This window comes from Actinoplanes sp. GCM10030250, assembly GCF_042666575.1.
Taxonomy (GTDB): Bacteria; Actinomycetota; Actinomycetes; order Mycobacteriales; family Micromonosporaceae; genus Actinoplanes.
The window spans coordinates 411,162-466,982 of the sequence record NZ_JBHTDO010000002.1; the positions used below are offsets into that span (position 1 = coordinate 411,162).

Sequence of the window (55,821 nt, forward strand, 5' to 3'; positions counted from 1 at the left end):
GCGACGGCGTCGTCGTCTTCGCCCAGCCCGGCGCACTCCCCGAGTCCGCGCTGGAGAGCCTGATCGAGAAGGTCGAGCAGCTCGACATGGACGAGGTCCGCGAGCAGATGGCCGCACACCGCAAGGCGGCGCACAGCGAGCCCACCGCGGCCAAGGTCGAGAAGGAGACCAAGGCTGCCGACGAGGACGAGCCGGCAGCGGTGAAGGAAGAGGAGCCGGCGGCCGCGGGCCGCAGCTGATCCAGGTCGCAGCCCGCAGCTGATCCAGGCCGCAGGCCGCAGCTGATCCAGGCCGCGGCCCGCAGCTGATCCAGTAGGACCCGGGAGGGCCCGCAGACCGTACATCGGTCCGCGGGCCTTTTTTCGCGTCCGCCGGAGCCGCACTCAGGTTCCGCGTAGGCACGGTGAGTGCGGTGGACATGATCTAGAACATGTGTTCGAATATTCGCCATGCGATGGTCCAACCTGTCGGTGCGTGCCGACAATCACTCGCTCCCGGACAGGGCAGCGCCTGCGGCTACACCCCTGCCGCTGGCGCTGCCCGGCGCGACCGTCCGCACCTTCGACACTCCCGGTTTCGCCGGGATGACGTTCTACGAGGTGCGGGCGAAATCGCTGATCAACCGGGTGCCAGGCCCCTCGCGGGTGCCGTTCGAGTGGACCGTCAACCCCTATCGAGGGTGCACCCACGCCTGCACCTACTGCCTTGCCGGCGACACCCCGATCCTGCTGGCCGACGGCTCCACCCGTCCGCTCGCTCAGATCCACCCGGGCGACACCGTCATGGGCACCATGGGAGCCGGCGCACACCGGCGCTATGTGCCGACCACCGTGCTCGACCACTGGGCCACCAGCAAGCCCGCGTTCCGGGTCACGCTGACCGACGGGACCCGGCTGGTCTCGAGCGGAGATCACCGCTTCCTCACCGACCGCGGCTGGCGCCACGTGAGCCCCACCGAGCCGCACGAGCCGACGCTCGCCGTCGGCGACCTGATGTTCGGGGTCGGCCACTTCGCCGACCCGCCCAAGGAATCCCCCGACTATCAGACCGGCTTTCTCTGCGGTCTGCTGCGGGGCGACGCCGCGGGCAGTGGCGCGGCCCGCGAGGGTGACGCCTGGATCCGGGCCGACGGCTATCTTGACGACGTCTCCCTCACCGAGGCGCTGCGCTGGCCCGAGCTGCCCACCGGCGATTGGTACCGGGGCTTTCTCGCCGGGGCGTATGGGGCGGCCGGGCGCACCGACCGGCTCGCCATCGTGTTCGAGAGCGTCGACCAGGCCTATCTACGACGGGTGACGGAGGCGCTCGCCCATCTCGGGCTGGCCTCCCGTACCCCGGCCCGGGCGGGCGCCCTGACTCCCACTCGGGGCGCCGGGATCTCCCAAGGCCCGGCCCGGGCACGCGGCTTCGCCTCCGACCGAGACGCCGAGCGGCCGTTGGCCGTCGGGCGGGTCGAGACCGAGCGGCATCTGGAGGCCGCACTGCGGTTCCGGCACATCACTGGCGCGTCGCAGGTCCCGCTGGACGCCTCCGGGGTGGGGGTGCGGACAGCACGCCGGCTCGCCGTGGCCGACATCGAGGATTTGGGGCTCACCCTCCCGCTCTTCGACATCTCCACCGGCACCGGCGACTTCATCGCCGACGGTGTGGTCAGCCACAACTGCTTCGCGCGCAACACACACACCTACCTCGACCTCGACTCCGGGCAGGATTTCGACAGCCGGATCGTGGTGAAGGTGAACGCGGGCGAGCTCATCCGGCGTGAGCTGGCCAACCCGCGCTGGTCCGGAGCCCCGATCGCGATGGGCACCAACGTCGACGTCTACCAGCGCGCCGAGGGCCGCTATCGGTTGATGCCCGAGATCCTGGCGGCACTGCGCGACCACGCCAACCCGTTCTCGATCCTCACCAAGGGCACCCTGGTCCTCCGCGACCTCCCGCTGCTCCAGCAGGCAGCCGAGGTGACCAGCGTCGGCCTCTCCTACTCGGTCGGCGTCGTCGACGAGGGCGTGTGGCGCTCCGCCGAGCCCGGCACACCGAGCCCGCGACGCCGGCTGGACGCGATCCGCCGCCTGACCGACGCAGGCTTCCCGATCAACGTACTGATGGCACCGATCCTGCCCGGCCTCACCGACACCGACGAGTCGATCGACGAAACCGTGGCCGCCATCGCGGGAGCCGGTGCCGCCAGCGTCACCCCTCTCGCCCTGCACCTGCGCCCCGGCGCCCGCGAGTGGTACGCGGCCTGGATCGGCCGGTCCTACCCGCACCTCCGCCCGCGATACCGCGAACTCTTCGGCAACGGGTCCTACGCACCGAGGGCCTACCAGGACGAGATCAGCGCCCGGGTCCGGATAGCGGCACGGCGACACGGCCTCCACCGGCCGGATGCTGCGGAGGCGCGGCGCGTCACAGAGGCCCGCCGCGTCGGCCAGGCGGGCGGTGGCCAAGCGGGCAGTGGCCAAGCGGGCAGTGGCCAAGCGGGCGGTGGCCAGGCGGGCAGTGGCCAAGCGGGCGGTGGCCAAGCGGGCAGTGGCCAAGCGGGCAGTGGCCAAGCGGGCAGTGGCCAAGCGGGCAGTGGCCAAGCGGGCGGTGGCGGTGACGTTGAGCGAGGGCGGGAGCAGCGGAGCCAGGGGGCACAGCAGCTCACGCTGCTTTGAGCATCGGAAACGGAAGAGGGGTGGGGGCCGCGGATAGGGTTGTTTCATGCGGAGTGCTCAGCAGATCCTGGCCGAAGCGAACGTCATCGCCGTCGTGGGGGCATCCCGGGACCCTTACAAGCCGTCGCACACGGTGCCGTTGCAGATGCTCCGGCACGGGTGGCGGATCATCCCGGTGAACCCGTTCGTGGACGAGGTGTTCGGGATCAAGACCGTTCCGACGCTCGCCGACATCGGCGAGCCGGTCGACCTGGTCGACATCTTCCGGCCGGCCGCGGACGCGGTGGAGGTGGTCCGGCAGGCGGCCGCGATCAAGGCGCCCGCGGTGTGGCTGCAGAGCGGCATCGTGTCGGCTGAGGCGCGGCGCATCGCTGAGGAAGCCGGGATGGACTACGTCGAGGACCGCTGCCTCGCCGTCGAGCGGGCGGTCGGCCAGCTCACCAAACTGCCCTGACCGGCAGGTCCGGTACGCGAGCGGCGTGCCGCCCTGAATGCGGGCAGCACGCCGGAGGCGTTGCGGGGGTCAGCGGAACTGGGCCTCGCGGACGCTGTTGCCGCCGTCGACCACGAGCATCTGGCCGGTGATGTACGACGCCGCGGGTGAGCAGAGGAACGCCACCGCGGCGGCGACCTCGTCCGGGGTGCCGGGGCGGCCGATCGGCGTACCCAAGCCCTGTTTGATCTCGGTGACCGTGGACGCTGCTGTGTAGATCGTGCCGGGTGCGACGCAGTTCACGTTCACCCCGTCGGCCACCAGCTCCATCGCCAGCGCCCGGGTCAGGCCGACAACACCGGCTTTGGCGGCCGCGTACGCAGCCTCGGTGGGCAGCGCGTTGACCGGGCCCGCGGTGGCGGCCAGGTTGACGATCCGGCCCCATCCGCGTTCCGACATGCCGCCGACGAACGCCCGGCTGCACAGGAACGCGGTACTCAGGTTCCGATCGATCTCGGACTTCCACTCGTCGAGGGTGAGCTGCGCCACGGGCCGCAGCACCTCGGGGCTGGCCCGGCTCGCGAGGCCGGCGTTGTTCACCAGCACCTCGACGTCGCCGAGCTGGTCGGAGATCGCGTCAGCGAGGGCGCCGACCTCGGACTCGTCAGTCAGGTCGGCCACGAAACCAGTCACGCCGAGTTCGGTGGCGCGTTCGTGAATGCGGCGGGTGGTCGACACGATCGCGACCCGGGCGCCGAGGTTGCGCAGTCGGCGTGCGGTCGCGTACCCGATGCCGTCGGGACTGCCGGCACCGGTGACCAGGGCGACCTTGCCGTCCAGGCGCAGCGTGACCGCACCGCCGGCCTCCTCGATCTCCGCTTCCACGACCTCCACCAGGCCGGGCTGAGCCGGCCGGTCCGGGTCCGATCCGGGAGCGCCGGAGCGTGGTGGTCGGCCGTCAGCGGGGCGGGTGGCGTCTCGCCGGGACGGGTTTCCCCCGGCGGAACGGGCGTCGAAGACCATGCGGCGATCCTGCCTGCTCCCGCAAGCCGGGGCAAACATCACGTCACTGTGGCGTACCCGGCCTTCCCGGCGCGGGGCGAATCTGACGGCTTTCCGACAAGGGGCGCCGGGTTCCGCGACAGAAGGGTGCCGGATTCGGATGCGCCCGACTCTCAGACTCGGGACGCCGCGCTCCGGACCAGGGGTTGCGGATTCTCAGAGCGGGGGCGCCGGATCAGCCGCCGGACTCCGGTACCAGCGCAGGGCCGGTGGTCCTCGGCGTGACGGGGCCCTCCTCGATGAAGACCAGGGGTGCTTCGACGCCGTACCGGGCAGGCAATTTCCGGCGGGCCTGGTCGAGGTCGCGTGTGCCGATCTCGACGCCTACGCCGTCGTGGCGGCTGCCGACGGTGACGATCCGCACGCCCTGCTCGGACCAGTACGGCAGATCGGCGACGACCTGGTCGTGCCAGCTGCCGAGTTCGGAGACGGCGTGCGCGGCGTCGCGTACGACGATGCAGTTGTCCTGCGCACTGTGCCTGACGAAGTCGTCGAACTCGGCCGACGGGACTCGGTACACGATTGCCCGTACGCGAAGCTGGTCGACCTCGATGCCCGCATAGCTGGCGGCGAACCGATCAAGGCCGCCGCGCTCGATCCGCTCCATCGCGGCGCCGAGCCGGGCCGGGGTGATCGGCATCCGCGCGCCACCCACCATGGTGTGCAGGGGCGGGCGCTTGAACTCGCACCCAGCGGTGCGCCAGCCGCCGGCCTGAGCGGTGCGCTCGGGCATGGCGGCACCAGTGGTTTCCGCACATCCGGTGCCGCTCAGGGCGAGGAATCCCGCGGTCAGCAGCCTGATCATCCGATCGCGTCGCATCCGTTACCCCCTCGAGACCGCGCCCGGCCGATTGCTGGTGCAACGACCGGGACCGCGCCGCGGGTGACGGCCACGGCAACGCGACGTTCCACCGTGGGGAGGGTGGCCGATGCCTCTTTCGCCCCTCATTCGCCATAAAGAGCACATAGTCCGGCTGGATCCCAGCGCTGCTTCGACCGCCGCGAGACAGCCCTCACGACCAGCTGGACCTTCCGGGCTGGCGCTCAGGGGCGCTTTTCCGCGCGAAAGACACCCCTCACGACCAGCCGGACAAACCAGCTGGCGCTGAGGGGCGCTTTTCCGCGCGAAAGACACCCCTCACGACCAGCCGGACAAACCAGCTGGCGCCCAGGGGTGCCTTCGGGCGCGAAAAGCACCGCTCACGACCAGCTGGATCACCGCGGCTGGCTGTGGGTGCGCCTCAACGGGCCAGAGGCGCCGCTGGGGGCCAGCCGGGAGGACGGAAGTGGGCGCCAGGCACCCCTGGGGGCCAGCTGGGAGGAGAGAGCGGGCGCGAGGCACCCCTGGGGGCCAGCTGGGAGGAGAGAGCGGGCGCGAGGCACCGCTGGGGGCCAGCTGGGAGAGGGCGGGGAGGTCAGGGGGCCAGGGAGGCGTCGGCGGGGGAAGGGAGGACGCGGCTGGAACGGGCAGCGCCCACGATCACGACGACCACGCCGAGGAGGAGCAGGGCGAGGCCCGGCAGGGATTCCCAGCGCGGCGTCTGGCCCAGCCAAGCCCAGGCCAGCAGCGCCGCCCCCGGCACCTCGAGCAGGATCAGGACGCTGACCGTCGTGGCCGACGTGTGCTGCAGCGCGTAGTTGAACATCGAATGCCCCAGCAGCTGCGCCCCGGCCACGATCGCGAGGATCGCCGCCCAGGTCTGGCCGTCGTAGCCGCGCAGCTGGACCCCACCGGCGAGGCAGACGGCCAGCAGCACGATCGCGCAGGTGCCGTAGCAGATCCAGGTGTAGGTCGTGGTGCTCAGCGTGGCCCGGGCCCGTTCGCCGAGCGCCGTGTACACAGCGGCCGCCATCGCGCCGAGCAGGGCGAGGATGTCGGCGAAGACGGCTTGGGTGGACACGCCGAGATCAGCACCGGTGGCCCAGGCCGCCCCGGCCACGGCCAGGGTGATGCCGATCCAGCCGGCCGTCGAGGGGCGCCGGCCCTGCGCCGCCGCGATCAGCCCCTGCCAGACCGGCTGGGTGGCGACGAGTGCGGTGGCGGTGGCGACCGAACCGAGTTGCACGCTCGGCATCCAGGTGGCGAAGTGTGCGGCGAGGGTCAGGCCGGCCAGGACGCAGAGGAAGCCTTCGCGGCGGCGGAGCACTCCGCGTACCTCTGTGCGGCGTGTGAGCAACGCAACCGGTGTGAGAACGACCGCTGCGAGACCGTTGCGCCAGAAGGCGACGGCCAGTGCGGGCGCCGCCGCGAAGGCGATCAGCGGTGCCGACGACGAGACCGCCAGCACGGCTACGACCAGGGCAAACGAGGTCGCCGGCGGCGGCAGGACCGACGCTGTGTGCGGTGAGCGCATATTCATCCCCGGCCGTCGCTTGTTGCACAGTCACGCGCCACAGTTTCGTGACCTCTATTGGCGGAGAGTGACCGAGTGGATACAGTCACCGACGGCCGCTGGGCCGTTTTCACCCCTCGATGCCCTGGAGGCCGATTTACGTGCCCGCAATCCGTGCGGTGGTGTTTGACTTTTTTGGCACGCTGACCCGCTCTGTCCAGCGCGGTCCACAGCACGCCGACATCGCCCGGGCCCTCGGCACCGACCCAGAGACGCTGGTCGGAGTTCTGGACCGTACCTTCCGAGCCCGCGCCTGCGGACGTTACGGCTCGGCCGAAGCGACGCTGCGATACGTGATCGAGCAGGCCGGCGGCGACTCCCGGCCGAGTGCCATCCGTGCCGCGATGCCCGCCCGGGTCGACGCCCTGCGGGCCGACACGCAGCTTCGCCCCGACGCGGTGAGCGCTCTGACCGCCATCCGCAATCGGGGCGTGCGCACAGCGGTGATCAGCGACTGCACCCACGAACTTCCCGCCTTTCTGCCCGGCCTCCCGGTCGCGCCGCTGCTCGACGCCCAGATCTACTCGGTCGAGCAGGGCGTCTGCAAGCCGGACCCGGCGATCTATCTGGCGGCGTGTGCCGCGCTCGACGTCGACCCCCGCGACTGCCTCTATGTCGGCGACGGCGGTAGCCACGAGCTCACCGGTGCCGCGGCGGTGGGCATGACGCCGGTTCGCCTCGCCGCTCCTGACCTGGCCAATCACCTCGTCTTCGACGCCGACACCAACTTCGCCGGCCGCAAGGTCAGGTCCCTCACCGAGGTGGTCACCATGATCGACTCGGTTCCGGCTCTGGTCTGATCACCATCAAGACCAAAATCAAGATCTCGGTGTACGGGCCATCGACGGCGAAGTGAACGTGCTGATCGCCTTAGGATGGCCCGGTGAGCTCTGGCGTGCTGGAAGAGGCGATCAAGAAGGCGTCGATCGCCTGGGTCGCGGTGGATGGCGGTCCGGCGTACGGGCTGTGGTGCATGCCCGTGGAAAGCTCGCTGGCCGTGGTGAGCGGTCCCGGTGAGCAGTTCGCCCCCGGGCTCGCGCAGGCGAGCAGGGCCGAGGTCCGGCTCCGCGGCGACCACGGCGGGCTGATCGTGCTGGCCGAGGCCGTGGTCACCCGGGTGCTCCCGGGCAGCCCCGAGTGGGACGAGATCGCGCCGCAGCTGGCCACCAAGCGGCTGAACGCCTCCGGCACCGCGGACGACCTGGTGACCCGCTGGGTGGAGAGTGGCTGTGCCCTGGTCCGGCTGACCCCGGCCGACGGGGCCGCGACCGGCAACCCGGACCTGCCTTCCGAGTCCGCCGCCGAGCCACCCCGCGACACGCCGGCCCGGGTCGAGACGCGCCGCCCGTTCCGGCTCCACCGCGTCCGCAAACGCTGACCGCGCTGGTCCGAAGAGAGACGCGTCTCAAGAGCGCCGACCCCCGAAAAGCGTCCCGAGATGTTGGCCCGAAGGGGACAGAAGAGGACCGCGGCGGCGGTCAGCCGATGAACGGCGGGACGGCTATCCGGCCGGTGGCGATAGGCTGGACGTGACCGGCGACGGTTGCCGAGGCGGCTGCGCCGTTGGCGGCGGTCACTGTGCAGTCCAGCAGGGACGGGCGTTTGATCTCGATGCCCTGGTGCACCCGGTAGGAGGAGAGCCCGTCGCCGGGCAACCAGCCGGAGGCAACCAGCCACACGCCCAGGCCCAGGGCCGCGGAGCCGGTAGCCGGGTCCTCCCACACCGAGGTGCCGGGGACGAAGACCCGGGCGTGCGCCTCGCCGCCGGACCAGGCGAAGACGCTCAGGTCGGTGACGCCGAGACCCTGAGCCGCCACGGTGTTCAATCGGACACGGGCCAGCGCTTCCCTTCGTACCGGAAGAAACAGCCAGTCCAGACCGCACCCGGCCGGACGCGGGGCAGCCAGGTCTCCACCGGCGTAGTCCGAGGCCGTCAGGCCGAGCATCTCCAGCAGCGGACCGGGCGCGACCGGATCGCCCAGCCGCGGCTCGCCGCCGGTGAGCGTGGCCCGGCCCGCGGTGGTGACCTCGACCGGGAGCAGCCCCGCACCGCACTCCTGCACCACCGGACCCGCCTCGAAGAGCCCGCGGCGCATCGAGGTGACAGCGGCGCCCACGCTGGGGTGACCGGCGAACGGAAGCTCGGCCTCAACGGTGAAGATCCGGGCCCGGTAGGTGGCGCCGGGCGCGGTCGGTGGCAGCACGAAGACGGTCTCGGCGAGGTTGAACTCGCGAGCCAATGTCTGCATCTGATCGGTGCCGAGCTCGTCCGCCCCGTAGACCACGGCGAGCGGATTGCCGGCGAACGGCCGATCAGTGAATACGTCGACGATCTCGTAGGCCACGGTGGACATGTCCGGACCCTAACCTAGGGTGAAGTCGTGACCATGGGGACGAGGGTTTATCTGGCGCGCCTGGCCGGTCTGCCGGTGTTCGACCCCAACGGAGACCGCGTCGGCCGGGTGCGTGACGCGGTCGTCCGGCTGCGCACCACCAACCGGCCGCCGCAGATCGTCGGGCTGGTCGCCGAGATGGCCCTGCGCCGCCGGATCTTCCTGCCGATCGGCCGCGTGACCAGCATGGATGCCGAAGCTGTCGTCTTGAGCACGGGCACGCTGAACCTGCGCCGGTTCGAGAAGCGGCCCAACGAGCTGCTGGTTCTGGAGGATCTGCTCGATCGCCGGGTGACGGTCGTCGTTGCGGAACACGGCGAGGAACGCGAGCACGCCGGCGCCGTCGTGGACATCGCCATGGAGGAGAACCGGCGGACCGAGTGGGTGATCACCCGGGTGGCGGTCCGGGAGCACACCGGCCGGCTGACCAGGCGCGGACACCTCTACCAGGCGGAGTACGACCAGGTTCGCGGCCTGGTCGGGCCGACCGACACGCAGGGCACCTCGAACCTGATCGCGCTGCTGGACCAGATGCGCCCCGCCGACATGGCGAACGCCCTGCAGGACCTGCCGGACGCCCGGCGTAACGAGGTGGCGGCGGCCCTCGACGACCGGCGGCTCGCCGACGTGCTGGAGGAGCTGCCCGAACACGATCAGGTGGAGATCCTGGTCAACCTGGACCGGGAACGCGCCGCGGACGTGCTGGAGCGGATGGACCCGGACGACGCCGCCGACCTGCTCGCCGAGCTGCCGCAGAGCGAGCAGGCGGTCCTGCTCGACCTGATGGAGCCGGAGGAGGCCGCGCCGGTCCGGCAGCTGATGAACTACCGACCCGGCACCGCGGGCAGCGTGATGACCTCCGAGCCGGTGATCCTCACCCCGGACGCGACCGTCGCCGAGGCGCTGGCCCGGATCCGCGAGCCGGAACTCTCGGCGGTGGTCGCCGCGCAGGTGTTCGTGGCCCGTGCGCCGAGCGCCACCCCCACGGGTAAGTATCTCGGCATGGTTCATTTCCAGCGACTGCTGCGCGAACCGCCGGCCAGCATGGTCGGCGGGCTGGTGGACAGTGATATCGACCCGCTGCACACCGAGACCGGGCTGCTCGAGATCACCCGGCGGATGGCGACGTACGACCTGGTCGCGATGCCCGTGGTGGACTCGACGCACCGGTTGCTCGGCGCGGTGACGGTCGACGACGTGCTGGACCATTCGCTGCCCCGGGACTGGCGTGACCGCGACGCCGCCGACGAGCAGGGGACAGCATGAGCGACAGCCGGCGGGATCGGCTCGACCAGCCGCGTGATCCGGGGCGGGTGCAGCTGCCGAAGTTCGACCCGGAGGCGTTCGGGCGGTGGTCGGAGAGTATCGCGCGGTACATGGGCACGGCGAAGTTCATCGTCTACATGACGGTGCTGATCGCGGCCTGGTTCGCGTGGAACACCCTCGCTCCGGACCGGATGCGCTTCGACCCGTACACATTCACGTTCCTGACGTTGATTTTGTCACTCCAGGCGTCGTACGCCGCGCCCTTGATCCTTCTGGCGCAGAACCGGCAGACCGACCGTGACCGCCTGACGATGGAGGAGGATCGCCGCCGCGCGGCGATGCAGAAGGCCGACACCGAGTTCCTGACCCGGGAGATCGCTTCCCTGCGTAAATCCCTCGGTGACGTCGCCACCAGGGATTTCCTCCGCTCCGAGCTGGGCCGTCTCGCCGACGAACTGGACGAGGCGGCACTGCGCAGGGAGAAGCGCGCGCGTATGGAGTGGGAGGAAGAGCGCCCCTGACCTCGACGTAGCATGGGCTGCATGTCCGCTCCCGCATCGACGCTCGAGGACGCGATCCAGGCCGCCCTGGCGACCGTCGACGACCCCGAGATCCGCCGCCCGATCACCGACCTCGGCATGGTGTCGGGCTTCACCGTCAGCGACGGCCTGGTCAAGGTCGATCTGCTGCTCACCGTCTCCGGCTGCCCGCTGCGGGACAAGCTGAACAACGACATCACCGCCGCCCTGACGAGCCTCCCCGGCATCGACCGGGTCGAGGTCAACTTCGGGGTGATGAGCGAGGAGCAGCGCAAGGCGCTGCAGACCACGCTGCGCGGTGGTGGCGCCGCCGCGGAACCGGTCATTCCCTTCGCCCAGCCGGGCTCGCGGACGCGGGTGTACGCGGTGGCGAGCGGTAAGGGCGGTGTCGGCAAGTCCAGCGTCACCGTCAACCTGGCCGCCGCGCTCGCCAAGCGGGGCCTGTCGGTCGGCGTGATCGACGCGGACATCTACGGCCACTCGGTGCCGCGGATGCTCGGCGTGGAGAGCCGGCCCACCCGGGTCGAGGACATGATCATGCCGCCGCAGTCGCACGGCGTGAAGGTGATCTCGATCGGCATGTTCACCGCCGGCAACGCCGCGGTGGTCTGGCGCGGGCCGATGCTGCACCGCGCGCTCCAGCAGTTCCTCGCCGACGTCTACTGGGGCGATCTGGACGTGCTGCTGCTCGACCTGCCGCCGGGCACCGGTGACGTGGCCATCTCGCTGGCCCAGCTCCTGCCGAACGCGGAGATCCTGGTCGTGACCACGCCGCAGACGGCCGCTGCCGAGGTCGCCGAGCGGGCCGGAGCGATCGCGCTGCAGACGCACCAGCGCCTGGTCGGCGTGGTCGAGAACATGTCGTGGCTGGAGCTGCCGGACGGGTCCCGGATGGAGGTCTTCGGCTCCGGCGGCGGTACGACCGTGGCGGAGTCGCTGACCCAGACCATCGGTGCCCGGGTGCCGCTGCTCGGTCAGATCCCGCTGGACACCCGCGTGCGTGAGGCCGGCGACAGCGGCACGCCGATCGTGCTCGCCGACCCGGAGGCACCGGCGGCGAAGGCGCTCGACAGCGTCGCGGACAAGCTGGCGGTCCGGCGCGAGTCGCTGGTGGGCAAGCCGCTCGGCTTGATGGTCAACGCCAAGCGCGGCTGATTTCTCAGGTCGCGTCGAGGTCGTAACGCTGCGCCGGTCGGGGAGCCTCGACCGGCGTGGTGCTTTTCGCGGCGCTGCCGCCGTTCTTGAAGTCGGCGGCCGAGGCGACGTCGTTGAGCTCGTTCTTGACCCCGTTGAGGTCCTGCTTGACGTCGTCGAAGAGCGTCTGCAGCGGCTTGCGGATCGCCTGCTCGTCCTCCTCGCTGAGGAGGTGCTTGCGGATGAACGCCTTCGGGTGCAGGTCTTCGAGCTGGATGTCGGTGCCGAGCTCACGGCTCAGGTCGGTGGTCGCGTTCTGCGCCATGTTGCGCAGGCCGCGCAGCAGGCGCAGCCCGTCGCTGATCACCTTGGGCAGGCGCTCCCCGAAGACCAGCAGCGCGAGCATGAGCAGCGCGCCGATCTCCCACCAGTTCAAGTTCTCGAACACGTACGGCCTCCCCGGCGTTCCGGGCCAAGCCTACGCACGACCCGGGGCCGAAACACACCCTGCCCGATGATCAATTGGTGTCGGCGGCGAGTGTCACCGACGTCGAAGCGGTCTTGGTGCCACGCCGGTACTCGACCGGCACCACCGAACCCGGTGCGTACTTGCGGACCAGCGCGATCAGGTCGGTGCCCTCCTCGACGAGGTGCCCGCCGAGTTTCGTGACCACGTCACCGCTCTTCAGCCCGGCGGTGGCGGCCGGACCGGCCGGCTCCACCGACCGCAGCCGGGCACCACCGGCCGTCTCACCGGTGACCACCTCGGCGCCGATCACCGTACGCCGGGCCTTGCCGGTGTCGATGATGTCTTTCGCGACCCGCTCGGCCTGGTTGATCGGGATGGCGAAGGCGAGCCCGATGTTGCCGGCCTCGGTGTCGGCACCGCCCACCGAGCGGATCACCGAGTTCACGCCGATCACCTGACCGCCCGCGTCGACGAGCGGCCCGCCGGAGTTGCCCTGGTTGACCGCGGCGTCGGTCTGGATCGCCGCGTAGTAGCGCGTGGTGCCGCCCGGATCGCCGGCCTGGATGGTGCGGTCGAGGGCGCTCACGATGCCCTGCGTCACGGTGTTCTTGAGGGCCAGGGGCGAACCGAAAGCGAGGACCGGGTCACCGACCGCGATCGCGTCCGAGTCGCCCAGCTCCACGGCGGTGAGCCCGTTCTTTGCGACTTTGATCACGGCGATGTCGGATTCCGGATCCCGCCCGACCACCCGGGCCGACGCGGTGGTCCCGTCGCTGAACGACACCGACAGGACGTCGTCGGCGCTCTCCACCACGTGGTCGTTGGTGATCACGTAGCCGTCGGTGGAGACCACGAAACCGGAGCCGATCGCGCCCGTGACATGCACCGTCACGACGCTCGGTGCGACTCGCTGAGCCACACCGGCCAGCGTCTCCGGCGGGCGCCGCACGGATTCCGGAAGCTGCTCCGGGTTGGCTCCGAGCTGGGTGCCGGAGGCCGGGGTGAGGCCGCCGCGGACCGCGAAGACGAAACCGAGCGTGCCGCCGAGACCACCCGCCAGCAGGGCCGTGACCAGGACGATCAGCATGATCGGGGCGAGCGGGCGACGGGGCGCGTCGGGATCGGTCACACGCTCCGGCTCGGGAACACCGATCGCCGGGACGGCCGTCACCACCACTGCCGACGGCGCCCAAGGATCACGCCACGGGTCGGCCGTCGCATCAGTCCACCACGGCGATCCGGGCGGCTGAGGTGACGCTGGTCCGGGCGCACCCGGAGCAGGCGGCACCGGTGGCCGGCGCCAGTTCCAGCCGTCGGTCACGTCGGTGCCTCCACTCGTCATTCGCCCGGCTCCGCGCATCCAGGATGACACGGATCCACCGGGTACCACCTTCCCACCGATTGCCCCGCCGGTTCGACTGGGCCGTTTATGCATCGACGGCGTGGTGCATCACCGGAGAGCATCGCTCTACTCTCTTATCCGATGTGCGTGGTTGGCCGCGACCATCACCCCGCCGCGACCATCACACCCTTCGTCCGGAGGTCGTCATCATCGGTCCCGCTCGTTCATTCGGTCAGCCGGCGCCGCAATCAACGCCGTTCGCCGAGACCTTCGCCACTGAGGACCCGGTCCAGCAGACCGCGCGTGCCCTGGCTCACGAGCTCGGTCTGCCCTGCGTCTCCCCGGGCGCCGGCTCCGTGCTGCGCCTGCTGGCCGCCGCCGGGAACGCCAAGGCGGTGGTGGAGATCGGCACCGGTACGGGCGTGAGCGGCGTCTGGCTGCTCCGCGGCATGCGCCCGGACGGGGTGCTCACCACCATCGACGTCGAGCACGAGCACCAGCGGATCGCCCGGCGGGTTTTCCTGGAGGCCGGGTTCGCGCCGTCGCGTACCCGGATCATCAGCGGGCGGGCCCTGGACGTGCTGCCCCGGCTGGCCGACGGTGCGTACGACCTGATCTTCGTGGACGCGGACACCACCGAGTTCGCCGCGTGCACCGAGGCGGCGCTGCGCCTGCTGCGCCAGGGCGGTGTGCTGATCGTGAACGGTGCGCACGCCGGCGGGCGGATCAGCGACCCGTCCGCCCGTGACGTGGACACCCTGACCATCCGGGAGACGGTCAAGGCGATCAGGGAGTCCGAGGACTGGATCCCCGCGGTGATCCCCTCCGGCGCCGGCCTACTGACCGCTGTGAAGCGCTGAGCGCGGTTCCGCTGGGTAAGCGCAACCAGAGTCGCGATTCGCCCGTCGATGGCGAGGGTGCCGAAATCGGCTAGGCGGAGCCGTGGTCGATTTCGGCGCCCTCGCCATCGACTTCCCGGGGCGAATCGCAACCGAGCGAAGCGAGGTAATACAGCAGCATCCGGGCGCCCCAGCCGGTGGCGCCCTTGGTGAGGTCGAGGTCGTCGGCCTCGGCCCAGCTGGGCGCGGACATGTCCAGGTGCGCCCACCTGGTGTCACCGAAGAAGTCGCGCAGGAACAGGGCGGCCATCACCGAACCCGGTCCGGGCGGCGCGCTGATCCGGTCGGCGATGTCGCTGCGCAGGTTCTCCGCGTAGTCCTCGGCCAGCGGCAGCCGCCACATCCGCTCACCGGCGGCCTCGCCGGCCTCGGTGAGCGCCTTGGCGAGGTCGTCGTCGGGGCTGTAGAGGGCAGCGGTGCGCTTGCCCAGGGCGACCGAGTTCGCGCCGGTCAGGGTGGCCAGGTTCAGCACCAGGTCGGGCGCGAGCTGCTCGGCCGCGTACGCGAGCGCGTCGGCCAGCACGATCCGGCCCTCGGCGTCGGAGTTGGTGTTCTCGCTGGTCGAGCCGTCGTAGTGGGTGATCACGTCGCCGGGGCGGAAGGCCGAGCCGCTCACCGCGTTCTCGGCGAGCGGGGTCAGCGCGGTCACGCGTACCGGAAGGCCCAGGTCGGCGGCGCCGAGCGTGGCCGCCACCACCGCTGCCGCACCCCCCATGTCCTTCTTCATCAGCTTCATGCCGTCCCGCGGCTTGATCGAGATGCCGCCGGTGTCGAAGGTGATGCCCTTGCCGACCAGGACCACGTGGGTGGTCGCGCCGGGCGGCTGCCAGGAGAGCTCGACGAACCGGGGTGGTGACACCGAACCGCCGCCGACAGCGAGCAGGCCACCGAAGCGCAGCAGCTCGTCGCCCGCTCGGACGGTCACGGAGACGCCGGGGCGACCGGCGGCCTCGGCGACGATCTGGCCGGCTAACCAGGCCGGGTCCTTCACCGAGGACGGTGTGTTCGTCAGGTCGCGGGCCAGCCACGTGGCCAGGGCCGTCGCGCGGGCGCGGGTGAGGCTTTCCGCGTACCCCACGGTGTGGTCGGCGACGATCCGCACCTCGCCGGAGCGCGGTGGCTTGATCGCCTCGCGATATCGATATCCGCCCAGCCAGAGTCCCTCGGCCAGACCGCGCAGCGCGTCCTGGCCGGTGCCCGGCGGCAGAAGTACGTCAAGCGTCTCGTCACCGTCGGCGGCCCTCGCGGCCGCGGCACCCGCCGCTCGCCACCCGGCTTCGTCGCCGTCGCCGACACCGGCCAGCAGCGCTCTCGCCGGGCGGCGCAGCGGACGCGGCAGCGCGGTGATCCGGCCGGCCCGGCCGGCGTCGCCGATGCTCGCGGCCAGCGCGGAAGCCTCCGCGCCCACCTCACCGGGGGCCTGCGTCCCATCGGAGCTCACCGGTACGACCCACGTGGCCGCCTCGTCGAGATCCTTGGTCATGCGGATAGCGAACACGGGAGGATGACCTTTCCGTAAGACGTGGAAAGCCCGCCGGTACGGGCGGTACCGTACCGGCGGGCTCGCGTGAAACGTCAGCCGGCGATCGACTTCAACGCGTCACCCAGCGCGTTGGCCTCGTCCGGGGTCATCTCCACGACGAGACGGCCACCACCCTCCAGCGGGACGCGCATGACGATGCCACGGCCCTCCTTGGTGACCTCCAGCGGACCATCGCCCGTCCGCGGCTTCATCGCCGCCATCTTGTCTCCCCTCAGACCTACGTCAGGGTCGGTGGGTTACCCCACAGCCACTTGCTCCTGGAATGCACCAACACCGGCGTCACGTGCTCAGCCCCACACGACGCGCGGTGCTCGTTTCCGACCGGCGGCCGTACAGACCGTTTCACGTGTTCACGCGATGCGGCCCACCGTGCCGATCAAACATTTTCCCTGATGAACACCGGCGAACCCAAACCCAGCCCGGGCGGATGTGACAGCATCTAGCATATCGCCTTTCGGGCTGTCACAATGTGCGGTCATGCAGGCGCGGTCAGCACTCTTCGACCTGTACGGCGACTACCTGCGAGCTCGTGGCTCCCGAGCCCCGGTCGCAGCCCTGGTCCGACTGCTCGCTCCGCTGGAGATCGCGGCGCCCGCGGTCCGCACCGCGGTGTCGCGAATGGTGCGACAAGGATGGCTGCACCCCCTTCGCCTGGCCTCCGGACCCGGCTATCTGCTGACACCCAAGGCCGCACGGCGGCTCGACGAGGCGGCCACCCGGGTGTACCGAACCGGTCGCGGCGGCTGGGACGGCCGCTTCGACATGATCCTCCTGCGGGAGCCGCTCGCCCGGCGGGATGCGGTCCGGCTCGCCTATCTGGGTTACGGGCCGCTGAACGAGCTCGTCTGGGTCGCCCCGCGTGCCCCGGACGAGATCGAGGCGGTCCTGACCGAGGCCGGGGCGGGGTTCGAACGGTTCAGCGCCAGCCACACCGCGGGCTCACCGGGTGCCCTCGAGATCGTCGGTCGGGCCTGGGACCTGGACCGGATCGGGCAGTCGTACGAGGACTTCGTCACCTCGTTGCGCCCCGTCGTCAAGGCGGTCACTCCGCGAAGTTCCGACGAGGAGGCGTACGCGGCGCGTTTCCGCCTGGTCCACGCCTGGCGATCGTTCCTCTTCCAGGACCCGCAGCTGCCCTCCGCACTGCTGCCGGCCGGCTGGCCCGGTGTCCGCGCGGCGGCCTTCTTCGACAAGCACGCCACCCGGCTGCGCCCGGCCGCCGACCGCTACGTCGAACGTTGCCTGCAATCTGCCGTGCGTGGAGGACGTGTGGGATTCTCAGAACCATGACCGCCATCCGACCGCCCCAGCCGCCGCCCACCGACGGACTGAAGGCGGACTCGCTGCTCGTCGACCGCACCGGCGCCGTCGTCACCCTCACGCTGAACCGCCCCGAGGCGATGAACTCCCTCACCGTCGACCTCAAGGTGGCGCTCCGGGACACCCTCGCCGAGCTGGAGCGGGACCGGTCGTGCCGGGCCATCGTGCTGGCCGGCGCCGGCGGTGCGTTCAGCGGCGGTCAGGACCTGCGCGAGCACGCGGCGCTGCTGGAGTCCGGCTCCACCGACCTGAACACGGTCCAGGTGCACTACAACCCGATCGCGCAGCGGCTGGCGAGCATGCCGAAGCCGGTCGTCGCGGCGGTGCGGGGCATGGCAGCCGGCGCGGGTGCCTCCTTCGCGCTGCTCGCCGACTTCCGGATCGGCGGGCCGTCGACGCGCTTCCTGATGGCGTTCGCGAACGTCGGGCTCGCCGGGGACAGCGGGGTCTCCTGGTCGCTGCCGCGGATCGTCGGGCACGCCAGGGCGGTGGAGCTGCTGATGCTCGCCCAGCCGGTCAAGGCCGACGAGGCGTACCGGATCGGGCTGCTCTCCCAGCTGCTGGAGGACGACGAGCAGGTGCTGCCGGCCGCACAGGAGCTCGCGGCGCGGCTCGCGGCCGGCCCGACGGTGGCCTACGGCGCGATCAAGCGGGAGCTGTCGATCGGTGACGCCGGTACGCTCTCCGACGCCCTTGCCGCGGAGGCTCAGGCCCAATCGATCTGCGGGGCGACCGCGGATCACCAGGCGGCGGTTTCGGCCTTCCTGAACAAGCAGAAGCCGGTTTACGAGGGACGCTGAGTTCGGCTCAGTCGTCCTCGTCCTCTTCCTCGGGGTCCTGGTTGGCCTCGGCCCCGAGGACGAAGGCCTGCATGGCCAGCTCGTCGCCGGACGGCCAGACGTAGGTCGGCAGCTCGGCCGGGCCCAGCTCCAGCACGTGCGACCAGAACTGGCGCACCGCCTCCGCCGGGCTGTTCGCCTCGATCGGCATCGCGACGCTGACCAGCCAGGGCTTCCAGTCAGCCGTGCCGCCGAGCCGCGCGGCCAGCCGCCGGTAGGTCACCTCGTCGACCGGGCCACCGGTCAGCCCCTCGACCGGCAGCGGCTCGTCGAACGCCCGCCGCCGATAGCCCAGGACCAGGTCGCCGCCGTCCGCCTTCTCCACCCGGGCCAGCGCCACGACGCTCTCCTCGGCGACGACGAGCACCTCGTCACCGGCCGACGGCCCCGCGGGCCCGTCCGCCACGGTCACGACATCGTGCTGGAACAACCGCTCGGTCGCCCACTGCTCGTCCGGAAGAACCACCGACCACTGCGCCATGCGCCCATCTCATCACGCGACCTAGGGCGTGGTGAGCGGTGGGACCCAACAGTCGGCGAGATGGTCGTCCACCATGCCGGTGGCCTGCATCAACGCGTACGCCGTTGTGGGGCCGACGAACTTGAAGCCGCGCTTTTTCAGCGCCTTGGCGAGGGCGGTGGACTCGGGGGTGAGCGCCGGGACGTCGGCGCGGGCCGGCGGGCGCGGCCGGGCCGGTGGCGCGAACGACCAGAGCAGGGCCGCGAGCCCGCCGGGGAGTTCGGCGGCGACCCGGGCGTTGTGCAGGGCCGCGTCGACCTTCATCCGGTTGCGGACGATGCCGGGGTCGGCCATCAGGCGGGCCGCGTCGGCCTCCGTGTACTGCGCGACTCCGGCGATCGAGAAGCCGTCGAAGGCCGCCCGGAACGCCTCGCGCTTGCGCAGGATGGTGATCCACGACAGGCCGGACTGGAAGGCCTCCAGGGTGAGCCGCTCGAAGAGGGCGTCGTCACCGCGGACCGGCCGGCCCCACTCCTCGTCGTGGTAGGCGGTGTACTCCGGGGAGCCGGCGCCCCAGGAGCAGCGGGGCCGCCCGTCCGGGCCGATCACCAGCCCGGAGTCGGTCACGGCAGTCGCCCCTGCTCCACCAGGCGGCCGAACTTCTTGAGGGCGCCGGTGAAGCCGAGCTTCGACCCGGGCCAGAGCACCGGCCAGGCGATCTTCCCGACCGCTCCGGCCGGGAGGTGGAACCACTCGTGCAGCACGATCTGGGTACGGTCGCCGGACATCGCGGTGCATCGCATGGCACCGGGACCGCGCAGGACCTTCCCGCAGTGCACGACGCGCACCTCGTACGGTGCGTTGACCTTGACGACGCGCAGCTCGTCGCGGAGCACCGCCGGGCCCAGCGCGGTGACCGCCTCGACCAGGCTGCCCTCGCCGCCGTCGCCCTCGACCACCCGGACCCGGGTGAACGGCATCCACTCGGACTGCCGCTCCCAGTTCATGAAGGCGGCGAAGACCACCGGCGCCGGCGCGCTGACGATCACCGTGGCGGTGAACTCGCCGGATCCGGGCCTGGCTGCCTCGCCCAGGCCCTCGGCTGGGCCCTCCGCCGGATCACCGGCGCTCATCGGTGGTCCGCCGGCTCCCCGTCGGCTGCGGGCACCGCGGTGCTCTGCGGCGGCACCTCGGCCAGTTCGATCACGGCGCCCTCGGCCGGCTCGGTCCCGGGCCCGGCCGGCGGCGGGGTCGGCGCCGCCGCGGCCTCGCGGGCCTTGCGCAGCGCGTCGGCGTCCTCGGTCCGGCCCTCGCGGAGCGCGGCGACCTCGGCCTCGAGCACACCGATCAGCTCACCCTTGTAGCCGATGTCGTACGCGGCGCGCTGCAACGCCTGATCCACCTGGGCCATCCGGTAGCCGCGCCACGCGGTGTCGAACCTGGTCAGGGAGAGGTCCTTCTCCCCCAGCGGCCGGTCACCCGGCAGCGGCACCGCACGCCCGTCGGGTTCGACCGGGGCCAGTCCCGAGTCGCCCCCGCTCAGCAGGACGGTCACGCCGAAGACGATCGTCGCGACGACGAGCGCGACGACAATGAAGAGCAGAAGCTGACCCATGCGCACGATGTTGGCATGTCCGCTTTCCGGTGGCGAGCCCGCCACCCGGTCGGTTGCCGGCGGCGCGCGCCCTGAGCAGGTCAGGTCCAGGTCAGGATGCGTTTGCGCCAGGCATAGAGGATGCCGAGCGCGAGCACCGCGACGAAGACACCCATCTCGGCGAGAGCGAACCCGCTGAAGGCCGGCCGATCGAAGATCAGCGCCCACGGGAAAAGGAACACGGCCTCGACCGCGAAGAGCACATAGAGGTACGCGTAGACGTAGTACCGGATCTGCGCCTGGGCCCAGTCGCCGCCGACCGGGTCGACGCCGCTCTCGTACGCGATCCGCTTGCCCGGTGGCTCCGCCGGATTCGCCGGGCTGAGCAGCCGGTTCGCCCCGAACGCCGCCACGAACAGCAGCACTCCGGCGGCCAGCACCAGACCCAGCGTGGCGTACGAACCGAGATATCCGTCCACGATCGGGGAGCCTAACGGACGTCAGGCAGCGCCGGACGTGCCGCATGGTGGACTCTGCTGGCTGACCTTTGCTCCCGTGGCTACTGTGGGCAACGGTCTGCGGCCGCCTCGTAAGGAGCGGCGACGTAGGGTGGAAGTGACGATGTGCGGGCCGGCCATCGACAACCTTGAGCCGCCGGACCGCGTCCTTTGGAGGTTGAACGTGGTCGCTTCCGCGAAGCGAGTCGAACAGCTGGACAGAGTGGTGATCCGTTTCGCCGGGGACTCCGGCGACGGTATGCAGCTCACCGGGGACCGGTTCACCTCGGAGACCGCTCAGCTCGGCAACGACATCTCGACCCTTCCCAACTTCCCCGCCGAGATCCGCGCACCGGCGGGCACCCTGCCCGGCGTGTCGAGTTTCCAGGTGCACTTCGCCGACTACGACATCCTCACGCCCGGCGACGCGCCGAACGTGCTGGTCGCGATGAACCCGGCCGCGCTGAAGGCCAACCTGGCCGACCTGCCCGCCGGCGCCGACATCATCGTGAACACCGATGAGTTCACCAAACGAAATCTGGCGAAGGTCGGATATGCGACCAGCCCGCTGGAGGACGGCTCGCTCAGCGGCTACGCGGTGCACCCGGTCGCCCTGACCTCGATGACGGTCGGCGCGCTGGCCGGCGCCGGCGTCGCCAAGAAGGACGCCGAGCGCGCCAAGAACATGTTCGCCCTCGGCCTGCTGAGCTGGATGTACTCGCGGCCGTTCGAGTCGACGCTGCGGTTCCTCGAGCGCAAGTTCGCCAAGCGCCCCGACCTGGTCGCGGCGAACAAGACGGCCTTCCAGGCGGGCTGGAACTACGGCGAGACCACCGAGGCCTTCTCCGTGCGGTACGAGGTGAAGCCCGCGAAGATGCGGCCGGGCACCTACCGCAACATCACCGGCAACCAGGCGCTCGCGCTCGGTCTCGTCGCCGCCGGGGTCCGGGCGAAACTGCCGGTCTTCCTCGGGGCGTACCCGATCACGCCGGCCTCGGACATCCTGCACGAGCTCTCCAAGCACAAGAAGTTCGGCGTCACGACGATGCAGGCCGAGGACGAGATCGCCGCGATCGGTGCGGCGCTGGGCGCGGCGTACGGCGGGGCGCTCGGCGTCACCACCACCTCGGGCCCCGGCGTCGCGCTCAAGGGCGAGACCATCTCGCTGGCGATCGCGCTGGAGCTGCCGCTGGTGATCGTCGACGTGCAGCGGGCCGGTCCGTCCACCGGCATGCCGACCAAGACCGAGCAGGCCGACCTGAACATGGCGCTGTACGGCCGGCACGGTGAGGCGCCGCTCGCGGTGATCGCACCCAAATCGCCGTCCGACTGCTTCTACGCGGCGATCGAGGCCGCCCGGATCGCCCTGACCTACCGCACGCCGGTCATCCTGCTCTCCGACAACTACGTGGCGAACGGCTCCGAGCCGTGGCTGCTGCCGTCCGTCGACGAGCTGCCCGACCTGCGGGTCGAGTTCGCCAAGGAGCCGAACACCTCCGACGGTCGCTTCCTGCCCTACCTGCGGGATCCGCAGACGCTGGCGCGGCCGTGGGCGGTTCCGGGCACACCCGGCCTGGAGCACCGCATCGGTGGCCTGGAGAAGGCCGACCAGACCGGCGACATCTCGTACGACCCGGCGAACCACGAGTTCATGGTGCGGATCCGCCAGGAGCGCATCGACACCATCGCGGTGCCCGAGGTGGACGTGGAGGATCCGGAGGAGAACGCGCGGGTCCTCGTACTCGGATGGGGTTCGACTTATGGCCCGATCGGTGCCGCCTGCCGTGCGCTGCGCCAGCGCGGTCTGCCGATCGCCCAGGCGCACCTGCGGAATCTCGCACCGCTGCCGGCCAACCTCGGTGAGGTGCTGGCGGGGTACGACAGGGTGGTCATCCCGGAGATGAACCTCGGTCAGCTCGCCCACGTGATCCGCGCGAAGTACCTGATCGACGCAGTTCCCTTCAACCAGGTCAGCGGCCTGCCGTTCACCGCCGCGACCCTGGAGAGCATGCTCGAGGACGTGGTCAAGAATGGCTAACCCGGTTGTCGAACTGAAGCTGACCGCCAAGGACTTCAAGTCCGACCAGGAGGTCCGCTGGTGCCCCGGCTGCGGTGACTACGCGATTCTCGCCGCGGTGCAGGGCTTCATGCCGGAGCTGGGCATCCCGCGGGAGAACATCGTCTTCGTCTCCGGCATCGGGTGCTCGTCGCGCTTCCCGTACTACATGAACACCTACGGGATGCACTCGATCCACGGGCGTGCGCCGGCGATCGCGACCGGGCTGTCGGCGTCCCGGCCGGACCTCAGCGTCTGGGTGGTCACCGGCGACGGCGACGCGCTGTCGATCGGCGGCAACCACCTGATCCACGCGCTGCGCCGCAACGTGAACCTCAAGATCCTGCTCTTCAACAACCGGATCTACGGGCTCACCAAGGGGCAGTACTCGCCGACCTCGGAGATCGGCAAGATCACCAAGTCGACGCCGGCCGGCTCGGCGGACTCGCCGTTCAACCCGCTCTCGCTCGCGCTGGGCGCCGAGGCCACGTTCGTTGCCCGGACCATCGACTCCGACCGCAAGCACCTCCAGTCGGTGCTGCGGGCCGCCGCCGAGCACGAGGGCTCCGCGTTCGTCGAGATCTACCAGAACTGCAACATCTTCAACGACGGCGCCTTCGACCTGATCAAGGACGCTTCGTCGCGGGACGAGCACCTGATCCGGCTGGAACAGGGACAGCCGATCACCTTCGGCGCCGACGGGCGGTTCTCGGTCGTACACCCCGAGGGCAGCTTCGGACTGAAGGTGCAGGAGGGCGGCACCCCCATGGTCCACGACGCGACAGTGGACGACCCGGCCTATGCGTTCGCCCTCAGCCGGCTCTCCGGCTCCGACCTGGGCACCACCCCGATCGGCGTGTTCCGCAACGTGCAGCGCCCGTCCTACGACGAAATCGTGCGCAAGCAGGTGCTGGACGCACAGGCCCAGTCCACCGGTTCGCCCGAGGAGATGCTCGGCGACCTGCTCAGCGCCGCCGACACCTGGACGATCCTCTAGGTTTTGCCCGCCGCATCGATCCTCTAGGTTTCGCCCTGCCACATCGATCCTCTAGGTTTGCCCCGCCACATCGATCCTCTAGGTTTTGCCCCGCCGCATCGATAGTCTTCGGGCTGTGACCGATGGAGACAGGTCCTACCCGGAGCTCGACACCGAGGTGGCGCACTCCGCCCGGCTGTGGAACTACCTGCTCGGCGGCAAGGACAATTTCGCCGCCGACCGGGAGGCGGCGGAATACGCGCTGGCCCTGATGCCGGAGCTGGTGCAGTCCGCCCGTGCGAACCGGGAGTTCCTCGGCCGCGCCGTCCGTCACCTGGCCGGCGAGGCCGGTATCCGGCAGTTCCTGGACATCGGCACCGGCCTGCCCACGGCGGACAACACCCACGAGGTGGCGCAGAGCGTCGCACCACAGAGCCGGATCGTCTACGTCGACAACGACCCGATGGTTCTGGTGCACGCCCGGGCCCTGCTGACCAGCACACCCGAAGGCGCCACCGACTACATCGACGCGGACATCCGCGACACCGGGCGGATCCTCGAGCAGGCGCACGAGACGCTCGACTTCGGGCAACCGATCGCGATCATGCTGCTGGGCATCGTGAACTTCGTGGTCGACGACGATGAGGCGGCCTCGGTGGTCCGCACGCTCCTCGATGCGGTGCCGTCCGGCAGCTACCTGGTGATGTCGCACCCGACCCGGGAGGTCAACGGTGCGGCGGTCGAGCAGTCGATGAAGCAGTGGAACTCCAGCGGTGCGGCGCCGATCGTCGCGCGCAGCCGGGACCAGATCGGATCGTTCTTCACCGGCCTGGAGCTGCTGGATCCGGGCGTGGTGACCTGCTCGGCGTGGCGGCCCGACCCGGCACACCCGGGCATCACCGACATGGTCTCCGAGTTCGCCGCGGTCGGTCGCAAGCCGTAACGACCCGGTCGGCCGCAAGCCGTAACGACCCGGTCGGCCGCAAGCCGTAACGACCCGGTCGGCCGCAAGCCGTAATGACCCGGCGCGACGCTCAGACCGCGACGCCGTTGCGAAGCTCAGACCGCGACGCCGTTGCGAAGCTCAGACCGCGACGCCGTTGCGAGGCTCAGACCGCGACGCCGTTGTGCGCGGCCTCGTCGTCGCGGATGTAGACGAGCAGGTCGCCGGTCTCGATGGTGACCGCGTGCTCCCCGCCGAGCGGCAGCACCTTGCCGCGGCGGATCAGTGCCACCACCAGGGTGACCAGCTCGCGCGGGTTGCGGCCGACCTCGGCCCGCTCCGCCGAGCGCATCGCCAGTGCCATGCCCTGGCCCGGGGTGAGCAGGTCTTCCACGACGTCGATCAGCGGCGGCGCGGTGGTGGTCAGGCCAAGCAGGCGACCGGCCGTGGACGACGAGACGATGACGTGGTGGGCGCCGCTCTGCTTGAGCAGGGCGGCGTTCTCCTGCTCACGGACGGCGGCGATGATGCGCACCTGACCGGCCGTCAGCTGCCGCACGGTCAGCGTGATCAGGACCGACGCCTCGTCACGGTCGGTGGCGATGATGACGGACTTGCAGTTCTTCACGTCCGCCTCGTTGAGCACTGCGGAACGGGTGGCGTCGCCCTCGATCACGACAAGCCCGCTGGCGGCCGCCTGGCGGACACCGGCCTCACGGTTCTCCACGATCACGATGCGGGATTTCTCGTACCCCGTCTCCAGCAGCGCGGCGACCGCGGCCCGGCCCTTCGTGCCGTAACCGCAGATGATCACGTGGTCCTTCAACTTGCGCCTCCACCGGGTGACCCGCAGGCCCTTCCGGTACTGGTCGGTCAGCACCTCCAGTGTGGTGCCGACCAGGATGATCAGGAAGAGCACCCGGGCGGGCGTGATGAACAGGACGTTCACCAGGCGTGCGCCCTGAGTCTCGGGGGTGATGTCACCGTAGCCCGTGGTGGAGAGCGAGACGACGGCGTAGTAGAAGCAGTCGAGCAGCGTCAGGCCGTCGTCGTTGATGTCGCGATAGCCATCGCGGTCCGTATAGATGACGGTGACCGCGAGCAGCACCAGGGTGCACGCCATCACCAGCCGGAGGCCGAGGGCCCTCAGTGGTCCCTGCCGGACCCGCGGTAGATGAATCATGGAACGGCCTGCACGCAAACACCCTAACGGTCAAGCTGGGAATCGCACCCGGAGGAGTCACGATGACGCGCCCTGCGATCCGCCGCGCCGCCGTAGCGGGCATCCTGCTGGCGGGCACGACGATACTGCCGGCGGGACCCGCGTGGGGGGTGGTCCCCGACAAGGGAACCCTGCTGGCCCGATGGACCCAGCCCACCGCTGAGAGCACCGCCGAGTGGAACGCCGCGCGGCGTGATCGGGGGAAGTGGGCGGAGTACGGCTTCGACTGGTCCACCGACTACTGCTCACACGGGCCGGAGAAGCCGGTCGGGTTCGATTTCCGCAACGCCTGCCGGCACCACGACTTCGGCTACCGCAACTACCGGGCGGCGGGCACCTTCGCCGCGCACAAGCGCCGGATCGACGAGGTGTTCCGGGCTGATCTGCGCCGGACCTGCGACGGGTACCGCACGCTGGTGCAGCCGGTCTGCAACACGGTGGCCTGGACCTATTACCAGGCCACCGTGAACTTCGGCGATCGCTAACGGGCTATCTGGGCGAAGCGGGTGGCACCGTCCTCCAGGTCCGGGTGCTCGACGGCCAGGGCCATCGCGACGATCTGGTCGAAGCCGAGGGCTGCCCCATCGGCGTACGCCGTGTCGAAGGCCGCGTCGCCGAGCCGGGTCCGCAGGGCGGCCTGCTGCGCCGACCAGAACCCGCCGAACGACTCCGTGCGCCGGGCGCCGCGGGCCGCCTCAGCACCGCCGAACAACACGGTGGCGGTCGCGGGATCACCGCCGAGGACGCAGCGCACCGCGATCGCGGCGACGGCGTCGGCAGCGGCACCCCGGAAACCGTGGCGCAGGCGGGAGCGAAGCGCTACCACCAGGTGGTCGTGGGCGGCGATCAGGTCACCGCGGCGGAGCGCGACCATGCCGAGAAGCCAGTCGACCGTACGGCGGCCCCGGTCCTCGGGGTGACCGGCCTCGAGCTGACGGGCGGCACCGAGCAGCTCGGCGGCCTCGGTCAGCGCGTCGCGGCGCCAGAGCAACTCGGCCAGAGCCAGCACGGCCGGCAGCGCGGCGGCCGGCGCACCGACCCCTTCCGCCTGGGCGATCACCTCGCGGCAGGCGTGCTCGGCGGCGTCACCGGCACCCTCGAGGTACGCCATCCGGGCGGCGAGGACCCGGATCAGCAGCGCCGAATCGTCGCCGGCACGGGCGGCCGCCTCCGCACGGCCCAGGTAGCGCTCCCGCTCGGACCGGTCGTCGGCGAGGCCGGCGTGCATCAGGTAGGCGCCGGCGAGCTCCGCGGGTGCCGCCCGCTGGTAGAGCCGGGTGAGCAGCTCCCGGCCGGATGCGGCGCCGCCGTGCTCACGCCACCAGGGGTCAAGAGCGCCGGCCAGCCGCAGCCCGGCCGGCACGTCACCGGTGGTCACCGCCCACCGCAGGGCGGACTCCCACTCCGGCACGTACGGCCCCAGCTCGGTCAGCGAGACCGTGCGCACCTGGTCGTCGGTGTCCACGACGACACCGTCGAGGGTCCGCAGCGACCAGGAGAGGTGCTGATCACGGATCGCCGGTTCGTCACCGGCCGCGGTCAGCTGGCGCAACGCGTACGCCCGCACTTGATCGGACAGCCGGTAACGCGGACCCGGCACCACGTCGACAAGCGATTTGTCGGCAAGCTCGGAGAGCGCGCCGAGCGCCTCGGCGCCGCACCACTCGACCGTCGCGAGATCCACCGGCCCGGCGAAGACCGCCAGCCGTCGCAGCAGGCCCGCCGCCCTGCTGCCGAGGGTCCGGTAGGACCAGGCGAGGTTGTTGGCCAGGCTGGCGTGCCGCCCGTCGCCGGCCGCGTCGTTGTCGAGCGCGCCGAGCGGGTCGTCCAGGCGCCGCGCGAGCTGGTCGGCGGGCAGCAGGCGCAACCGCGCCGCAGCCAGTTCGATCGCCAGCGGTGAGCCCTCCAGCCGGGCCGCGAGCCGCGCCAGCGGCGCCTCACCGTCACCGGCCCGGCCACCCTGCGCCGCCGCCGCCCGCTCCTTCAGCAGCGCGAACGCGTCCGCCGGGGCGAGCGGCGGAATCCGCCAGACCGTCTCACCGGGCAGGCCGAGCGGCGATCGGCCGGTGGTCACGACGTCGAGCCGTCGGCATCGGCTGAGCAGGCGATGCACCAGCGTGGCGGTGAGGCCCGGCGCCGCGTCGCAGGTCTGCAGCAGGACCAGCATCCGCCGCTCCGCGCACTGCTCGACCAGGGTCTCGATCATGGGCCGGTCCGGTTCCGCCCGCAGTCCGAGAGCCGCGGCCAGCGCGTTGGGCAGGCCATTCGCCGCGGTGGCGGCATCGATCGTCCAAACACCGCCGGGGTACGCGGGAAGCAGCCGATCCGCTACGGACAGTGTCAGGCGGGTCTTGCCGGCACCGCCCGGTCCCACCACCGACACCAGCCTGTTGTGGCTGATCAGCTCGGCCAGCTCGGCCGACTCCGCACGCCGCCCGACGAAGTCGCAGTGCTCGGCGGGCAGGTTGTGCCGTGGCGCCTCGGCGGTGCGTGGCCGGGGAAAGTCACGGTCCAGTCCCGGAGCGACGACCTGGAAGATGCGCTCGTCGTCGTCGAAGCCGCGCAGCCGGAACGTACCGAGGTCGAGCATGTCCACGGTGGCCAGCGTGGCGGCGGCCGCCCTCGACGCGCACGCGGCGGTGTAGGAGGTGGTGACCGCCGTGGCGGTCGCCTCGGAGCAGAGGACCTGGCCACCGTGTGCGGCGGCGGAGACCCGGGCGGCCCGGTGCACCTCGGCGCTGGCGTATTCCCGGCCGACCGGAGTGGCCCGCCCGGTGTGCAGTCCCATCCGGACCCGGGGCACCGCGTCACGCCGTGGCCAGTCGTATGCGGACAGTCTCCGCTGCGCCTCGACGCACGCGGCAACGGCGGCGTCAGCGCTCGAGAAGGCGACGAAGAAGGAGTCACCCTCCGTTAACAACTCAACACCATCGAAGTCGTCGAGCACAGCGCGTAGCACTGATCGATGCGCTCCGAGAACGTTTCGGTACGCCTCACCGAGCATTCGGGCGAGCCTGGTCGAGCCCTCGATGTCGGTGAACATAAAGGTCACCAGACCACTGGGTAGCTCGCTCCGTCCCGACACGGTGGAACCTCCGCCCCCTTCTAGGAAGTCGCGCCTCATGCTGCCGTATCTCTGTGTCACCGCCCATCGTAGAAACGGACGGTAATCATTTGCCCGCCATGGCCTAACCCTTACGGATGACGGGCCGGCCGCGGCATCGACGCCGGCATACGGGACTACGCGTCTCGTAACGAAAGAGATCGAACGCGGAAACGCGGCGCACGGCCAAAATCAGCGGGCCGTTCGGGTGTACACGTACGAGGCAGCGAAATGACACCGCCTGCGATCAACGGATCACCGGCCGAAGTCGACGCTCCGGGTTGTGGCTGTCCGTCGCCGCGGCCGGGTCGGGGGGACGGCCGGGCGACGGGCCGGGTTTGTTCAGCAGCCGCAGGCGCCTCCGCAACAGCCGCCGCCACCGGCGGCCGGGGCTGCCGGGGCGCCCGCGGCGCCGCGGCCGGTGACGGCGACAGTGGACAGGAGTTTCACGGTGTCGTCGTGGCCCTGCGGGCAGGCGGCGGGCGCGGCTGCCTCACGCATCGGGCGGGTCATTTCGAAGGTGGCGCCGCAGGCGCGGCACCGGTACTCATAGCGCGGCATCCGACCAGCGTAGGGCCCCTGCCGGGGCCGGCGCACCGGGAGTTGTCCACAGGGCCTGAGCGACTTGCCCAAGGGGTGACACGGACGGGTAGGGTCGACCCGTGGCGGAGGCGCGGATGACCCCAGAAGACGTGCCGGAGTTGCGCTCCTCGGCACCGCATCAGGGTGGGCCGCTGGGCAGTTCCGGTGCGGCGCCGAGTGCGGATCCGGGCGGGTCGGACAAGTCGGATGTGGGCGCTCCGGAGTCGACTGCTCCGTCCAGTCCTGAGCCGGCCAAGCCTGAGCCGGCCAGTCCTGAGCCGGCCAAGCCTGAGCCGGCCAGTCCTGAGCCGGCCAGTCCTGAGCCGGCCAAGCCTGAGCCGGCCAAGCCTGAGCCGGCCAAGCCTGAGCCGGCCAAGCCTGAGGCGGCCGGGGATGGCGCCGCGAAGCCTGTCATTCCGGCACAGCGCGGGCCGGTCGAGGTGGCCGATGCGGACAAGACATCGCCCAAGGAAGACGACGCCGCCAAGAAAGACGCGGTCAAGAACGACGCCTCAGCCAAGGACGCGCAGCCGGCCAAGTCCGACGACACAACCAAGGACGGCGTCGCCAAGGACGGCGTCGCCAAGGACGGATCCGGCAAGGACGGATCCGGCAAGGACACTGCCGCCAAGGACACTGCCGCCAAGGACACTGCCGCCAAGGGCACCGCCGCCGCTGCTCCCGCCGGGAAGAAGGCTCGTCGTTTCCGGCCGGTCGCCGCGGTGGGCCGGGCTGGGCGGGCGACCGGCTCGTGGGCGCGCGGACCGGTCGGCCGGGTGGTTCTGCCCGGTTTGGTCGTCGTCGGTCTCGTGGTGCTCGCCGGGACCTCGGGGGCCTACCTGGTTCCGCGGGCTCTCGACGCGGCCGCGCCCACCGCCACTCCCACGTTCGCCGGCCAGTCCGGTGCACCCGGCGTCAACCCGAGCGATCCCGCGGCTCTCCCCGGCGGACCGGGTGTGACCGGCACCGGGCTACCCACCGCACCGGCCGGCGCCGCGACCGGGCTGCCCCCGGTGCAGCCCACTGTGACCGGTGCGCGGCCCGCCGACGCGCTCGCCAGTTGGGCGCAGCAGGTCGGTACCAGGGTGGGCATCCCGGTCGTGGCAGTTCAGGCTTACGGCTATGCCGAGCTCGTCACCGCGAAGACCACCCCGTCCTGCCATCTGAGCTGGACCACGCTCGCCGCGATCGGGAAGGTCGAGTCGGGACACGGCAGCCACGAGGGCGCGGTGCTGGGTGTGGACGGGAACGCCTCGCCGACGATCTACGGGTTGCCGCTCGACGGGCAGGGCGGGCGCCAGCTGATCAGGGACACCGATCAGGGCGTGGTGGACCGGGACACCACGTACGACCGGGCTGTGGGCCCGATGCAGTTCATCCCGTCGACCTGGCAGGCGATGGAGATCGACGCGGACAACGACGGCGTGAAGAACCCGAACGACATCGACGACGCGGCGATGACCGCGGCGGCGTACCTCTGCAAGGGTGGTCGCGACCTGTCCAAGGCCGACTCCTGGTGGGACGCGGTGCTGACCTACAACGACGTCCGTCCGTACGCGCAGGAGGTTTTCACGACCGCCAACGACTACGGCCTGCGCAGCCGGACCTGATCGGGAGCCGCCGGACCGATCGAGCTCAGAGGCCCACTTCGCGACTCTGGGTGAGCGTGCTCGTACTTTTGCGTGGTCAGGCCTTCCCTGAAGGTCCGTTAAACGGCACGATGTACGGGTGAGGGTGCGTGAATGGGATCCCCGCTCCGCGTCCGCGACCGAGATCCACTCGCTCGTGGAGATGGTCAACGTGGTCATGGCTGCCGATCTTCCGGACGATCCACCCTGGCGGGACGTGCAGGTCCGCGACTATCTGGCCGAGACGATGCCGGGCGAGCGGCGGATCACCTGGATCGCCGAGGACGATCGCCTTCCCGAGGGGGAGGGTGAGATCTTCGCCCACGTCAACATCCTGCTGCTCGGTGACATCGGCGTGCTCGAGGTGCTGGTTCGGCCACATCTGCGCCGCCGGGGGCTGGGGCGACAGTTGGTGGCGATGGCAGCCCGCCGGGCGTACCTCGAAGGTTTCTCCTCGATCGGTGTCGAGGCGATCGGCGGCACGACGGCGATCCCGTTCTACGAGGCGCTGGGTTTCGAGCGGGAGTATGTGGAGACCCGCAGCGTGCTCAACCTGGACTCGGTCGACTGGCTGGCCCTGGGCGCGATGGCGACCGGCATCAGCTCCGGCTACCGCATCGAGTATCACCCCGGTGGCCCGCCCGACTCGCTGCTCGACGCCTATGCGCAGGCCAAGGCGGAGGCGCAGCACGACGACGACGATCTGGACCTGCAGCCGCGCTCGTCCGACCCGCAGCGCCTGCGCGACTCGCTGGACACGCTGCACAAGCGCGGCCTGAAGCCGTACATCGTCCTCGCCATCCACGAGGCGAGCGGGACCGTCGCGGGCCTGACCGAGGTGGTCGTGCCGGCGCAGCATCCGGAGCGCGCCGATCAGTACGACACGATCGTCGTCCGCGAGCACCGCGGCTACGGCATCGACCGCGCGATCAAGGCCCGGATGCTGTTCGAGCTGCGTTCCGCCGAGCGGGGCCTGCGCCAGGTGCAGACCTGGAACGCGCAGCACAACGAGTCGATGCTGAAGGTCAACGCCGAACTCGGCTACGAGTCCGACCGCGACTGGTTCGAGTACATCGCTGACGTCTCCCGGCTGGTGCAGGCCATGGAGCCGTGAGACCTCAATAACGCTCGCGCAGCATCTTGGCCGCTTCCGTGGCCCAGTAGGTCAGGGTGATCTGGGCGCCGGCGCGCTTGATCGAGGTGAGCGACTCGAGGATCACCCGCTCGCGGTCGATCCAGCCGTTGGCGGCGGCCGCCTCCACCATCGCGTACTCGCCGGAGACCTGGTAGGCGGCGACCGGCACGTCGACCCGCTCCCGGAGCGCGACGATCACGTCGAGGTACGGCAGGGCCGGCTTGACCATGACGATGTCAGCACCCTCGGCCACGTCCAGGTCGACCTCGCGGAGAGCCTCGCGCAGGTTCGGCGGGTCCTGCTGGTACTGCCGGCGGTCGCCCTGCAGGGTCGACTCGACGGCCTCGCGGAACGGGCCGTAGAAGGCGCCCGCGTATTTGGCCGTGTAGGCCAGGATCGCCACGTCCTGATGGCCGGCCGCGTCGAGGGCCTTGCGGATCACGCCGATCTGGCCGTCCATCATGCCGGACGGCCCCACCATGTGGGCTCCGGCTTCGACCTGGGCGACCGCCATCTCGGCGTAGATGTCCAGGGTAGCGTCGTTGTCGACGGATCCGTCGGCGGCCAGCACACCGCAATGCCCGTGCGAGGTGAACTCGTCAAGGCACAGGTCGCTCATGATGACCGTGGAGTCGCCGAGTTCGGCCCGCAGGTCACGGAGGCCGACGTTGAGGATGCCGTCCGGGTCGAGCCCGGCCGAACCGGTCTCGTCCTTGTTCGCGTTGTCCGGCACGCCGAAGAGCATAAGGCCGCCGACGCCCGCGCTGACCGCCTCGTGTGCGGCCTTGCGCAGCGACTCCCGGGTGTGCTGGACGACCCCGGGCAGCGAACTGATCGGTTTCGGCTCGGCCAGACCCTCCTTGAGGAAGAGCGGCAGGACCAGTTCGGACGGGGCGAGCCGGGTCTCCTCGACCAGGCGGCGGATCGCCGGGGTGCGCCGCAGCCGGCGCGGGCGGACGTCGGGGAAGGACATCTGACGCTCCTAGAGAACGAAAAGGCGCGCCGGGCGAACCGGCGCGCCTATCCGGGGATCAGCGGAATCGGAGGGCGGTCGGCCCCTGGACCTTCGAGCCGCGGCGCTGCTTGGCCGGCATCGCGGCCAGCTTCTCGCGAAGCTCGAGCGCGTACTCGGCGAGTGCCTCGACCAGGTCCGGTACGGAGGCGTTCTGCGGCTGGGTGTCGACCCGCAGACCGAACTCGACAGCGGTCTCGGCCGTCTTGGGGCCGATCACCGCGACGACCGTACGGGCGTGCGGCTTGCCGGCGATGCCGACCAGGTTCCGCACCGTCGAGGAGGAGGTGAACAGCACCGCGTCGAATCCACCGGACTTGATCGCGTCGCGGATCTCGGCGGGCGGCGGGGCGGCGCGGACGGTCCGGTACGCGGTGACGTCGTCGACCTCCCAGCCACGCTCGATGAGCCCGGCGGCGAGGGTCTCGGTGGCGATGTCGGCGCGCGGCAGCAGCACCCGGCCGACCGGGTCGAGGATCTCGTCGTGCGGGGAGAACTCGGCCAGCAGGCCCTCGCTGGACTGCTCGCCGGCCGGGATCAGCTCGGGCTGGATGCCGAACGCGCGGACCGCCTCGGCGGTGGCCTCACCGATGCAGGCGATCTTCACGCCGCCGAAGTGGCGGGCGTCGAGGCCGTGCTCGCCGAACTTCTCCCAGACCGCGCGGACCGCGTTCACCGAGGTGAAGATGACCCACGCGTACCGGCCGTCGACCAGGCCCTTGACCGCGCGCTCCATCTGGGCCGGGGTGCGGGGCGGCTCGACCGCGATGGTCGGCACCTCGCACGGGATGGCCCCGTACGCCCGGAGCCGGGCACTCATCGCGCCGGCCTGCTCCTTGGTACGCGGGACGAGCACCTTCCACCCGTACAGCGGGCGGTTCTCCCACCAGCTCAGCGTGTCGCGCTCCGCGACCTCCGCGCCCACCGTGAGGACGACCCGGCCGGTGAAGCCGAGCGCCGCGGCGACGAAGCTGTCCACGGTCGAGGTGGTGGTGTACTGCGTCTCGCCGGTGCCGTCGCCGGTCACGCCGACCGGCACGCCCGGCTCGACACCCGCGGCGAGCAGCCCGTCACGGACGGCGGCGAGGTCACCGGCGTCCACGGCCACCGCGAAGGAGCCCTTCTGGGCGGCCGCGGCGAGCGCGTCGAAGTCCAGGGTGGTGATGTCGTCGACGTCGGCGGCGATGCGAACGCCGGGCAGCGGCACACCCGCGTAGGCGGCGACGCCCTCGGCCTGCCCGATGCCGGGGATCACCTCGAAGTGCACTGCGGTACGTGCGACCGCCTGCACCTCCTTGACCACCGAGTCGTGCCCGAAGGGGTCACCGGCCACCAGGTGCACGGCGGAGAGGCCGGACTTGGCGGCGGAGAGCAGCACCTTGGCGACGTCGCCGGGAGCGCCCTCGGCGGGGCTGAACTGGGCGTCCGCCTTCGCGCCGGAGCGGATCGCGCTCAGCAGCGAATCGGGGACGCCACGGTCGTAGACCACCTGGTCGGCATCGGTCAGCGCCGCATACGCGCGGCGGGTCAGCAGCTCCGGGTCGCCGGGTCCGGCGCCGATGAACGCGATGCGTCCGGCTGGCTTGCGGGCGGTGCGGGTGGTCATTCTGTGCTCCCCATCAGGGTGTCGGCTCCGGCGTCGAGGAGGTCGGTGGCGAGTGCCTTGCCGATCTCCGCCGCGCCGGCGGGCGTTCCGGTGCGCGACAGTCGGATGGCTCGAACCCCATCCGGGCTGATCACCGCACCGCGCAGGTAAATCTCGTCGCCGTCCTCGCCTTCGGCAAGCTCGGCGTAGGCCGCGACCGGTGCGGAGCACCCGGCCTCGAGCGTGGCCAGCATCGACCGCTCCGCACAGACGGCGGCGCGGGTCGGTGCGTGATCGAGCACGGCCAGCAGCTCGATCAGGTCTGTGTTCTCGGCCCGGCACTCCACCGCCAGCGCTCCCTGTGCGGGTGCGGGCAGCATGAGCATCGGGTCGAGCGTCTCGGTGATCTCCGCCAACCGGCCGAGACGGGCCACGCCGGCCCGGGCCAGAACGACGGCGTCGAGGTCGCGCTCGGGGCCGAGGACCCGGGCGATGCGCGAGTCGACGTTCCCTCGGATCGGCGTGACCTGCAACTCTAGGCCCAAAGCATGCAGTTGCGCGATTCGGCGCACCGCACCGGTGCCGATGGACGAGCGCGGCGGGAGTTCGGTGAGCGTCAGTCCGTCGCGGGCGATTAGGGCGTCGCGGGGGTCCTCCCGGGGCGGCGTCGCGGCGATGTGCAGCCGCGGGTGGTCGCCGGTGGGCAGGTCCTTGTACGAGTGGACGGCGAAGTCGATCTCGTCGGCGAGCAGCGCGTCACGCAGTGCCGAGACGAACACTCCCACGCCCAGCTGGGCGACCGGCGCCGAGGAGCGGTCGCCGGGCGTGACGATCCGCACGAGCTCGACGGGCCGCCCGGTGGCGGCGGTCAGCGCGTCGGCGACCAGCCGCGACTGGGTGAGCGCCAGGGCGCTGCCGCGCGTGCCGAGACGAAGTGGTGTCACGGTTTGCCTCCGATCTCCGGCACGGCGTTCGCCTGGGTGGCGAGCGGGACGTCGAGGTCGAACAGCTCGCGCAGGAGTGCCGCGTACTGGTCGCCGCCGGGCTCGGCGGCGAGCTGCCGGACCCGCACGGTGGGTGAGTGCAACAGCTGCTGGACGACCCGGTGCAGGGTACGGGAAACGTCGGCCCGCTGCTCCTCGGTGAATTCCGGGCGCCGGGAGAGGAGTTTGCGCATCTCGCCGGAGACGACCTCGTCGGCGCGCGTCCGCAGGGCCGCCACCGTGGGGGCGATCTCCGCTCCGCGCAGCCAGCCGAGGAAGTTCTCCACCTCGGCGGTGACGATCTGCTCCACGGCGGCGGTCTCGGCCGCGGCCGGCAGGGCACGCCGGCTCTCGGCCAGCCCGTCGATGTCGACGACGACCAGGCCGGGAAGCGTCGCGGCCTCGGGCGCCACGTCCCGCGGTACGGCGAGGTCGAGCACGACCAGCGGGGCCGGTGACGTCCGGGCGGCCAGCGCGGCGCGGAGCCGGTCGCCGGTCAGCACCGGCTCGGTGGAGGCGGTCGCGCTGACCACGATGTCCACCTCGCCGAGGACCGTCGTCAGGTCCTCGAAGGGCACCGCGACCGCGCCGTACGCCTCAGCCAGCCGATCCGCCCGCTCCCCGCTGCGGTTGGTGATCCGCAACGGCCCCACCCCGGTACGCGTGAGCGTCGCCACCGACAGCGCGCCCATCGCACCGGCGCCGATGACCAGCGCCGAGGTATTGGTGAGGTCGCCGCCGAGGTGGCCGGCGGCCACGTCGAGGGCGGCCGTGACCACGCTCTGGCCGGCCTTGTCGATGCCGGTCTCGGCGTGCGCCCGCTTGCCGACCCGCAGCGCCTGCTGCATCAGCTCGTGCAGCAGCCGTCCGGCCGAGTCCACCTCGGTCGCCGCGTGGTACGAGTCGCGCAGCTGCCCGAGGATCTGCGCCTCGCCGACGACCATCGAGTCGAGGCCGGAGGAGACCCGGAACGAGTGCCGCACCGCGGCCTCGCCGTAGTGCACGTAGAGGTGGCCGGCCAGCTCGCTGGCGGGGATGCCGGAGTGCTCGGACAGCACGTTGCAGATGTCGCCGAGACCGCCGTGGAAGCCGCTGACCGCCGCGTACACCTCGACCCGGTTGCAGGTGGAGACGACGACGGCCTCACCGACATACGGCTGGGCGATCAGCTTCTGGAGCAGGTCGGGCAGGGTCGGTTCGGGGATCGCCAGCCGTTCCAGAACGGCGACGTCCGCGGTGCGGTACGAGGCACCGATGCTGAGCAGGTTCACGAGCCGACCGCCTCCTGGTTGTCCGCCTCGTCGGCCCGGCCACCCGGAAGCGCGGTCAGGGACGCCTTGCGATGTTCGTGGAACGAGAGGATCTGTAGCTCGATGGCGAGGTCCACCTTGCGCACGTCGACGTTCGGCGGCACCGAGAGCACCCCCGGAGCGAAGTTCAGGATGCTCGTCACGCCCGCCGCCACCAGTGCGTCGGCGACGGCCTGCGAAGTACCCGGCGGAGTGGCTATCACACCGATCGCGATCGACTCCTCGACCGCGATCCGGCCCAGCTCCGAGATGTGCTGGACGGTCAGTCCGTTTATCCGCTCGCCGACCTTGTCCGGGTCGGCGTCGAAGAGCGCGACGACCCGGAAGCCGCGGCTGGCGAAACCCGCGTACCCGGCCAGCGCGTGCCCCAGGTTGCCGACACCGACCAGGCAGACCGCCCGGTTCTTGTCCAGGCCGAGGATGTACTCGATCTGGTGGACCAGCAGGGCCACGTCGTAGCCGACCCCACGGGTACCGTACGACCCCAGGTGGGAGAGATCCTTGCGAAGTTTGGCGGAATTCACCCCGACGGCGGCGGCGAGTCCCTCGCTGGAGACCGTCTCGGCGCCGGTCTCCGCCAGGTGGTGGAGGGCGCGCAAGTATTCCGGCAGCCGCGCGATGGTCGCCTCCGGCAGATCCGGGAAGGCCGGGACGCGACCGGCTTCACCGGACGTGTTTCCGTGACGCTGCTGACTCATCTGACTCCGTGCCGACGAGGCGAACCTGCGGTGAGCCCAGTCTGTGCGATACCGGTGGAACCCTCGTGGGGTGGCTGTGGTAGCGGGGCTCGTGAGAGTCACAGAGTAGGCGCTTGTGAAGGCGTGCACAAATCGCGATCTTGTCGGGACAATTGGACAAGATCGACCCGGCTGTGTTAGCCGAGCCGACCTGTCGAGTATTACCGCTTCGAGCCCACCGGGGCCACTTGACTCAGAGTGACATGGCCGTCTTCACGGCGTCCACCAGCGTGTCGGCGACCGGGAGCCCGGAGGCGCGCAGCCGGGAGGGGTCGGTGAAACCGCCGGTGTAGAGCACCGCCTTGCCGCCGACCGCCTCGGCGGCCGCGGCGTCGTCGAGCGAGTCCCCGATCAGCACCACGGTCTCGCCCGCGACGCCGAGCCCGGCCAGATGCCGTGCCAGGTGCCCGGCCTTGAGGTCACCACCCACCTCGGTGCGCAGCCCGTCGATCCGGCTGAAGAGTCCGGCCAGACCGTAGCCTTCGACGGCCGGAATGAGCTCGCTGTGGAACCACATGGAGAGCAGCGACTGACTGCCCGGCCACGTCTTGATCGCGGCCATCGCGTCGGCGGCGAGGGAGATGTCGGTGAGCCCGACCCGGTACGCGTCGTGGAAGATCCGGTCGAGCCGGCCGAACTCCTCCTCGTCGACCGCCCGGCCGAGCATCTCGGCGTAGAACTCGGCGACCGGGCGGCGGAAGGCCCGCCGGTGCTCGTCGGCCTCGACGGCGCGGCCGCCGACGGTGGCGAAGGCCTGATTGGTCGAGGCGACCACCAGGCTCAGATCGTCGAGAAGGGTTCCGTTCCAGTCCCAGACCAGGTGCTTTTCTGTCACGAGGAGCCAACCTACAGCCGGGGTTCCCCGGGTTGTCGAGCCAAATCCCGCAGCAGGCGCTCCTCCTCGATACGCCAGTAGCCGTGCTCCTTGCCGTCGAGCAGCAGCACCGGCACCCGGTCGCCGTAGTCGCGTTCCAGCTCGATGTCGGAGTCGACGTCGACCTTCGTCCACTCCCCCGGCGCGACCCGGTCCAGCGTCTGCTCGGCCACCTCGCACAGGTGACAGCCGACTCGGCTGATCAGCGTGAGCCGGTGCGCCATCACAACTCCCTCTTACGGATCTTGCCGATCGCCGAGCGGGGCAGGTCCGCCACCAGCTCGATGGTCGGCAGCTTGAACCGGGCCAGCCGGGTCGCGCAGTACACCTGTAGCTCGGTCACACCGGGCGGCGGATCGCCGGTGGGCACCACGCAGGCGTGCGGGCGCTGCCCGGACTCCGGATCGGGGAGCCCGACCACGGCGGCGGCCGCCACCCGCGGGTGCGCGTCCAGCACCCGCTCGATCTCGGCCGGGTAGACGTTGAAGCCGTTCACCAGGATCAGCTCACCGATGCGGTCGACCAGGACCAGGTCGCCGTCACCGTCCGCGTAGGCGATGTCGCCGGTGGCCCACCAGCCGTCCGGGTCCGGGCCGCCGCTGCCGTCGGGCCAGTAGCCGCTGAACAGGTTCGGGCCGCGTACCACGATCTCGCCCGGGTCGGTGCCCGCCGAGACGGCGACCGCGAGATCCAATTCGGCCAGGTCCTCCTCGACCGAGGCGCTGCCGTCACGCCACAACTCGGTGCCGCCGCGGGTGCGCAACAGCAGCTCCACTCCGGGCAGCGGCCGGCCGATCGATCCGCTCTTGTCCCGGTCGCTGACGGCCGTGGTGGTCAGCACGGGCGAGGACTCGGTCAACCCGTACCCGATCAGGATGTTCTTGCCGGTCAGCGCCCGGAAGCGTGCGGCGGCGGCCTGATCCAGCGGTGCCGCGCCGCAGACCGCGGTCCGCAGACCGCTCAGCGCGCCACCCGCCGCCGGGATCCGTGACCAGGCGAGATACATCCCGGGGACGCCGACGGTGATGGTGACACCGTGCCGTTCGATCAGTTCCAGCGAGCCTGCCGCCTCGAACCGCTCCACGAGCACGCCGGTCGCCGCGTGGTGCGCGACCGTGCCCAGGCCGGTGTTCAGGCCGTAGGCGTGGAAGAACGGCACGGCGAGCAGGATCACGTCGTCCGGGCCGGCCACCGGCGGCTCGATCCGGCCGAGCTGGTCATGGTTGGCCGCCAGCGCGGCGTGGGTGAGCATCGCGCCCTTCGGGCGACCGCTCGTGCCCGAGGTGTAGAGCAGGACCGCGAGATCTCCGGCGGCGGGCTGCGGCAGAGAACCACCAGGCAGGGGTACGCCCGGAGCGCTCTCGACGATCAGGACAGCGCCCGAGTCGCTGATCGCGTAGCCGCGCTCGTCGGCCGTGTAACCGGGATTGAGCGGCACCGCGACCCGGCCCGATCGCAGGATCCCGAAATAGGTCACCGCGAAGTCGACGGTGTTGCCGAGCAGCAGGGCCACCCGGTCACCCGGATCGGTCCGGGACACCACCCAGTGAGCGGCCGCGGAGACCCGCGTGTCCAATTCCGACCAGCTGACAACGGTCTCGCCGGCGATCAGTGCGGGCTTGTCCGGGCACCGGGCCGCAGCCTCGGCCACCGGATCCCTGGCGGGTTCCTCCACGAGGCCGAAGTCTGGCACAGACCGCCTCCGGCCGGGGCGCCGGACAGCCGGTCCGTTCGCCGCAGGACCGTGCGCGAGACGGTGGGAACGGCTCCGGGCGCCGCGTTTTGATCAGATTCGCGGCTTTGCGCGCAGCGCACACGGTGTGCGACTCGCTGTGTCCGATGCCGGTGATACTTCCGGTCTGTGTAACGGGATCCACACCAACGGGTGAGGTCAACCGGCGTTTCAGCGGGTTGCCCCACCCCTTTTGTTGTGAGTGACCACCCTCATCCCGAGGAGGCCGCTGTGCCACAAAAAGCACGGAATTTCGACGAATCCCTGTCTGGCGGGACGGATTCGCGGTCGTCACAGGCCCGCCGGGTTGAGGAGGCGAAGTGACTCATGTGTACGCCGAGGACCCGTTCCACCGCGATGTCCTCGCGGTGCGGCAGGCACTGACCGGAGGCTTGAACGCACTGCGCGAATCAGTGAACCTTTCACTCGACGGGATGATCGTGAACGCGATTCGCGGTGACAGTTCGAAGCAGACAGGCAGTCGCCGCACGCCGAACGGACCGCCCGCGGTCGCCACGCCCAACAGCGGCAACGGCAAGTTCGGGAGCGGCCGGGTCGGTGCGCCCCGTACGCCGGCACAGCCCACAGCGGGTCAGCGATCGAACATCGGCGAGTCCGAGACGGTCGCCGACCACACCGTGGTGCTGCCGACGCAGAGCACCACCGGCCCGCCCAGCGAGTCGGCGCCGCCCAAGGCCCGGCCGGACCGGGGCGACCCGGCCGCCGAAGTGTGGGCGCTCGTCGAACGGGCCCAGGCCGGCGAGTCCGAGGCGTTCGGGCTGATCTACGACAGGTACGTGGACACTGTCTTCCGGTTCGTCTACTTCCGGGTCGGCAACCGTCAGCTCGCCGAGGACCTCACCTCGGACACCTTCCTGCGGGCGCTCAAGCGCATCGGCAGCTTCACCTGGCAGGGCCGTGACCTCGGCGCCTGGCTCGTCACCATCGCCCGCAACCTGGTCGCCGACCACTTCAAGTCGGGCCGGTACCGCCTCGAGGTCACCACCGGCGACGTCCTGGACGCCGACCGGGAGGACCGCGGACCCGAGGGCAGCCCGGAGTCCGCGGTGGTCGACCACATCACCAACGTCGCCCTGCTCACCGCGGTCAAGCAGCTCAACCCCGAGCAGCAGGAGTGCATCGTGCTCCGGTTCCTGCAGGGCTTCTCGGTCGCCGAGACCGCACAGACCATGGGCAAGAACGAGGGCGCCATCAAGGCCCTGCAGTACCGGGCCGTACGCGCGCTCAACCGGCTCCTGCCGGAAGGGTTCCAGTCTTGATCAAGCGCTCCCGGATGTCGATCTCCGATACCCGATGGCACCTCCGCACACCCGTAACCGGCGCCGCGTGTCGCGCGTTTGTCCGGATGCGACCCCGGGCCGTCCAGTACGGCCGGGTCGCCTACGCCGGCCCGCAGGCCGGCGAGACAGTCACGAGCGAGGGGAGGTGCCCACGGTGAAGTTCGCTTTCCTGGACCGCCGTAGCGCCGAGCGCTTCGCGGAACTGATCGACGAGACCGGCGGCGCCGGTCGGCACCACACCCGTGGCAACGCCGACGTGGAGCTCGACCGGCTGGTGGCCATCGGCAACCGCCTCTCCACGGCGCGGCCCGCGGCACCGGTCGACTCCGAGTTCCGCGTCGGCCTGCGCGCCATGCTGGTCGCGACGGCCGATCGGGACGGCATCGGCCGTACCGCGATCGCCGAAGAGTTCGAACCGGCCACCGCGTCCGCGGACGGCGCCCGGCGCCCGATCTTCGGACGGCGGATCCGTGCCCGGGGGGCGATCGTGATCGGCGTCGCCGCCGGCGCGATGGCCGTCTCCGGGATCTCCGCGGCGAGCGAGAGCGCGTCACCGGGCGACGCCCTGTACAGCGTCAAGCGTTCCACCGAGCGGGCTCAGCTGGCGATCGCCGGATCCGACGTGACCCGGGGCCAGCTGTCACTGGACTTCGCGAAGAACCGGCTGGCCGAGGCCGTCGCCATGGACGGCACCGATCCGAGCTTCGGAAACGTGCTCGACGACATGGACGCCGACACCCGCAAGGGAGTCCGGCTGCTCACCACGTCGGCCGTGTCCAACAAGGACGCCAAGCCGCTGACCACGCTGGACGGGTTCGTCACCGGGCAGCGGGCGACCTTCGGCCCGGCGCTGGAGAAGCTCTCCCCGAGCAATCGGGAGCGGGCCCTCGGATCGCTGTCGCTGCTGGAGAACGTGTCCGGGCGTACCGACATGCTGCGGACCGGGCTGCGCTGCGACAAGATCGTGCCGGCCGGAACCGACCAGCTGGGGCCGAAGCTGAAGGACTGCGCCGCGGACTCGGACAGCTCCTCGGGCTCGGACGCGCCGCCGGCGAAGCACGGCAACAAGGGCACCAGCAAGCAGGACGACCAGCGGGTCACGCCGAAGCCGGCGAAGTCGGGTGCCGGCGCGGAGCCGGACGTCACCGGCAAGGCGGTCGTGCCGGGCTCCGGCAAGTCGACGGCTCCGGACAGCCGGCCGACGACCACCGGGACCACGACGACGCCCTCCGGTGCGGCGACGACCCCGCCGGCGACGGGCGAGGACGAGGAAGAAAAGGGCGGTGTGCTGGGCGGACTGCTCGGCGACCTGTTCTGACGCATCCTCGGTGAGACGTGGCGAGGGGCGGTGCCGGAGAAATCCGGGGCCGCCCCTCAATCGTCACTATAGGACGGACCGGACGATTCACTCCAGGCATTCACGCTGATCTGTCACAGCGCCCGCCCGGCTTCCGCCACGACCACTGTCGCGGCCTGACCCTCCGTCGATGGCCTCCGCCGCGGGCCTTGGTCACGGGCCTTGGTCACGGGCCTTGGTCACGGGCCTTGGTCACGGGCCTTGGTCACGGGCCTTGGTCACGGGCCGAACGGGTCCGGGCGCTTCTCCAGGAGTTCGTGCAGGGTGGCCTGGATCGTCTCGCGCACCTGGTCGGCGAGGTTGTAGACGACGAGCGGATCGTCGGCGAACTCGGTGAGGTGCTTGGTCGGGATCGGCGGGCAGAACTGGATCATCCACTTGCTCGGCAGCGGGACCAGGCCCAGCGGTCCCAGCCACGGGAAGGTCGGCGTGACCGGGAAGTACGGAACGCCGAGCAGGCGGGCCAGCGGCTTCAGGTCGGCGAGGATCGGGTAGATCTCCTCGGCTCCGACGATCGCGACCGGGATGATCGGCGTACCGGTGCGCAGTGCGGCCGAGACGAACCCACCGCGACCGAAACGCTGAAGCTTGTAACGCTCCGAGAAGCGCTTGCCGATGCCCTTGAAGCCCTCCGGGAAGACGCCGACGAGCTGATCGTTGTTCATCAGGCGCTCCGCGTCCGGGTTGCAGGCCACCGTCGCGCCGGCCGCCCGGGCCAGCTCGCTCATCACCGGCATCCGGAAGACCAGGTCGGCACCGAGCAGGCGCAGGTGCCTGCGCTGCGGATGCTTGTCGTGCATGGCGACGGTGAGCATCAGGGCGTCCAGCGCGATCGTGCCGGAGTGGTTGCCCACCACCAGCGCGCTGCCGTCGGCCGGCACGTTCTCCATACCGAGGACCTCGGTGCGGAACCAGTCCTTGTAAAGAACCTTGAGCATCGGGTGGAACACGCTCTCGGCGAGTTCCGGGTCGAAGCCGAACTCGTCGACCTCATACGCCCCGGCCAGTCGCCGGCGCAGGAAGGCCAGCCCTCGGGCGACCCGTTCGTCCCAGAGGTCCAGGGTGTCGCTCGCCGGCTGCTCTGCCGAGTGCTGTGCCACGGGCTCCTCCGGGATCGGCCGGCGCCCGTTCACCCGTTGCACCGGGGCGGGCGAGGGCAGCCGGAACTCGGCGTGCCCGGGCAGCATGTCGCGGAACTCGTCCTGGCTCACGATCGGTCAACTCCGGCGCCGGACCCGCCGGTTGCGGCACCCGCCGTGGTCGGGGTGGGAGAATCGGCGGCCGCCCGCACCTTGCGGATGCCGTCCAGGATTGCCCGCTCGGCGGCGGCGAGCCGGTCCGCCGTGACCGTGGAGCCCGCGGCGTGCGCCTTGATGAAGTCCTCGAAGGCTTCCGCTGTGCTGCGCGGGGTGAAGCCGAACTCGCGGATCAGCTGGGTGGTGTCCACCACCCGGCCGTGCACGAAGAGGTCGATCTGGTCCAGCCCGATCTGCTCGACGCCGAGGTTGCGCAGCAGCGCGGCTCCGGTGGAGAGCGCCGACTCGGGCAGCGGCAGGGCGACACGGCCGGCCCGGCGGACCGCCTGGGCGAGCATCAGCACGCCGGCACCGGCGACGTTGAAGGTGCCCGGGTGGTCCTCGGTCACCGACCGGTGCAGGATCTCCAGCGCGTCCTCGAGGTGCACGAACTGCAGCCGCGCGTCGCGGCCGAGCACGGTCGGGACCACCGGCTGGGTGAAGTAGCGGGTCAGCGACGTCTCGGCGGACGAGCTGATCATCGGGGCGAAGCGGAGCACGGTCGCGGCCACCTCGGGACGGCGGCGGCGGAAACCCCTGACATACCCCTCGATGTCGAGGATGTCGCGCGCGAACGGACCGCGCGGCACGGCGCGGGGCTCGGTGTCCTCGGTGAACACGGCCGGATCGCGGAACGAGGCGCCGTACGCGGCCGTGGAGGAGCGCACCACGAGCTTGCGCAGCCTGCTCGCGCCCTGCGCGGCAGCCAGCACCTGCATGGTGCCGATGACGTTCTGTTCCTTCATCGCCGCGCGGCCGCCGTGCTGAGCATCCGGCACGCCGGTCACGGCAAGGTGCACGACCGCTTCGGCACCGAGCTCGGAGATCGCCTCGGTGGCCGCGCGCGCGTCAGCCCGGATCCGCTCCACCCCCTCGAGCAGGCCCAGAAGGCGTGCCGGAGGGTCGTGCGGATCCAGGCCGACGACGCGGTCGATCCGAGGATCAGCGGCGAGGCGTGCGGCCACCCGAGCGCCGAGATAACGGCTGACTCCGGTGACCACGACAACGCTGGGCGGTGAGGTCACCACGGGTGCACCTTTCGATGCGAAGCCTCGAAGGATTTCGGCAAGAGCCGGTAAGGGCCGGGTCGATCACCCGGCCCGCCGTCACTTGCCGAGACGGCGACGCTGGACGCGGGTCTTGCGCAGCAGCTTGCGGTGCTTCTTCTTCGCCATACGCTTGCGGCGCTTCTTGACCACGGAGCCCATACGAAAAGCCTCTCGAAACCATGTTGGGTGGAGCCGGCGCGCCTGATGAGGGGCACGGCCGGAACCGGACTGGACGGCGCCCGGAACGACGGCGCCACCACGCGGTGTTAAGCACGGTGGCGCACACAGGACCCGGGAACCAACCGGTCAAGAGTACCGGCACGCTCTTGCCGAGCCAACAGGGCCCCGCCCGTCAGGCGCTTTGCGAGAAGGCGCCGCGAAGATATTCATGTACCGCGTGCTCGGGCACCCGGAACGATCGGCCGACTCGGACCGCGGTGAGATCACCGCCGTGCACGAGCCGGTATACGGTCATTTTGGAAACCCGCATGAGCGCGGCCACCTCGGCAACCGTCAGGAAACGGACTTCGGAGAGCCGTTCCTCGGTCTGGGCTGGACCCGTCATCTCGCGTCGCACCGATCCTTTCGCAGGCACGATCGCCGTGACCGGCCCAGTGGCGCCGCGGCGGACTACGTGCGTGTCATCAGAACGGTATCGATACGGCTGTGACCAACGCGATACGTTCAGTGAAATGACCACAAAAAGTCAAGGCTGACACGCCGGATTCGGCCCTTTATCGCCCGAATGCGTTACTTTTTCGACTTCACGGCTCGGGCCAGGACCGCCATGTTCGCCGGACGCTCGGCGAGGCGGCGCATCAGGTAGCCGTACCACTGGTCGCCGTAGGGCAGGTAGACGCGCACGGTGTGGCCGCCGGCGGCGAGCCGTGCCTGCTCCTCCGGCCGTACGCCGTAGAGGAGCTGGAACTCGTACTCCCCGGTGGAGCGGTCGAACCAGCGGGCCCGGTCCTCGGCGATCGCGATCAGCCGCGGGTCGTGGGTCGCCACCATCGGGTAACCCTCCCCCGACATCAGGATGTTCAGGCACCGCACATAGGACTTGTCCACGTCCAGCGCCGACTGGAACGCCACCGACTCCGGTTCGGAGTAGGCACCCTTGCAGAGCCGCACCCGGGAACCCGCCGTCGCCAGCTCCCGGCAGTCCCCCTCGGTCCGCCGCAGATGGGCCTGGAGCACCGCCCCCGTCGACGGGAACTCTCGCCGCAGCTCGAGCAGCGTCTCCAGAGTCGCGTCGGTGGTGGTGTGGTCCTCGGCGTCGAGCGTCACCGTCGTACCGGCCTCGGCGGCGGCCTTGCAGATCGAGTGCGCGTACTCGTACGCAAGCTTGTCGTCTGTCTCCTGCCCCAGAGCCGAAAGTTTCAGGCTCACCTCGACCGCCGGTGTCAGCCCGGCCTCGCGCAGCCGGCCGAGAACAGCGAGGTACTCGTCGCGGGTGGCCGCCGCCTGCTCGGGCGTGCCGGTGTCCCCGCCCAGGTGATCCAGGCTCACGGTGAGGCCGTCGTCGGCCAGCTCGCGGCTCACCCGCAGAGCCTCGTCGGCGCTGCGGCCGGCGACGAAACGCCGCACGATCCCTTTACTGACAGGCGCGGACTCGATCATCCGCTCGAGCCGGGCAGAGCCGGCCGCGGCGAGGAAAAGGGAACGGAACATGCGCCGAGCGTAACGTCCGGAACCGTCCCCAGCCCGGTACCGACGTCCCGATTCGCACGTCCCGGGCACCACATGCGTGCCCCTGGGGCTCAGGTGAGGCTACCGTTGGCGGGTGAACTTCGATGCGTACGCCCGGACGGCGGTCGACCTCGTCAACGCCGGCCTGGACGACCTCGCCGGGCTGCGAGCCCTGTTCTCCGGCGAACAGGGCTACATGCGGGACCAGGTCGGTGAGAAGGACCTCGCCGTGTTCCGCCGCGCCCAGCGGCGACTGCGCGAAGTCTTCGAGTACGGCACGTCGGGCCGTGACGGCGAGGCGGTACGCGAGATCAACGCGCTCCTAGAGGCGTACCCGGTGCAGCCGCGCATCTCCGGGCACGACGCCAGCGACTGGCACATGCACGTGACCAGCCGCGGGGCCTCCGTCAGCGCGGAATACCTGGCCGGGGCCGCGTGGGGTCTGTCCGTGTGGCTCTGCGAGTACGGTAGCGCCCGGTTCGGCATCTGCGCCGACGAGCGCTGCGGCAACGTCTACCTCGACACGTCGTCGAACAACTGCCGCCGCTTCTGCTCAGAACGCTGCGCGACCCGCTCGCACGTGGCGGCACACCGGGCCCGCAAGCGCGCCGCCACCACGAGCCTGACGCCCGCGTAACCGCCGCGGGCGCACACGCTGATCTTCTGGCGAGGCAGTCGGCTTCCGTGCGCGCTCATCAACCCCGCGCGGGGCAGCCGGCGCGCACGTTGAGGTTCGGTGCGCGGCTGCTCACGTCAGGGGCTCACCCGGCGCGCACGCGACCCCAACGTGTGCGGTTGCATCCGGAAGGAGGGCCTCACGCCGGCGTGATCGCCGTTTCAGCCGGCATCAGATAGCGGCGGGCGAACTCCAGGGACTCGCGCAGGTCGGCCTCACGCGCCGGCCGGCTGGCCGCCTTGCGCGTGTTGATCTCGAGCGCCACCGAACCGGCGAAGCCCCGACCGGCCAGCGACCGCAGCAGCTCCGCACACGGCTGGTTGCCGCGACCCGGCACCAGGTGCTCGTCCCGGCCCTCGCCGGTGCCGTCACCCAGGTGCACGTGCTTGAGCCCGGCACCCATCTTGTCGGCCATCGCCAGCGCGTCGATCCGCGACGCCGCACAGTGCGAAAGGTCCAGCGTGTACGCGTCGAAGCCGGTCTCGGTCGGATCCCAGCCCGGCGTGTAGGGCACGAACCAGCGGCCCGCCATCTTCACCGGGAACATGTTCTCCACCGCGAAACGCAGGTCCGGATGGCGGCCCTGCACCTTGGCCAAGCCCTCGGCGAAGTTCTTCGCGTAGTCGCGCTGCCAGGTGAACGGCGGATGCACCACAACGGTCGGCGCGCCCAGCGACTCGGCGAGCTGGGCCGCACGGCTGAGACGCTCCCAGGGGTCCGAGCTCCACACCCGCTGGGTCACCAGCAGACAGGGCGCATGGACCGACAGGACCGGGACGTCGTAGTGCTCGGACAGGCCTTTCAGGGCGCCGGCGTCCTGACTGACGGCGTCGGTCCACACCATGACCTCGAGGCCGTCGTAGCCGACCGTTGCTGCCATCTCGAACGCCGCAGCCGTCGGCTCCGGGAAGACCGAGGAGCTGGAGAGAAGCACGGGAACGCGGGAACTCACGCCTCAAGGGTAGCCGCGCCAGCCACGCCCGGATATATCAGCTCTAAACGGTCATGATCCATCGGTGGGCGTACGCTGACCCGGATGAGCCGCACGCAGCCACCCCGGGAAGTACCGCTCGACTTCCCTCGGGAATGGATCGAGTTCCTGGATCCCGCCGACGACCAGCACCTCGTCCGTGCCGACCTGACCTGGCTGCTTTCCCGCTGGACCTGCGTGTTCGGCTCCGCCTGCCGCGGGATCCTGCCCGGCCGCGCCGAGGACGGCTGCTGCTCACACGGCGCCTTCTTCACTGACGCCGACGACGAGAACCGTCTCAAGGTCGCCGCCGCGAAACTCACCCCGGAGACCTGGCAGCACCACCGGCGCGGGTTCAAGAACTACACCGAGGTGGACACGGTCGACGGAACCAAACCCGCACGGCGTACGGCCACCAGATCAGGTGACGGCCCCTGCATCTTCCTCAACGACGCCGACTTCCCGGGCGGCGGCGGCTGCGCCCTGCACGGCCAGGCCCTCCGCGACGGCGTCCACCCCTTGAAGTACAAGCCCGACGTCTGCTGGCAACTCCCGGTCCGCCGCGAACAGGACTGGATCACCCGAGCCGACGGCACCAAGCTCTTGCAGTCCACTTTGACCGAGTTCGACCGCCGCGGCTGGGGCCCCGGCGGCCACGACCTCGCCTGGTGGTGCACGTCGTCCCCGGACGCCCACGTCGGCACCGAACCGATGTACCTCAGCTACGCGCCGGAGCTGACCGAACTGGTCGGCGAGGCCGCCTACAAGAAGCTGGCGGAACTCTGCTCCGCCCGCATCAAGTCGGGCCTGATCGCCATCCACCCCGCCACGACACGCGCCGCGGCCCCGAAGCGGCGCGGCGGACGCGAGCCGGCCTCCCCGCGCGCCGCCCAGGATCTGTGAGCTCGGCCCTCCCCGCTCTGCCCTCCCTGCTCTGCCCGCCGCGCCCCGCTGCGCCCCGCCGCGATCTTGTGAAGTTCGCGCACCCCGTTGGTGCAGAACTCCACAAGATCGCGGCGGGGCAGAGCAGGCGGCCGGGCAGAGCAGGGCGACCGCGTGGCAGAGCGGGCGGCCAAGCGGCCCGGCAGAACGGACAGCCCGGCAGAACGGGCAACCCGACAGAGCGGGCAGCCGGACAGAACGTTCTTCTACGGCTCGAACTTGTACCCGAGACCACGAACCGTAACGATGTAGCGCGGCGCCGAGGGCTCCGGTTCGACCTTGGAGCGCAGCCTCTTGACGTGGACGTCGAGGGTCTTCGTGTCGCCGACGTAATCGGCGCCCCAGACGCGGTCGATGAGCTGGCCGCGGGTGAGGACCCGGCCCGCGTTGCGCAGCAGCAGCTCGAGGAGTTCGAACTCCTTGAGCGGCAGCTGCACCCCGGTGCCGTCGACGGTCACGACGTGACGTTCGACGTCCATCCGGACCGGGCCGGCGGCGAGCGTCGGGGTGGTCACCTCGGCGGCTTCGGCGCCCTGGCGCCGCAGGACGGCACGGATTCGGGCGACTAGTTCGCGCGGCGAGTACGGCTTGGTGACGTAGTCGTCGGCGCCGATCTCCAGGCCGACGACTTTGTCGATCTCGCTGTCGCGGGCGGTGACCATGATGATCGGAACGGCGGAGCGCTGCCGCAACTGGCGGCACACCTCGGTGCCGGACATCTCCGGCAGCATGAGGTCGAGCAGCACGATGTCGGCACCGGTCCGGTCGAACTGCGTGAGCGCCGAGGTTCCGGTCGCAGCGACCGAGACTTCGAATCCCTCTTTACGCAGCATGTATGACAGGGCGTCGGAGAACGACTCCTCGTCCTCGACCACGAGCACGCGGGCCAATGAAGTTCCTTCCGTCGTCGGTAGCCGGGTCAGCGCCCGGCCACACCGGACTCGATCTCAATCGCCGTCGGTGACGGCGAGGGGGATTCGGGGGGTCGCGCCGGTAGGCGCAGGGTGAACGTAGAACCGTCGCCGAGTGAACTGGTCACGTCGACCCGGCCACCGTGGTTGGTGGCGATGTGCTTGACGATGGCCAGGCCGAGGCCTGTTCCACCGGTGGAGCGGGACCGGGCCTGATCTGCCCGGTAGAACCGTTCGAAGATCCGGTCGACGTCCTGCGGCGAGATGCCGATGCCCTGGTCGGTGACGTCGATCTCGATCCAGTCCTCGCTCTGCCGCATGGCGAGCGAGACCTTCGTGTCGGGGCCGGAGTACGCGATGGCGTTCTCGACCAGGTTGGTGACCGCTGTGGCGATCTGGCTGTCGCTGCCGTAGACCGTTGAGCCCTTGGGTCCGTCGTACACGATCTCGATGCTCTTGGCCGAGGCCGTGGTGCGGGTGCGATCGATCACCTCGGCGATGACCCAGTCCAGCGGGACCGGTTCGGGGTTGGGCAGTGGTTCGGCGCCCTGCAGGCGGCTGAGTTCGAGCAACTCGTTGACGAGCCGGCCCATGCGGGCGGATTCGTGGTGGATCCGTTCGGCGAAGCGGCGGGCGGCGAGCAGGTCCTCGGACTGCGCCTCGGGTGCCGATTCCTGGAGCTGGGTGGCGTCGAGCAGGGCTTCGGCCAGGAGCTGGAGTGCCCCGATGGGGGTTTTCAGCTCGTGGCTGACGTTGGCGACGAAGTCACGGCGGACGCGAGCCAGGCGGTGCGACTCGGTCACGTCGGCGGCCTCGACCGCGACGTGCGTGGCGTTGAGGGCAACCGCGCGCAGGTGCAGGCCCAGGGGGGCCTGAGCGCCACCGGCACGACCGCGGGGCAGATCAAGTTCAACTTCTCGGCGTACGCCTGTGCGGCGCACCTGACCCGCAAGGGTACGCAGGATCGGGTGTGCCGCGATGGTGCCGGGCGCACCGCCGGAGCGGAGCAGCCCCATCGCCCGCGCCGCGGGATTGACCAGCACGGGGAAGTCGTCCGCGTCGAGGACGACCACGCCGACGCGCAGCGAGTCGAGGCTCTTTCGTCCGAGCCCCTTGAGGCTGTGCTTGCCTGCCGGGCGGTCGTCGTCCGGTTCGATGGTGGCTCTCCCCTCCAGCGGTCGCGGCTGGGCTTTTCCTCCCGGCCGGCGAACCCGGGCCAGGGTCAGCCCCGCTCCCACGCCGACGGCGAGCGCAGCTGAGACGAGGCCGACGGCATATTCCCACTCCACGCTGCGATCGTAGGGTCATTGTTTACCTGGGCTACAGGGCTAAAGGTGCAAAACCGGCGCACGTCGAAGAATGTTCACCACCGCGCCCGGCGTCGTTCACCGCTGTTCATGTCGACGCTGCCGACTCGACCTAGCGTGGGCAGCACACCGGCCGACGCCCGCCGATCGGGCCGGCCCTGAGCACCGGGACCAGAACATGCGCGAGGAGTACCAGGCCGACCTCATCGAGGTCGGCCGTCTGTTGGTGACCATGGCGGAGTCGGTTCGCGCCGCGCTCCGCAAGGCGACGACCGCGCTGCTGACCGCGGACCTCAAGGCCGCCGAAGCGGTGATCGAGCGGGACGTCGAGGTGGACAAGATCTACGAGCAGGTCGAGGCGAAGGTGGCGGACACCATCGCCCGGCAGGCGCCGGTCGCGAGTGACCTGCGCCGGGTGATCACCGCCCTGCACATCTCCGCCGACCTCGAGCGGATGGGTGACCTGGCCGAGCACGTGGCGAAGACCGCGCGGCGCCGGCACCCGTCGCCGGCCGTACCGGCGGAGCTGCGCCCGACCTTCCAGCAGATGGCGGAGGTGGCGGACCGGATGGCGGAGAGGATCACCACCCTGCTCCAGAACCCCGACCCGGCGGCCGCCGCGGAGCTGGAGAAGGAGGACGACGCGATCGACGACCTCGAGCGTCACCTCTTCAAGATCATGCTGGACGACGACTGGCCCTACGGCGCGGAGACCGCGATCGACGGTGCGCTGCTCGGCCGGTTCTACGAGCGTTACGCGGACCACGCCGTGAACATCGGCGAGCACCTGTTCTACCTGATCACCGGGGAGCCGGCGAACCCCGTACAGGACTGAATCGATCCGGGCCGGCAGCGAACCGCCGCCGCCTGAGGATCCGAAGGCCGGGACGCCACGGGGGCGTCCCGGCCTTCGTCGTTCCGAGATGAAGAAGGTCAGCGGCCTTGGTTCGCCACCGCGGCGGCGGCCTCCTTGGCGGCGGCCGGGTCGAGGTAGGTGCCGCCCGCGTTGAGGGGCCGCAGGTTCTCGTCCAGGTCGTAGCGCAGCGGGATGCCGGTCGGGATGTTGAGCTTGGCGATCGCCTCGTCGGAGACCTGGTCGAGGTGCTTGACGATGGCGCGAAGCGAGTTGCCGTGCGCCGCGACGAGCACGGTCTTGCCGGCGCGCAGGTCCGGGACGATCGCGTCGTACCAGTAGGGCAGCGCCCGCAGCAGGACGTCCTTCAGGCACTCCGCCTTCGGCAGGATCTCCGGCGGCAGGTCCGCGTACCGGACGTCGCCGGCCTGGGAGAACTCGTCGCCGTCCTCGATCGAGGGCGGCGGTACGTCGTACGACCGGCGCCAGAGCATGAACTGCTCCTCGCCGTACGCCTCGAGGGTCTGCTTCTTGTCCTTGCCCTGCAGGGCGCCGTAGTGGCGCTCGTTGAGCCGCCAGGAGCGCTTCACCGGGATCCAGTGGCGGTCGGTGATGTGCAGTGCGATCTCGCTGGTCCGGATGGCCCGGCGAAGCAGGCTGGTGTGCACCACGTCGGGCAGCACCCCCTGCTCCTTGAGGAGTTCGCCGCCGCGCCGAGCCTCGTCCTCACCCGTGGCGTCCAGGTCGACGTCGACCCAGCCGGTGAAGAGGTTCTTGGCGTTCCACTCGCTTCTGCCGTGCCGCAGCAGCACCAGGGTTCCAGTCATGAGGACATCTTCCCCCGCGGCGGTGGCGGCCGTGCGACCACCCGGTACGTGGCCGCCGCCACAGTGAAACTCGATTGCGCGGCACCCCGGGCCGTCAGCAAACATGACGTGATCACTGCTTACCGGGGGAGGCCGTCGTGCGGGGTTGGCTGCGGGAGGCCGCGGGCGGGTTGCCCCGGCAGTTCTGGTTCCTCTGGACCGGCACCCTGGTCAACCGGCTCGGCGCCTTCGTGGTGCTCTTCCTGAGCATCTACCTCACCAGCGACCGGCACTTCACGCAGAGCCAGGCCGGCATCGTCCTCGGCCTGTACGGCGTGGGCGGCGCGATCGGCACCATGACCGGCGGTGTCCTTGCCGACCGCTGGGGCCGCCGGCCGACCATGCTGATCGCCCAGTCCGGCGCGGCCGCCCTGATGCTGACGCTCGGCTTCGCGCACACCTACGCGCAGATCGCCGTGGTGACCCTGCTGCTCGGGCTGTTCGCCGAGGGGGTCCGGCCGGCCTTCTCGGCGATGATGGTCGACGTCGTCCCGGAGCACGACCGGGTCCGGGCGTACTCGCTGAACTACTGGGCGATCAACCTGGGCTTCGCGCTCGCCGCGGTCGCGGCCGGCCTGGCCGCGCAGGTCGACTACTTCCTGCTGTTCGCCGTCGACGCGGGCACCACCGGAATCACCGCGATCATCACCGCGGTGTTCCTGGCCGAGACCCGCCCGGCACGCACGCACACCGTGGCGACCGGGATCGCCGCGCCGGGCATGGGCGCCGCGCTGAAGGACCGGGTGTTCCTGGTCTACCTGCTGCTCAGCCTCGCGTCGGTGCTGGTGATCCTCCAGCACGCGTCGACCCTGCCGATCGCGATGCTCGCCGACGGCTTCTCGGCGGCCACCTACGGCCTGGTGATCGCGGTGAACGGCGTCCTGATCGTGCTGGGGCAGCTCTTCGTGCCCAAGCTGATCGTCGGCCGCGACAGTGCCCGGGTGCTGGCCCTCGCGGGCCTGATCATCGGTGCCGGCTTCGGGCTCGTGGCGTTCGCCGAGTCCGCCTGGATGTACGCGGTCACCGTGATCATCTGGACGCTCGGCGAGATGCTCCAGTCGCCGAGCAACGCGGCCACCGTCGCGGCCCTGTCGCCACCCGCGCTGCGCGGCCGCTACCAGGGCCTGCACTCGCTGACCTGGTCGATCGGCACGGCATTGGGCCCGGTCCTCGGCGGCCTGGTCCTGCAGAAGGCGGGGGACGCGACGCTCTGGCTCGGCTGTTTCGCACTGTGCGCCCTGGCGTCCGCCGGGCAGCTTCTCGCGGGTCCGGCGCGGGCCCGGCGAGCGGAGCAGCAGCGCCGGCATGAGGCAGTGATCGCGGCGGAGGAGGAACTGGCGTCGCCGGGCGGGAACGGACCTCGCCAACGGAACAGATCGGGCGGCGCGTCAATCGGGCGGTTAGAAGCCTCGAATACACAGATGTCGAATGGGGGATCTCCCGGCCGCTCGTAACAACTGTGTGTTCGAGGAAACAGGGCAGAAACAAAAGCGCCGGCGGCGGCGGGCGACACCCATCCCCATAGGCGCCGCCCGCACTAACCGCCGGTCTCGGGTCGCGCCGTCCCCCAACGGCTCATGCCACCCGTCCCCAAACGCCGATCCGTGGCGACCGTTGCCGATCGACCCGTTCCCCGAACTAACGGTTCGGCGTCCATCGACCACGCTAGTTGGGGCAGTCAAGCCTCACAACCCGATTCCGTGTCGACATCTGTCTTGACCGTCACATTCCCCAACAACCAACCGATCGGCTGATCCGCCAATCACTCGTCCGGGTTCTGAAGAGGGAGGAAATTACTACGCCCGGGAAAATGACAGCGGGCATCCCGGGAAGCGTTATGAGAACCTTCGCCCACGCCACCCGGTATGAAGATCCACATCGGAC

Annotated in this window: 55 protein-coding genes and 2 pseudogenes (1 of these 57 cut by a window edge); 24 read left to right on the forward strand and 33 right to left on the reverse strand. The window is 70.6% G+C overall.

All coding sequences use genetic code 11. From position 1 onward, the window contains the following. The 4 genes and pseudogenes from trxA to ACFQV6_RS05095 form a co-directional block, all read left to right on the forward strand. Positions 1–239: the 3' portion of a thioredoxin gene (gene trxA / locus ACFQV6_RS05080; RefSeq protein ID WP_378026125.1), read on the forward strand. It extends 235 nt beyond the left edge of the window; the window shows 239 of its 474 coding nt (coding positions 236–474); the start codon falls outside the window, past its left edge; it ends in the stop codon at positions 237–239. A 210-nt stretch (positions 240–449) separates the two neighbouring features. After that, a pseudogene (locus ACFQV6_RS05085) lies at positions 450–2,418 on the forward strand (intein-containing Rv2578c family radical SAM protein); the annotation flags it as partial. Further along, the gene (locus ACFQV6_RS05090) at positions 2,389–2,697 is read left to right on the forward strand and encodes a histone H1-like repetitive region-containing protein (RefSeq protein WP_378026269.1); all 309 of its coding nucleotides are present in this window, start codon (positions 2,389–2,391) and stop codon (positions 2,695–2,697) included. The pseudogene ACFQV6_RS05085 and the gene ACFQV6_RS05090, both read left to right, overlap by 30 nt. 9 nt (positions 2,698–2,706) lie before the next feature. Further along, positions 2,707–3,114 carry a CoA-binding protein gene (locus ACFQV6_RS05095; protein WP_378026126.1) on the forward strand — a complete coding sequence of 136 codons (408 nt, stop codon included), beginning with the start codon at positions 2,707–2,709 and terminating at the stop codon, positions 3,112–3,114. A gap of 69 nt (positions 3,115–3,183) precedes the next feature. Here the strand turns inward: ACFQV6_RS05095 and ACFQV6_RS05100 are convergent, their stop codons facing one another. The 3 genes from ACFQV6_RS05100 to ACFQV6_RS05110 form a co-directional block, all read right to left on the reverse strand. Continuing rightward, complete coding sequence (locus ACFQV6_RS05100; RefSeq protein ID WP_378026127.1) at positions 3,184–4,116, reverse strand: SDR family NAD(P)-dependent oxidoreductase; 933 nt, start codon at positions 4,114–4,116, stop codon at positions 3,184–3,186. Between the two features lie 214 nt (positions 4,117–4,330). Continuing rightward, complete coding sequence (locus ACFQV6_RS05105; RefSeq protein WP_378026128.1) at positions 4,331–4,975, reverse strand: hypothetical protein; 645 nt, start codon at positions 4,973–4,975, stop codon at positions 4,331–4,333. 595 nt (positions 4,976–5,570) lie between these two features. Then, a complete protein-coding gene (locus tag ACFQV6_RS05110) occupies positions 5,571–6,509 on the reverse strand; it encodes a DMT family transporter (protein ID WP_378026129.1) in 939 nt (312 codons plus the stop codon). A 140-nt stretch (positions 6,510–6,649) separates the two neighbouring features. Between ACFQV6_RS05110 and ACFQV6_RS05115 the strand changes: the two genes are divergently transcribed. Together ACFQV6_RS05115 and ACFQV6_RS05120 are read left to right on the forward strand one after the other, a co-directional pair. Then, the gene (locus tag ACFQV6_RS05115; RefSeq protein WP_378026130.1) at positions 6,650–7,348 is read left to right on the forward strand and encodes an HAD family hydrolase; all 699 of its coding nucleotides are present in this window, start codon (positions 6,650–6,652) and stop codon (positions 7,346–7,348) included. An 83-nt stretch (positions 7,349–7,431) separates the two neighbouring features. Then, positions 7,432–7,926 (forward strand): hypothetical protein, encoded by a 495-nt coding sequence (locus ACFQV6_RS05120; protein ID WP_378026131.1) that lies wholly within the window; start codon positions 7,432–7,434, stop codon positions 7,924–7,926. 100 nt (positions 7,927–8,026) lie between these two features. On the opposite strand, the gene ACFQV6_RS05125 is transcribed toward ACFQV6_RS05120, so the two are convergent. Then, the gene (locus ACFQV6_RS05125) at positions 8,027–8,902 is read right to left on the reverse strand and encodes a PhzF family phenazine biosynthesis protein (RefSeq protein WP_378026132.1); all 876 of its coding nucleotides are present in this window, start codon (positions 8,900–8,902) and stop codon (positions 8,027–8,029) included. Between the two features lie 33 nt (positions 8,903–8,935). Here ACFQV6_RS05125 and ACFQV6_RS05130 point away from each other — a divergent pair, with 33 nt between their 5' ends. Genes ACFQV6_RS05130 through ACFQV6_RS05140 form a run of 3 tightly spaced genes read left to right on the forward strand, consistent with a single transcriptional unit; the run spans position 8,936 to position 11,901 of the window. Then, entirely contained in the window at positions 8,936–10,207 is a 1,272-nt protein-coding gene (locus tag ACFQV6_RS05130) for a magnesium transporter MgtE N-terminal domain-containing protein (protein WP_378026270.1), read from the forward strand. Then, complete coding sequence (locus ACFQV6_RS05135) at positions 10,204–10,728, forward strand: DUF1003 domain-containing protein (protein WP_378026133.1); 525 nt, start codon at positions 10,204–10,206, stop codon at positions 10,726–10,728. The genes ACFQV6_RS05130 and ACFQV6_RS05135 overlap by 4 nt, the downstream gene beginning before the upstream one ends. 21 nt (positions 10,729–10,749) lie before the next feature. Then, positions 10,750–11,901: an Mrp/NBP35 family ATP-binding protein gene (locus tag ACFQV6_RS05140; protein WP_378026134.1), complete on the forward strand. Its 1,152-nt coding sequence runs from the start codon at positions 10,750–10,752 to the stop codon at positions 11,899–11,901. 4 nt (positions 11,902–11,905) lie between these two features. Here ACFQV6_RS05140 and ACFQV6_RS05145 read toward each other — a convergent pair whose 3' ends face one another. Then, positions 11,906–12,328, reverse strand: a complete 423-nt coding sequence (locus tag ACFQV6_RS05145) for a preprotein translocase subunit TatB (RefSeq protein ID WP_378026135.1) — start codon at positions 12,326–12,328, stop codon at positions 11,906–11,908. Positions 12,329–12,398: 70 nt separating this feature from the next. Further along, a complete protein-coding gene (locus tag ACFQV6_RS05150; RefSeq protein ID WP_378026271.1) occupies positions 12,399–13,670 on the reverse strand; it encodes a S1C family serine protease in 1,272 nt (423 codons plus the stop codon). Positions 13,671–13,999: 329 nt separating this feature from the next. On the opposite strand from ACFQV6_RS05150, the gene ACFQV6_RS05155 reads away from it, so the two are divergent. Further along, the gene (locus ACFQV6_RS05155) at positions 14,000–14,551 is read left to right on the forward strand and encodes an O-methyltransferase (RefSeq protein WP_378026272.1); all 552 of its coding nucleotides are present in this window, start codon (positions 14,000–14,002) and stop codon (positions 14,549–14,551) included. 70 nt (positions 14,552–14,621) lie between these two features. Here the strand turns inward: ACFQV6_RS05155 and ACFQV6_RS05160 are convergent, their stop codons facing one another. Then, the gene (locus tag ACFQV6_RS05160) at positions 14,622–16,073 is read right to left on the reverse strand and encodes a leucyl aminopeptidase family protein (RefSeq protein ID WP_378026136.1); all 1,452 of its coding nucleotides are present in this window, start codon (positions 16,071–16,073) and stop codon (positions 14,622–14,624) included. Positions 16,074–16,165: 92 nt separating this feature from the next. Next, a complete protein-coding gene (locus ACFQV6_RS05165; RefSeq protein WP_014447667.1) occupies positions 16,166–16,333 on the reverse strand; it encodes a DUF3117 domain-containing protein in 168 nt (55 codons plus the stop codon). Positions 16,334–16,610: 277 nt separating this feature from the next. Here ACFQV6_RS05165 and ACFQV6_RS05170 point away from each other — a divergent pair, with 277 nt between their 5' ends. Further along, the gene (locus tag ACFQV6_RS05170; protein WP_378026137.1) at positions 16,611–17,423 is read left to right on the forward strand and encodes a PaaX family transcriptional regulator C-terminal domain-containing protein; all 813 of its coding nucleotides are present in this window, start codon (positions 16,611–16,613) and stop codon (positions 17,421–17,423) included. Then, on the forward strand, positions 17,420–18,253 hold the full coding sequence (locus ACFQV6_RS05175) for an enoyl-CoA hydratase/isomerase family protein (RefSeq protein ID WP_378026138.1): 834 nt from the start codon (positions 17,420–17,422) through the stop codon (positions 18,251–18,253). Before ACFQV6_RS05170 ends, ACFQV6_RS05175 begins: the two co-directional genes overlap by 4 nt. A gap of 7 nt (positions 18,254–18,260) precedes the next feature. On the opposite strand, the gene ACFQV6_RS05180 is transcribed toward ACFQV6_RS05175, so the two are convergent. The 5 genes from ACFQV6_RS05180 to ndhC form a co-directional block, all read right to left on the reverse strand. Next, complete coding sequence (locus tag ACFQV6_RS05180) at positions 18,261–18,773, reverse strand: hypothetical protein (protein WP_378026139.1); 513 nt, start codon at positions 18,771–18,773, stop codon at positions 18,261–18,263. Positions 18,774–18,794: 21 nt separating this feature from the next. After that, complete coding sequence (locus ACFQV6_RS05185; RefSeq protein ID WP_378026140.1) at positions 18,795–19,379, reverse strand: DNA-3-methyladenine glycosylase I; 585 nt, start codon at positions 19,377–19,379, stop codon at positions 18,795–18,797. Continuing rightward, entirely contained in the window at positions 19,376–19,885 is a 510-nt protein-coding gene (locus ACFQV6_RS05190; RefSeq protein ID WP_378026141.1) for an SRPBCC family protein, read from the reverse strand. The genes ACFQV6_RS05185 and ACFQV6_RS05190 overlap by 4 nt, the downstream gene beginning before the upstream one ends. Beyond that, complete coding sequence (locus ACFQV6_RS05195) at positions 19,882–20,367, reverse strand: DivIVA domain-containing protein (protein WP_378026142.1); 486 nt, start codon at positions 20,365–20,367, stop codon at positions 19,882–19,884. The genes ACFQV6_RS05190 and ACFQV6_RS05195 overlap by 4 nt, the downstream gene beginning before the upstream one ends. 80 nt (positions 20,368–20,447) lie before the next feature. Beyond that, positions 20,448–20,825 carry an NADH-quinone oxidoreductase subunit A gene (gene ndhC / locus ACFQV6_RS05200; protein ID WP_378026143.1) on the reverse strand — a complete coding sequence of 126 codons (378 nt, stop codon included), beginning with the start codon at positions 20,823–20,825 and terminating at the stop codon, positions 20,448–20,450. A gap of 202 nt (positions 20,826–21,027) precedes the next feature. Between ndhC and ACFQV6_RS05205 the strand changes: the two genes are divergently transcribed. From ACFQV6_RS05205 to ACFQV6_RS05215, 3 genes are all read left to right on the forward strand, one after another. After that, positions 21,028–22,881, forward strand: coding sequence for a 2-oxoacid:acceptor oxidoreductase subunit alpha (locus ACFQV6_RS05205; protein ID WP_378026144.1), 1,854 nt, complete (start codon positions 21,028–21,030; stop codon positions 22,879–22,881). Continuing rightward, a complete protein-coding gene (locus ACFQV6_RS05210) occupies positions 22,874–23,896 on the forward strand; it encodes a 2-oxoacid:ferredoxin oxidoreductase subunit beta (protein ID WP_378026145.1) in 1,023 nt (340 codons plus the stop codon). Before ACFQV6_RS05205 ends, ACFQV6_RS05210 begins: the two co-directional genes overlap by 8 nt. 115 nt (positions 23,897–24,011) lie before the next feature. Then, positions 24,012–24,818, forward strand: coding sequence for an SAM-dependent methyltransferase (locus ACFQV6_RS05215; protein WP_378026146.1), 807 nt, complete (start codon positions 24,012–24,014; stop codon positions 24,816–24,818). 166 nt (positions 24,819–24,984) lie between these two features. Here the strand turns inward: ACFQV6_RS05215 and ACFQV6_RS05220 are convergent, their stop codons facing one another. Beyond that, positions 24,985–26,001, reverse strand: coding sequence for a potassium channel family protein (locus ACFQV6_RS05220; RefSeq protein ID WP_378026147.1), 1,017 nt, complete (start codon positions 25,999–26,001; stop codon positions 24,985–24,987). 62 nt (positions 26,002–26,063) lie between these two features. Between ACFQV6_RS05220 and ACFQV6_RS05225 the strand changes: the two genes are divergently transcribed. Further along, the gene (locus ACFQV6_RS05225; protein ID WP_378026148.1) at positions 26,064–26,525 is read left to right on the forward strand and encodes a phospholipase; all 462 of its coding nucleotides are present in this window, start codon (positions 26,064–26,066) and stop codon (positions 26,523–26,525) included. Here ACFQV6_RS05225 and ACFQV6_RS05230 read toward each other — a convergent pair. Both ACFQV6_RS05230 and ACFQV6_RS05235 read right to left on the reverse strand, forming a co-directional pair. After that, a complete protein-coding gene (locus tag ACFQV6_RS05230; RefSeq protein ID WP_378026273.1) occupies positions 26,522–29,083 on the reverse strand; it encodes an ATP-binding protein in 2,562 nt (853 codons plus the stop codon). The genes ACFQV6_RS05225 and ACFQV6_RS05230 overlap by 4 nt on opposite strands. A 402-nt stretch (positions 29,084–29,485) precedes the next feature. Continuing rightward, positions 29,486–29,704: a zinc ribbon domain-containing protein gene (locus ACFQV6_RS05235; RefSeq protein ID WP_378026149.1), complete on the reverse strand. Its 219-nt coding sequence runs from the start codon at positions 29,702–29,704 to the stop codon at positions 29,486–29,488. A gap of 116 nt (positions 29,705–29,820) precedes the next feature. On the opposite strand from ACFQV6_RS05235, the gene ACFQV6_RS05240 reads away from it, so the two are divergent. Both ACFQV6_RS05240 and ACFQV6_RS05245 read left to right on the forward strand, forming a co-directional pair. After that, positions 29,821–31,335 carry a lytic murein transglycosylase gene (locus tag ACFQV6_RS05240; protein WP_378026150.1) on the forward strand — a complete coding sequence of 505 codons (1,515 nt, stop codon included), beginning with the start codon at positions 29,821–29,823 and terminating at the stop codon, positions 31,333–31,335. A 118-nt stretch (positions 31,336–31,453) separates the two neighbouring features. Next, a complete protein-coding gene (locus ACFQV6_RS05245) occupies positions 31,454–32,467 on the forward strand; it encodes a GNAT family N-acetyltransferase (protein WP_378026151.1) in 1,014 nt (337 codons plus the stop codon). A gap of 4 nt (positions 32,468–32,471) precedes the next feature. On the opposite strand, the gene hemB is transcribed toward ACFQV6_RS05245, so the two are convergent. The 8 genes from hemB to ACFQV6_RS05285 form a co-directional block, all read right to left on the reverse strand. Next, positions 32,472–33,461 (reverse strand): porphobilinogen synthase, encoded by a 990-nt coding sequence (gene hemB / locus ACFQV6_RS05250; RefSeq protein WP_378026152.1) that lies wholly within the window; start codon positions 33,459–33,461, stop codon positions 32,472–32,474. 58 nt (positions 33,462–33,519) lie between these two features. Further along, positions 33,520–35,106, reverse strand: coding sequence for a uroporphyrinogen-III synthase (locus ACFQV6_RS05255; RefSeq protein ID WP_378026153.1), 1,587 nt, complete (start codon positions 35,104–35,106; stop codon positions 33,520–33,522). Continuing rightward, positions 35,103–36,029: a hydroxymethylbilane synthase gene (gene hemC / locus ACFQV6_RS05260; RefSeq protein WP_378026154.1), complete on the reverse strand. Its 927-nt coding sequence runs from the start codon at positions 36,027–36,029 to the stop codon at positions 35,103–35,105. Before hemC ends, ACFQV6_RS05255 begins: the two co-directional genes overlap by 4 nt. Next, a complete protein-coding gene (locus tag ACFQV6_RS05265; RefSeq protein WP_378026155.1) occupies positions 36,026–37,339 on the reverse strand; it encodes a glutamyl-tRNA reductase in 1,314 nt (437 codons plus the stop codon). Before ACFQV6_RS05265 ends, hemC begins: the two co-directional genes overlap by 4 nt. Beyond that, a complete protein-coding gene (locus ACFQV6_RS05270) occupies positions 37,336–38,076 on the reverse strand; it encodes a redox-sensing transcriptional repressor Rex (RefSeq protein ID WP_378026156.1) in 741 nt (246 codons plus the stop codon). Before ACFQV6_RS05270 ends, ACFQV6_RS05265 begins: the two co-directional genes overlap by 4 nt. Positions 38,077–38,308: 232 nt before the next feature. Next, positions 38,309–38,950 carry an HAD family hydrolase gene (locus ACFQV6_RS05275; RefSeq protein ID WP_378026157.1) on the reverse strand — a complete coding sequence of 214 codons (642 nt, stop codon included), beginning with the start codon at positions 38,948–38,950 and terminating at the stop codon, positions 38,309–38,311. A gap of 11 nt (positions 38,951–38,961) precedes the next feature. Continuing rightward, positions 38,962–39,216, reverse strand: coding sequence for a glutaredoxin family protein (locus tag ACFQV6_RS05280; RefSeq protein WP_378026158.1), 255 nt, complete (start codon positions 39,214–39,216; stop codon positions 38,962–38,964). After that, on the reverse strand, positions 39,213–40,682 hold the full coding sequence (locus ACFQV6_RS05285) for an AMP-binding protein (RefSeq protein WP_378026159.1): 1,470 nt from the start codon (positions 40,680–40,682) through the stop codon (positions 39,213–39,215). Before ACFQV6_RS05285 ends, ACFQV6_RS05280 begins: the two co-directional genes overlap by 4 nt. Positions 40,683–41,041: 359 nt before the next feature. Between ACFQV6_RS05285 and ACFQV6_RS05290 the strand changes: the two genes are divergently transcribed. Together ACFQV6_RS05290 and ACFQV6_RS05295 are read left to right on the forward strand one after the other, a co-directional pair. Then, the gene (locus ACFQV6_RS05290) at positions 41,042–42,001 is read left to right on the forward strand and encodes an ECF subfamily RNA polymerase sigma factor, BldN family (protein ID WP_378026160.1); all 960 of its coding nucleotides are present in this window, start codon (positions 41,042–41,044) and stop codon (positions 41,999–42,001) included. A 166-nt stretch (positions 42,002–42,167) separates the two neighbouring features. Further along, positions 42,168–43,037: pseudogene (locus ACFQV6_RS05295) on the forward strand (DUF5667 domain-containing protein); the annotation flags it as partial. 560 nt (positions 43,038–43,597) lie between these two features. On the opposite strand, the gene ACFQV6_RS05300 reads toward ACFQV6_RS05295, so the two are convergent. From ACFQV6_RS05300 to ACFQV6_RS05320, 5 genes are all read right to left on the reverse strand, one after another. Then, positions 43,598–44,590 carry a lysophospholipid acyltransferase family protein gene (locus tag ACFQV6_RS05300; RefSeq protein ID WP_378026161.1) on the reverse strand — a complete coding sequence of 331 codons (993 nt, stop codon included), beginning with the start codon at positions 44,588–44,590 and terminating at the stop codon, positions 43,598–43,600. After that, positions 44,587–45,702 (reverse strand): NAD-dependent epimerase/dehydratase family protein, encoded by a 1,116-nt coding sequence (locus ACFQV6_RS05305; RefSeq protein WP_378026162.1) that lies wholly within the window; start codon positions 45,700–45,702, stop codon positions 44,587–44,589. The genes ACFQV6_RS05300 and ACFQV6_RS05305 overlap by 4 nt, the downstream gene beginning before the upstream one ends. Positions 45,703–45,780: 78 nt before the next feature. Beyond that, positions 45,781–45,882 carry a 30S ribosomal protein bS22 gene (locus ACFQV6_RS05310; RefSeq protein WP_007465623.1) on the reverse strand — a complete coding sequence of 34 codons (102 nt, stop codon included), beginning with the start codon at positions 45,880–45,882 and terminating at the stop codon, positions 45,781–45,783. A 193-nt stretch (positions 45,883–46,075) separates the two neighbouring features. Then, positions 46,076–46,288 carry a helix-turn-helix domain-containing protein gene (locus tag ACFQV6_RS05315; protein ID WP_014447695.1) on the reverse strand — a complete coding sequence of 71 codons (213 nt, stop codon included), beginning with the start codon at positions 46,286–46,288 and terminating at the stop codon, positions 46,076–46,078. Between the two features lie 185 nt (positions 46,289–46,473). Beyond that, positions 46,474–47,394, reverse strand: coding sequence for a proline dehydrogenase family protein (locus tag ACFQV6_RS05320; RefSeq protein ID WP_378026163.1), 921 nt, complete (start codon positions 47,392–47,394; stop codon positions 46,474–46,476). A 112-nt stretch (positions 47,395–47,506) separates the two neighbouring features. Here ACFQV6_RS05320 and ACFQV6_RS05325 point away from each other — a divergent pair, with 112 nt between their 5' ends. Beyond that, complete coding sequence (locus tag ACFQV6_RS05325; RefSeq protein WP_378026164.1) at positions 47,507–48,049, forward strand: CGNR zinc finger domain-containing protein; 543 nt, start codon at positions 47,507–47,509, stop codon at positions 48,047–48,049. Between the two features lie 178 nt (positions 48,050–48,227). Here the strand turns inward: ACFQV6_RS05325 and ACFQV6_RS05330 are convergent, their stop codons facing one another. After that, positions 48,228–49,040 (reverse strand): sugar phosphate isomerase/epimerase family protein, encoded by an 813-nt coding sequence (locus ACFQV6_RS05330; protein WP_378026165.1) that lies wholly within the window; start codon positions 49,038–49,040, stop codon positions 48,228–48,230. Positions 49,041–49,124: 84 nt separating this feature from the next. On the opposite strand from ACFQV6_RS05330, the gene ACFQV6_RS05335 reads away from it, so the two are divergent. Further along, entirely contained in the window at positions 49,125–49,961 is an 837-nt protein-coding gene (locus tag ACFQV6_RS05335) for a hypothetical protein (protein ID WP_378026166.1), read from the forward strand. A gap of 245 nt (positions 49,962–50,206) precedes the next feature. Here ACFQV6_RS05335 and ACFQV6_RS05340 read toward each other — a convergent pair whose 3' ends face one another. Together ACFQV6_RS05340 and ACFQV6_RS05345 are read right to left on the reverse strand one after the other, a co-directional pair. Continuing rightward, positions 50,207–50,890, reverse strand: coding sequence for a response regulator (locus ACFQV6_RS05340; protein WP_378026167.1), 684 nt, complete (start codon positions 50,888–50,890; stop codon positions 50,207–50,209). Positions 50,891–50,919: 29 nt separating this feature from the next. Beyond that, on the reverse strand, positions 50,920–52,200 hold the full coding sequence (locus ACFQV6_RS05345) for a sensor histidine kinase (RefSeq protein WP_378026168.1): 1,281 nt from the start codon (positions 52,198–52,200) through the stop codon (positions 50,920–50,922). 196 nt (positions 52,201–52,396) lie between these two features. Between ACFQV6_RS05345 and phoU the strand changes: the two genes are divergently transcribed. Beyond that, positions 52,397–53,053: a phosphate signaling complex protein PhoU gene (gene phoU / locus ACFQV6_RS05350; protein WP_378026169.1), complete on the forward strand. Its 657-nt coding sequence runs from the start codon at positions 52,397–52,399 to the stop codon at positions 53,051–53,053. Between the two features lie 98 nt (positions 53,054–53,151). Here the strand turns inward: phoU and ACFQV6_RS05355 are convergent, their stop codons facing one another. After that, entirely contained in the window at positions 53,152–53,898 is a 747-nt protein-coding gene (locus tag ACFQV6_RS05355) for a phosphoglyceromutase (RefSeq protein ID WP_378026170.1), read from the reverse strand. Between the two features lie 137 nt (positions 53,899–54,035). Here ACFQV6_RS05355 and ACFQV6_RS05360 point away from each other — a divergent pair, with 137 nt between their 5' ends. After that, positions 54,036–55,391 carry an MDR family MFS transporter gene (locus ACFQV6_RS05360; RefSeq protein ID WP_378026171.1) on the forward strand — a complete coding sequence of 452 codons (1,356 nt, stop codon included), beginning with the start codon at positions 54,036–54,038 and terminating at the stop codon, positions 55,389–55,391. Positions 55,392–55,821 lie beyond the last annotated feature (430 nt).

What these genes read in the sequence shown, in the direction of transcription:
- ACFQV6_RS05090 (WP_378026269.1), top strand. Translation starts at nt 2,389, where the DNA reads ATGCTGCGGAGGCGCGGCGCGTCACAGAGGCCCGCCGCGTCGGCCAGG.
- ACFQV6_RS05095 (WP_378026126.1), top strand. Translation starts at nt 2,707, where the DNA reads ATGCGGAGTGCTCAGCAGATCCTGGCCGAAGCGAACGTCATCGCCGTC.
- ACFQV6_RS05100 (WP_378026127.1), bottom strand. Translation starts at nt 4,116, where the DNA reads ATGGTCTTCGACGCCCGTTCCGCCGGGGGAAACCCGTCCCGGCGAGAC.
- ACFQV6_RS05105 (WP_378026128.1), bottom strand. Translation starts at nt 4,975, where the DNA reads ATGCGACGCGATCGGATGATCAGGCTGCTGACCGCGGGATTCCTCGCC.
- ACFQV6_RS05110 (WP_378026129.1), bottom strand. Translation starts at nt 6,509, where the DNA reads ATGCGCTCACCGCACACAGCGTCGGTCCTGCCGCCGCCGGCGACCTCG.
- ACFQV6_RS05125 (WP_378026132.1), bottom strand. Translation starts at nt 8,902, where the DNA reads ATGTCCACCGTGGCCTACGAGATCGTCGACGTATTCACTGATCGGCCG.
- ACFQV6_RS05130 (WP_378026270.1), top strand. Translation starts at nt 8,936, where the DNA reads ATGGGGACGAGGGTTTATCTGGCGCGCCTGGCCGGTCTGCCGGTGTTC.
- ACFQV6_RS05135 (WP_378026133.1), top strand. Translation starts at nt 10,204, where the DNA reads ATGAGCGACAGCCGGCGGGATCGGCTCGACCAGCCGCGTGATCCGGGG.
- ACFQV6_RS05140 (WP_378026134.1), top strand. Translation starts at nt 10,750, where the DNA reads ATGTCCGCTCCCGCATCGACGCTCGAGGACGCGATCCAGGCCGCCCTG.
- ACFQV6_RS05160 (WP_378026136.1), bottom strand. Translation starts at nt 16,073, where the DNA reads ATGACCAAGGATCTCGACGAGGCGGCCACGTGGGTCGTACCGGTGAGC.
- ACFQV6_RS05165 (WP_014447667.1), bottom strand. Translation starts at nt 16,333, where the DNA reads ATGGCGGCGATGAAGCCGCGGACGGGCGATGGTCCGCTGGAGGTCACC.
- ACFQV6_RS05170 (WP_378026137.1), top strand. Translation starts at nt 16,611, where the DNA reads ATGCAGGCGCGGTCAGCACTCTTCGACCTGTACGGCGACTACCTGCGA.
- ACFQV6_RS05175 (WP_378026138.1), top strand. Translation starts at nt 17,420, where the DNA reads ATGACCGCCATCCGACCGCCCCAGCCGCCGCCCACCGACGGACTGAAG.
- ACFQV6_RS05180 (WP_378026139.1), bottom strand. Translation starts at nt 18,773, where the DNA reads ATGGCGCAGTGGTCGGTGGTTCTTCCGGACGAGCAGTGGGCGACCGAG.
- ACFQV6_RS05190 (WP_378026141.1), bottom strand. Translation starts at nt 19,885, where the DNA reads ATGAGCGCCGGTGATCCGGCGGAGGGCCCAGCCGAGGGCCTGGGCGAG.
- ACFQV6_RS05195 (WP_378026142.1), bottom strand. Translation starts at nt 20,367, where the DNA reads ATGGGTCAGCTTCTGCTCTTCATTGTCGTCGCGCTCGTCGTCGCGACG.
- ACFQV6_RS05210 (WP_378026145.1), top strand. Translation starts at nt 22,874, where the DNA reads ATGGCTAACCCGGTTGTCGAACTGAAGCTGACCGCCAAGGACTTCAAG.
- ACFQV6_RS05220 (WP_378026147.1), bottom strand. Translation starts at nt 26,001, where the DNA reads ATGATTCATCTACCGCGGGTCCGGCAGGGACCACTGAGGGCCCTCGGC.
- ACFQV6_RS05225 (WP_378026148.1), top strand. Translation starts at nt 26,064, where the DNA reads ATGACGCGCCCTGCGATCCGCCGCGCCGCCGTAGCGGGCATCCTGCTG.
- ACFQV6_RS05230 (WP_378026273.1), bottom strand. Translation starts at nt 29,083, where the DNA reads ATGTTCACCGACATCGAGGGCTCGACCAGGCTCGCCCGAATGCTCGGT.
- ACFQV6_RS05235 (WP_378026149.1), bottom strand. Translation starts at nt 29,704, where the DNA reads ATGCCGCGCTATGAGTACCGGTGCCGCGCCTGCGGCGCCACCTTCGAA.
- ACFQV6_RS05240 (WP_378026150.1), top strand. Translation starts at nt 29,821, where the DNA reads ATGACCCCAGAAGACGTGCCGGAGTTGCGCTCCTCGGCACCGCATCAG.
- hemB (WP_378026152.1), bottom strand. Translation starts at nt 33,461, where the DNA reads ATGTCCTTCCCCGACGTCCGCCCGCGCCGGCTGCGGCGCACCCCGGCG.
- ACFQV6_RS05255 (WP_378026153.1), bottom strand. Translation starts at nt 35,106, where the DNA reads ATGACCACCCGCACCGCCCGCAAGCCAGCCGGACGCATCGCGTTCATC.
- ACFQV6_RS05270 (WP_378026156.1), bottom strand. Translation starts at nt 38,076, where the DNA reads ATGAGTCAGCAGCGTCACGGAAACACGTCCGGTGAAGCCGGTCGCGTC.
- ACFQV6_RS05310 (WP_007465623.1), bottom strand. Translation starts at nt 45,882, where the DNA reads ATGGGCTCCGTGGTCAAGAAGCGCCGCAAGCGTATGGCGAAGAAGAAG.
- ACFQV6_RS05315 (WP_014447695.1), bottom strand. Translation starts at nt 46,288, where the DNA reads ATGACGGGTCCAGCCCAGACCGAGGAACGGCTCTCCGAAGTCCGTTTC.
- ACFQV6_RS05320 (WP_378026163.1), bottom strand. Translation starts at nt 47,394, where the DNA reads ATGTTCCGTTCCCTTTTCCTCGCCGCGGCCGGCTCTGCCCGGCTCGAG.
- ACFQV6_RS05335 (WP_378026166.1), top strand. Translation starts at nt 49,125, where the DNA reads ATGAGCCGCACGCAGCCACCCCGGGAAGTACCGCTCGACTTCCCTCGG.
- phoU (WP_378026169.1), top strand. Translation starts at nt 52,397, where the DNA reads ATGCGCGAGGAGTACCAGGCCGACCTCATCGAGGTCGGCCGTCTGTTG.
- ACFQV6_RS05355 (WP_378026170.1), bottom strand. Translation starts at nt 53,898, where the DNA reads ATGACTGGAACCCTGGTGCTGCTGCGGCACGGCAGAAGCGAGTGGAAC.